39 protein-coding genes, 1 tRNA gene and 3 pseudogenes (1 of these 43 only partly in view) are annotated in these 50081 nt (G+C 71.5%); 25 read left to right on the top strand and 18 right to left on the bottom strand.

What is annotated here, in order from left to right; genetic code table 11:
- From FHR36_RS38900 to FHR36_RS38940, 9 genes are all read right to left on the bottom strand, one after another.
- Positions 1 to 529, bottom strand: the 5' end (the start) of a protein-coding gene (locus FHR36_RS38900) for a right-handed parallel beta-helix repeat-containing protein (RefSeq protein ID WP_253804984.1). It extends 1013 nt beyond the left edge of the window; 529 of the gene's 1542 nt are visible here — the first part of the coding sequence; its start codon is at positions 527 to 529; its stop codon lies off the left edge, out of view.
- A 5-nt stretch (positions 530 to 534) separates the two neighbouring features.
- Positions 535 to 2499 (bottom strand): alginate lyase family protein, encoded by a 1965-nt coding sequence (locus FHR36_RS38905; protein ID WP_253804985.1) that lies wholly within the window; start codon positions 2497 to 2499, stop codon positions 535 to 537.
- On the bottom strand, positions 2496 to 4697 hold the full coding sequence (locus tag FHR36_RS38910) for a bi-domain-containing oxidoreductase (protein WP_253804986.1): 2202 nt from the start codon (positions 4695 to 4697) through the stop codon (positions 2496 to 2498). The genes FHR36_RS38905 and FHR36_RS38910 overlap by 4 nt, the downstream gene beginning before the upstream one ends.
- Before the next feature lie 55 nt (positions 4698 to 4752).
- Positions 4753 to 6687, bottom strand: a complete 1935-nt coding sequence (gene asnB / locus FHR36_RS38915; RefSeq protein ID WP_253804987.1) for an asparagine synthase (glutamine-hydrolyzing) — start codon at positions 6685 to 6687, stop codon at positions 4753 to 4755.
- Between the two features lie 3 nt (positions 6688 to 6690).
- Positions 6691 to 8220 (bottom strand): Wzz/FepE/Etk N-terminal domain-containing protein, encoded by a 1530-nt coding sequence (locus tag FHR36_RS38920; RefSeq protein ID WP_253804988.1) that lies wholly within the window; start codon positions 8218 to 8220, stop codon positions 6691 to 6693.
- Entirely contained in the window at positions 8217 to 9584 is a 1368-nt protein-coding gene (locus FHR36_RS38925; RefSeq protein WP_253804989.1) for a YveK family protein, read from the bottom strand. Before FHR36_RS38925 ends, FHR36_RS38920 begins: the two co-directional genes overlap by 4 nt.
- Positions 9581 to 10846, bottom strand: coding sequence for a glycosyltransferase family 4 protein (locus FHR36_RS38930; protein ID WP_253804990.1), 1266 nt, complete (start codon positions 10844 to 10846; stop codon positions 9581 to 9583). The genes FHR36_RS38925 and FHR36_RS38930 overlap by 4 nt, the downstream gene beginning before the upstream one ends.
- Positions 10836 to 12152 carry a nucleotide sugar dehydrogenase gene (locus tag FHR36_RS38935; protein ID WP_253804991.1) on the bottom strand — a complete coding sequence of 439 codons (1317 nt, stop codon included), beginning with the start codon at positions 12150 to 12152 and terminating at the stop codon, positions 10836 to 10838. Before FHR36_RS38935 ends, FHR36_RS38930 begins: the two co-directional genes overlap by 11 nt.
- 73 nt (positions 12153 to 12225) lie before the next feature.
- On the bottom strand, positions 12226 to 13689 hold the full coding sequence (locus tag FHR36_RS38940; protein ID WP_253805029.1) for a sugar transferase: 1464 nt from the start codon (positions 13687 to 13689) through the stop codon (positions 12226 to 12228).
- Positions 13690 to 14216: 527 nt separating this feature from the next.
- Between FHR36_RS38940 and FHR36_RS38945 the strand changes: the two genes are divergently transcribed.
- From FHR36_RS38945 to tpg, 6 genes are all read left to right on the top strand, one after another.
- Entirely contained in the window at positions 14217 to 14474 is a 258-nt protein-coding gene (locus tag FHR36_RS38945; RefSeq protein WP_253804992.1) for a DUF8825 domain-containing protein, read from the top strand.
- Positions 14455 to 14901, top strand: coding sequence for a hypothetical protein (locus tag FHR36_RS38950; protein WP_253804993.1), 447 nt, complete (start codon positions 14455 to 14457; stop codon positions 14899 to 14901). The genes FHR36_RS38945 and FHR36_RS38950 overlap by 20 nt, the downstream gene beginning before the upstream one ends.
- Before the next feature lie 155 nt (positions 14902 to 15056).
- Positions 15057 to 15133, top strand: a tRNA-Pro gene (locus tag FHR36_RS38955).
- A 465-nt stretch (positions 15134 to 15598) separates the two neighbouring features.
- Positions 15599 to 15964 (top strand): hypothetical protein, encoded by a 366-nt coding sequence (locus FHR36_RS38960; RefSeq protein ID WP_253804994.1) that lies wholly within the window; start codon positions 15599 to 15601, stop codon positions 15962 to 15964.
- Positions 15961 to 18342, top strand: coding sequence for a telomere-associated protein Tap (gene tap, locus FHR36_RS38965; RefSeq protein WP_253804995.1), 2382 nt, complete (start codon positions 15961 to 15963; stop codon positions 18340 to 18342). The genes FHR36_RS38960 and tap overlap by 4 nt, the downstream gene beginning before the upstream one ends.
- A gap of 98 nt (positions 18343 to 18440) precedes the next feature.
- Positions 18441 to 18986, top strand: coding sequence for a telomere-protecting terminal protein Tpg (gene tpg, locus FHR36_RS38970; protein ID WP_253804996.1), 546 nt, complete (start codon positions 18441 to 18443; stop codon positions 18984 to 18986).
- A gap of 215 nt (positions 18987 to 19201) precedes the next feature.
- Here tpg and FHR36_RS38975 read toward each other — a convergent pair whose 3' ends face one another.
- Complete coding sequence (locus FHR36_RS38975; RefSeq protein WP_253804997.1) at positions 19202 to 21814, bottom strand: NACHT domain-containing protein; 2613 nt, start codon at positions 21812 to 21814, stop codon at positions 19202 to 19204.
- A 146-nt stretch (positions 21815 to 21960) separates the two neighbouring features.
- Here FHR36_RS38975 and FHR36_RS38980 point away from each other — a divergent pair, with 146 nt between their 5' ends.
- The 8 genes from FHR36_RS38980 (at position 21961) to FHR36_RS39015 (ending at position 29536) form a co-directional block, all read left to right on the top strand.
- On the top strand, positions 21961 to 22134 hold the full coding sequence (locus FHR36_RS38980) for a hypothetical protein (protein ID WP_253804998.1): 174 nt from the start codon (positions 21961 to 21963) through the stop codon (positions 22132 to 22134).
- Positions 22135 to 22347: 213 nt separating this feature from the next.
- Complete coding sequence (locus tag FHR36_RS38985) at positions 22348 to 22866, top strand: SigE family RNA polymerase sigma factor (RefSeq protein WP_253804999.1); 519 nt, start codon at positions 22348 to 22350, stop codon at positions 22864 to 22866.
- On the top strand, positions 22859 to 23443 hold the full coding sequence (locus tag FHR36_RS38990; protein ID WP_253805000.1) for a hypothetical protein: 585 nt from the start codon (positions 22859 to 22861) through the stop codon (positions 23441 to 23443). The genes FHR36_RS38985 and FHR36_RS38990 overlap by 8 nt, the downstream gene beginning before the upstream one ends.
- Positions 23444 to 23639: 196 nt before the next feature.
- Positions 23640 to 23864 carry a hypothetical protein gene (locus FHR36_RS38995; RefSeq protein ID WP_253805001.1) on the top strand — a complete coding sequence of 75 codons (225 nt, stop codon included), beginning with the start codon at positions 23640 to 23642 and terminating at the stop codon, positions 23862 to 23864.
- A 71-nt stretch (positions 23865 to 23935) separates the two neighbouring features.
- Positions 23936 to 24190, top strand: coding sequence for a hypothetical protein (locus FHR36_RS39000; RefSeq protein WP_253805002.1), 255 nt, complete (start codon positions 23936 to 23938; stop codon positions 24188 to 24190).
- A 1509-nt stretch (positions 24191 to 25699) separates the two neighbouring features.
- Positions 25700 to 26848 (top strand): tyrosine-type recombinase/integrase, encoded by a 1149-nt coding sequence (locus FHR36_RS39005; protein ID WP_253805030.1) that lies wholly within the window; start codon positions 25700 to 25702, stop codon positions 26846 to 26848.
- Positions 26849 to 26850: 2 nt separating this feature from the next.
- Complete coding sequence (locus FHR36_RS39010; protein WP_253805003.1) at positions 26851 to 27174, top strand: helix-turn-helix domain-containing protein; 324 nt, start codon at positions 26851 to 26853, stop codon at positions 27172 to 27174.
- Positions 27175 to 27484: 310 nt separating this feature from the next.
- Positions 27485 to 29536, top strand: a complete 2052-nt coding sequence (locus tag FHR36_RS39015) for a site-specific integrase (RefSeq protein ID WP_253805004.1) — start codon at positions 27485 to 27487, stop codon at positions 29534 to 29536.
- Positions 29537 to 29582: 46 nt separating this feature from the next.
- Here the strand turns inward: FHR36_RS39015 and FHR36_RS40545 are convergent.
- From FHR36_RS40545 to FHR36_RS39030, 3 genes and pseudogenes are all read right to left on the bottom strand, one after another.
- Positions 29583 to 29684: pseudogene (locus FHR36_RS40545) on the bottom strand (IS982 family transposase); the annotation flags it as partial.
- A 62-nt stretch (positions 29685 to 29746) separates the two neighbouring features.
- Positions 29747 to 30229, bottom strand: a complete 483-nt coding sequence (locus FHR36_RS39025) for a hypothetical protein (RefSeq protein ID WP_253805005.1) — start codon at positions 30227 to 30229, stop codon at positions 29747 to 29749.
- Between the two features lie 246 nt (positions 30230 to 30475).
- Entirely contained in the window at positions 30476 to 31852 is a 1377-nt protein-coding gene (locus FHR36_RS39030; RefSeq protein ID WP_253794585.1) for an IS1380 family transposase, read from the bottom strand.
- A 278-nt stretch (positions 31853 to 32130) separates the two neighbouring features.
- Between FHR36_RS39030 and FHR36_RS39035 the strand changes: the two genes are divergently transcribed.
- Entirely contained in the window at positions 32131 to 32724 is a 594-nt protein-coding gene (locus FHR36_RS39035) for a hypothetical protein (RefSeq protein WP_253805006.1), read from the top strand.
- A gap of 80 nt (positions 32725 to 32804) precedes the next feature.
- Here the strand turns inward: FHR36_RS39035 and FHR36_RS40220 are convergent, their stop codons facing one another.
- The gene (locus tag FHR36_RS40220) at positions 32805 to 34382 is read right to left on the bottom strand and encodes an RICIN domain-containing protein (RefSeq protein WP_253805007.1); all 1578 of its coding nucleotides are present in this window, start codon (positions 34380 to 34382) and stop codon (positions 32805 to 32807) included.
- Positions 34383 to 35693: 1311 nt separating this feature from the next.
- Positions 35694 to 36982, bottom strand: a pseudogene (locus tag FHR36_RS39045) (IS1380 family transposase).
- Between the two features lie 215 nt (positions 36983 to 37197).
- Between FHR36_RS39045 and FHR36_RS39050 the strand changes: the two are divergent.
- Entirely contained in the window at positions 37198 to 37587 is a 390-nt protein-coding gene (locus FHR36_RS39050; RefSeq protein WP_253804549.1) for a (2Fe-2S) ferredoxin domain-containing protein, read from the top strand.
- A 577-nt stretch (positions 37588 to 38164) separates the two neighbouring features.
- On the opposite strand, the gene FHR36_RS39055 is transcribed toward FHR36_RS39050, so the two are convergent.
- Positions 38165 to 38350 carry a hypothetical protein gene (locus FHR36_RS39055; protein ID WP_253805031.1) on the bottom strand — a complete coding sequence of 62 codons (186 nt, stop codon included), beginning with the start codon at positions 38348 to 38350 and terminating at the stop codon, positions 38165 to 38167.
- Between FHR36_RS39055 and FHR36_RS40495 the strand changes: the two genes are divergently transcribed.
- Entirely contained in the window at positions 38340 to 38816 is a 477-nt protein-coding gene (locus FHR36_RS40495; protein WP_407660906.1) for an NEW3 domain-containing protein, read from the top strand. The genes FHR36_RS39055 and FHR36_RS40495 overlap by 11 nt on opposite strands.
- A 764-nt stretch (positions 38817 to 39580) precedes the next feature.
- Positions 39581 to 39940: a hypothetical protein gene (locus tag FHR36_RS39060; RefSeq protein ID WP_253805008.1), complete on the top strand. Its 360-nt coding sequence runs from the start codon at positions 39581 to 39583 to the stop codon at positions 39938 to 39940.
- A gap of 30 nt (positions 39941 to 39970) precedes the next feature.
- Here FHR36_RS39060 and FHR36_RS39065 read toward each other — a convergent pair whose 3' ends face one another.
- A complete protein-coding gene (locus FHR36_RS39065) occupies positions 39971 to 40330 on the bottom strand; it encodes a hypothetical protein (protein WP_253805009.1) in 360 nt (119 codons plus the stop codon).
- Here FHR36_RS39065 and FHR36_RS39070 point away from each other — a divergent pair.
- The 4 genes and pseudogenes from FHR36_RS39070 (at position 40314) to FHR36_RS39085 (ending at position 45767) form a co-directional block, all read left to right on the top strand.
- Positions 40314 to 40877, top strand: a complete 564-nt coding sequence (locus FHR36_RS39070; RefSeq protein ID WP_253805010.1) for a hypothetical protein — start codon at positions 40314 to 40316, stop codon at positions 40875 to 40877. The genes FHR36_RS39065 and FHR36_RS39070 overlap by 17 nt on opposite strands.
- Before the next feature lie 27 nt (positions 40878 to 40904).
- Positions 40905 to 41126 (top strand): annotated as a pseudogene (locus tag FHR36_RS39075) (hypothetical protein); the annotation flags it as partial.
- A 959-nt stretch (positions 41127 to 42085) separates the two neighbouring features.
- The gene (locus tag FHR36_RS39080; RefSeq protein WP_253804552.1) at positions 42086 to 43528 is read left to right on the top strand and encodes an RICIN domain-containing protein; all 1443 of its coding nucleotides are present in this window, start codon (positions 42086 to 42088) and stop codon (positions 43526 to 43528) included.
- Positions 43529 to 44342: 814 nt separating this feature from the next.
- On the top strand, positions 44343 to 45767 hold the full coding sequence (locus FHR36_RS39085) for an RICIN domain-containing protein (protein ID WP_253804553.1): 1425 nt from the start codon (positions 44343 to 44345) through the stop codon (positions 45765 to 45767).
- Positions 45768 to 45895: 128 nt separating this feature from the next.
- On the opposite strand, the gene FHR36_RS39090 is transcribed toward FHR36_RS39085, so the two are convergent.
- Positions 45896 to 46339 (bottom strand): helix-turn-helix transcriptional regulator, encoded by a 444-nt coding sequence (locus tag FHR36_RS39090; protein ID WP_253804554.1) that lies wholly within the window; start codon positions 46337 to 46339, stop codon positions 45896 to 45898.
- Positions 46340 to 46368: 29 nt separating this feature from the next.
- On the opposite strand from FHR36_RS39090, the gene FHR36_RS39095 reads away from it, so the two are divergent.
- The 3 genes from FHR36_RS39095 to FHR36_RS39105 form a co-directional block, all read left to right on the top strand.
- On the top strand, positions 46369 to 47064 hold the full coding sequence (locus FHR36_RS39095; RefSeq protein ID WP_253804555.1) for a HEAT repeat domain-containing protein: 696 nt from the start codon (positions 46369 to 46371) through the stop codon (positions 47062 to 47064).
- A 314-nt stretch (positions 47065 to 47378) separates the two neighbouring features.
- A complete protein-coding gene (locus FHR36_RS39100; protein ID WP_253804556.1) occupies positions 47379 to 48017 on the top strand; it encodes a hypothetical protein in 639 nt (212 codons plus the stop codon).
- 13 nt (positions 48018 to 48030) lie between these two features.
- A partial coding sequence (locus FHR36_RS39105) for a helix-turn-helix domain-containing protein (protein ID WP_253805032.1) occupies positions 48031 to 50081 on the top strand: 2051 nt, incomplete at its 3' end.

A 50081-nucleotide genomic window follows, 5' to 3' on the forward strand; every position in this document is an offset into this window, starting at 1 on the left:
GGATCGTCGCGTGCTCGATCACCCACCCGTCGGCCATGTCGTGGTTGACCACGCCCTCGTCGTGCGGGGCGACGAAGCCCTGCACGGTCAGGTAGCGGATGGTCACGTCGGGGGCGGTGCCGCTGAATGCGTAGTTGTTGGTCTTCCGGCCGTCGAGCACCGCGCCCGGCGCGCCGAGATAGGTGTCCCCCTCCTTGGTCACGACCTGGGCGTAGCGGTCCGGTTCGAGCGTGTGCGTGCCCGGGAGCAGCCAGAACGTGGTGTGCGGGGGGTTGCTCCTGGTCTTCGACGCCAGGTCACCGACCACCGCGGGGTCGACCGTCACCGCGCCCGCCGGCGTGGCCGCCGGCCCGGCCGCGGGCTCGGCGCACACCCGGGCCACGGCCACGGCCCCGGACGCGGCCCCGGACGGCGTGGCGGTCGGCTTCGCCGGGGCGTCCGGCGTGCTCGTACAGCCGGTCGCCACCAGCAGGGCGAGCGTCAGCGCCGTCGCCACCGTCGCCCCCCGGCGCCACCTCGTGATCCCCACCCGCCTCAGCCCCGGAACCTGAGTACGGTGGTCAGCCCCTGCGCGCCGTCGGCGAAGCCGGTGCCGACCAGCGTGGTGGCGGGTTCCTTGCGGCCGAAGCCGACGGAGTACCAGCCGAGCGGCGGGTCGGTCTCGCCGCGGTGCGCCGACCAGGACAGCTCCCCGGGCAGGTCGAGCACCGCGGAGCGGTCCTCGCCGTCCCAGGTCCAGGTGAGCGCGGCCCGGTTCCCCGTCAGGTCCGCGGTGACCGCCGGGCCGAGGTGGAACGCCAGGCGCACGGCCCGGCGCGGTCCGCGCAGCTCGTCGACGATCCGCAGCTCCCGGGTCGCAGCGGTCAGCTCCACCCGGCGGCGGTGCATCGACTCCCGGTAGCCCTCGTGCTCGGCACTCCAGCGGCCCACGCCCTCGTCGGAGGTGTCGGCGACCAGGACGCGGCTGCGGGCGTGCCGGGTCCACAGGAACGGGCCGCCGGAGACGGACTGGTCGGCGCCGTCCACCTGGAGGGTGTTGTGGCCCAGGGTCGACCGGAAGTACCGCCGCCACTCGGGCTGCCCGTGGTAGCAGAACGTCCCCGGGTCGGCGAGCACGTCGACCCCGTCGTGCCGGACCTCCACGGACAGCGCGTCCGCATGGGCGTGCGCGGCGATGGACAGGAACCCGTGCGGGCCGCCGTCGCAGCGGCACCAGATCTCCTCCGGACCGCGCAGGACGGTCAGGCCCGCATCGGCGAAGTGGGCCGGCCGGTCGGCCGGGCGGGCCACGCTGCGTTTGTCGGCGCTGGCGTTCCGCCCGTACGGTCGGACGAGCGCCGCCAGCAGCGGGGTGCGCACATCGGTGCCGGTCACCTCCGGCCACCAGGCGAGCCGGCCGAACACGGCGTCCCCGGTGGCCAGCAGCGAGCCCCAGCGGTCGGTGCCCGCGCCGTCCACGACCAGGCCGTGCCCGTCGTCCGCGTCCCCCTGGCGCGGGGGCCGCAACCGGTTGTCCACGACGGCCGCGAGCGCGTCGGTCATCCGCAGCAGGACGAGCCGGACGGTCGTCGGGACCGGCACGGCCGCGGCGTCCGCCTCGGCCACCGCGGCCAGGCCGAGCTCCAGGACCAGCCCGTGGTACTCGGTGGCCAGCTCGCGGTTGAGGCCGGAGGGGAAGGTGTTGGCGCGCAGGTGCCGCTCCAGCGACCGCAGCGCGGCGGACCGCCACCGCGCCGAGGAGGGGAACCAGCCGAACGCGCAGGCCGCGGCGAACTGCCCGGCGGCCTCGGCGATGACGTGGTTGTTCGCCGAGGACCCCCGGCTGGGGAAGGCGGCCAGCCAGCGCTGGTGGTGCCAGATCTGGTTCAGCGCCACCGGGTTGCCCTCGAACAGCCCGGCCGCGCCCGGCCAGCCGTCGAGCAGCCGACGGATCCACACCCAGGACAGCAGCCGGATGCCCAGTTCGATCCCGCTGATCCAGTGCACGCCGCGCAGCGGCGGGTTGGCGGCCCACCAGGACCGCAGGTGCTCGGCCACGCGCTCGGCGTACCGCTCGTTCCCGGTGAGCGCGTAGGCGGCGGCGAGTACGGTCAGGTACTGGTGCCGGGACGGCTCCCAGATCTGCTTGATGTCCCCGACCGCGTCCTCGTCGCGGTACGGCACGTCGAAGGCGTAACCGGACGGAGCCCGGCGCCCGGTCCTCGGGTCGCGCCACCAGTCCGGGGCGGCCAGGTCGTCGCGGTCCACGCCGAAGTACTCGGCGCGCCCGTCCATCAACCGGTCCGCCTCGGCGAGGAGACGCTTCGCGGCGTCCGGGGGCACCGCGGCTAGCGCCCCGACGGGCAGGACGGCGGTGAACCGGGCGCCGATAACGGCAGGGCAGTCCGGCGGCGCCGACCGCCACCGCCGCCTGCGCACCGCGTCGCCCACCCGGCCGCCGACCTCCTGCGGTCCCATTCGGGACAGCCGGCGCAGGTACCAGCCCGCGCTCATGGTCATCGGGCACTCGCAAGCGTCACCGGCGCACCGCCGGTCAGGGCGGTCCGCACGGCGAGGGTGGCCGCCGTGGTGGCGACCAGCGACTCCAGCGGCACGGGCATCGGCCCGCCGGTCCGCACGGCCCTGATGAACGCGGCCAGCTCCGCGGACTGGCCCTTGTCCCGGGCCTTCGGCAGCCGCGAGCTGACCCACCGCTTGCGCCCGGCTGTGCTTCCGAAATACACCGAGGCGCGGACGAAGTCGTCGAGCTTCAGCACCTTGCCGTCCGCGACGAGGTCCAGCGTCTCCTTGGGGAAGCCGGGCGCGCCGTTGGTGATGTAGCCGATGGTGGCGGTGGAGCCGTCCGGGTAGCGCAGCACGACCTGCAGGTCCTCGTTGCCGGCCGGGGCGACCGCGTACACCGAGACCGGGTCGGCGTCCAGCAGCCAGCTCGCGGTGTCGATGAAGTGCCCGCCCTCGCCGGCGAACCGCGAGCCCTCGGTGCCCTGCTGGAGGTACCAGCTGCCGTGCTGCAGCCGGCCCGCGTTGACCAGGTAGCGCAGGTTCGCCGGCCCGGTCCGGACGCCGAAGCGGTTCTTGGCCTCCTGCAGCAGCGGTGCGAACCGCCGGTTGAAGCCCACCTGCAAGCGGTCGTTGCCGGACTCCTCCACCGCGGTGAGCACGCCGGCCAGTTCGTCCTCGGTGAGGGCCAGCGGCTTCTCCACGAACACCGCCTTGCCGGCGAGCAGCGCCTTCCGGGTCAGCTCGGCGTGCGAGCTGTGCCGGGTGACCACGAACACCGCGTCGACGGACGGGTCCCCGAGCACGGCGTCGAGATCGGTGGTCGCCCGGGCGAAGCCGAACTTCCGCTGGGCGTTGGCCGCGGACAGCGCCGTCGTGGTGACGACCGTGGACAGCACGACGCCGTCGCGCTGCTCCAGGTGCGGCAGCAGCATCGACGTCGCGTAGTTCCCCGCGCCGACGAACGCCAGCCGCACCGGCGTCCCGGCGGGCCGGGCCGGGACGGGCGCCGGGCCGCCGGGACGCACCGCGGGCACCGCCACCGCCGGGGCCTGCGCGGCCGCCTCGCGCGGGGCGTCGGGGTAGCGGAAGAGGACCGCCACAGCCTTCAACTCGCCGTCCTTCAGGCGCTGGTACGTCTCGACGGCGTCGTCGAAGTCGGCGATGTGGGAGATCAGGGGTTCCACGTCGACGCGGCCGCGGGCCATGAGGTCGAGGAAGCACGCCAGGTTGCGGCGCTCGGTCCAGCGCACGTAGCCGATCGGGTAGTCCCGCCCCTCCAACTCGTACTCCGGGTCGTAGCGCCCGGGGCCGTACGAGCGGGAGAACCGGACGTCGAGCTCCTTCTCGTAGTACGCGTTCCACGGCAGGTCCAGGCGGCACTTGCCGATGTCGACGACCCGGCCGCGGTCCCGGCTCAACCGGGCGGCCAGCTCGACGGGCTGGTTGCTGCCGCCGCCGGCGGCCAGGTACACCTGGTCCACGCCGTGTCCGCCGGTGAGTTCGGCGACGGCGGTCTCCACGGCCGCGGACGAGGGGTCGCCGCAGGCCACGGCGCCCAGGCGCTCGGCGAGTTCGCAGCGCACCGGGTCGGGGTCGGCCCCGACGACGCGCACCCCCGCAGCGGTGAGGAGCTGCACCACCAGCTGGCCGATCAGCCCGAGGCCGACGACCAGCGCCACCTCGCCGAGCTGCGGCTCACCCTGCCGGACGCCCTGCAACGCGATCGACCCGACGGTGCCGAACGCAGCATGGCGCGGCGCCAGGCCGTCCGGCACCGGGGTGTAGAGGTTCCTGGGCACCCAGTTCTGCTCGGCGTGCAGCGCGTGCTCGTTGCCGGCGCAGGCCACCAGGTCGCCGACCTTCACGTCGTCGATCCCGGCACCGACCTGCTCGACCACGCCGCACAGCGAGTAGCCCAGCGGCGTGTAGGAGTCCAGCTTGCCCATCACCTTGCGGTAGGTGGCGGGCAGCCCGTTGGTGGCCACGCTCTGCATGACCTTGGCCACCTGGTCCGGACGGGAGCGGGCCTTGCCCAGCATCGACATGCCGGCCTCGGACACCTTCATGAGCTCGGTTCCGGTGGATATCAGCGAGAAGACGCTGCGGACCAGCACACCGCCGGGCTTGCACCCCGGCACCGGCACGTCGAGCACCGCCAGCTCGCCGCTCTTGTAGTTCTGCACAACCTGCTTCACCGGAAGTCCCCTCGTTTTTCTGCCGTCGAGTGAGTGCTGCGCCGTCAAGTGAGTGCTACGCCGTCAACCGGGCGCTGTGGCCGGAGCCGGAGGTCGCGCCGCGGTACCAGTACTCCAGGGTCAGCACGTGCCACAGGTGCTTGGAGTAGTCCTGCTGCCCGGCGGCGTCCGCGGCGACCATGCGTGCGAGCGCGTCGCGGCGCAGCAGCCCGGAGCCGACGAGGACGCCGTCGTGCACCACCTCGCGCACCAGCGGCGCCAGGTCCCGGCTCATCCACGCCCGCAGCGGCGCGCTGAACAGGCCCTTGGGCCGGTACACGATCTCCCGGGGCAGGACCGAGGCAGCCGCCTCCTTGAGGACAGCCTTCCCCTGCCGTCCGACGATCTTGCGGTCGCCGGGCACGGCGAACGCCGCCCTGACCACCTCGACGTCCACGTACGGCACCCGCACCTCGGTCGACGCGGCCATGCTGGAGCGGTCCGTGTAGGCGAGGTTCAGGCCCGGCAGGAACATCCGGGCGTCACCCAGGCACATCCGGTTGACGAAGTCGTCGAGCTCGTTGTCCTGGTAGATGTCCGCGTGCTCGGTCAGCACGTCCTCGACCGCCTGGGCCAGGTCCGGGTCGACCAGGGCGAGCAGCTCGTCCCGGTCGTACATGGTGTAGCTGCGCCGGAAGGCGGTCTCCTCCGGCAGATCGGCGAAGGAGAGGAACCGCTTCGCGAACCGCACCGACCGGAATCCCCGGCTGGCCGTGGCGACCGGCAGCCGGTCCACGGCCGCGGACAGGCCGCGCCGCAGGGGCCGCGGGACGCGCTGATAGCGCAGCGCGAGCCGGTTGGCCAGGTGCTTGCGGTAGCCGGCGAACAGCTCGTCGGCACCCATCCCCGAGAGCATCACCTTGACCCCGGCCTCCCGGGCGGCCGAGCAGATCAGGAAGGTGTTGATCGCGGCGGGGTCGCCGATCGGCTCGTCCAGGTGGTACGTCATCCGCGGCAGCAGGTCGAGCACGTCCGGCGCGATCTCGATCTCGTGCAGGTCGACGCCGAACCGCTCGGCCACCTGCCGGGCGTAGCGGAGGTCGTCCGGCATCGCCTCGAACCTGGCGTCCTCGGCGCGGAACCCGATCGTGTAGGCGGAGATCCCGGGCCGGTCGCGGGCCGCGAGCGCGGTCAGATAGCTGGAGTCCAGGCCGCCGGAGAGGAAGGTCGCCACGGGCACGTCCGAGAGCAGGTGACGCCTCGTCGACTCCTCGACGATCGCGGCGAGGTCCGGCAGCTCGCCGCTGAGGGCCCGCTCCCGGCCCTCGGCGGCGACGTCCCGCAGGTGCCAGAACCGGCCGCGGTCCACCCGGCCGTCGGGCCGGCACCGGAGCCAGCTCCCCGGCGGCAGCTTCTCCGCCTCGCGGAACGCGCACCGCGAGTCCGGCACCCAGTAGTACAGCAGTGAGGCCACCAGCGCCGCGGGGTCCACCTCCAGCGACCCGCCGGTGGCGGCGGCCAGCGCCTTGAGCTCGGACGCGAACACCAGGCCCTCGCCGCGCCGGACCAGGAACAGCGGCTTGATCCCGAGCTGGTCGCGGGCGAGCACCAGCTCGCCGGTCCGCTCGTCGAAGACCCCGAACGCGAACATGCCGCGCAGCCTGGGCAGGCAGTCCGTGCCCCAGCGCCGCCAGGCCTCCAGCAGCACCTCGGTGTCGGAGGTGCCGCGGAAGCGCACCCCGGTGGCCGCCAGTTCGGCCCGCAGCTCGGGCGCGTTGTACAGCTCGCCGTTGTACGTCAGGACGAGGCCGTCCGAGACCATCGGCTGGGCGCCGGTTCCGGACAGGTCGACGATGGCCAGTCGCCGGTGCCCCAGGTGCACTTCGCCGTCACCGACGGGGTGGCTGTACCGACCAGCCCCGTCGGGACCGCGGTGGGCGAGGGTCTCGGTGAGCAGGTCGGTCACGACCTTCCCGTCCGGCCATCGGTACGTACCCGCGATGCCACACATGTCCTACCGCACCTCCTGATCACTGTCCGGGACCCTCGAGGTCCACATCGTCGTCACTCCCGTCCGCCGACGGCCCGTGCCGGTGTGCCGGGCTGGCCGCTCGGTCCGGCCGCGCGCCGGGGCGTTGGGCCCGTCCCACAGCGTGCCGTCGGTCCGGTCCCGCGGATCGGGGTCGATCAGCACCACACCGATCACCGGGATGTCCTGGTCCGCGAGCTGCCGTGCCACGGTGTGCAGCCACGCGGTGCTGCCGTGCCCGGCCCGCACCACGAGCACGGTCCGGGTGCCGAGGAACGGGAGGTCGGTCCAGGTCGTGCCGGGCGACACCGAGCCGACACCGAGCCGACGCTCCTGACCCGCCCCGGCCGTCGCGCCCTCGCCGTCGACCACGGTCGGCTCTCCCGGCCGCGGGCCGCGCTTGGCGAACCGCGGGCCGGGCAGCTCGTCGACGAGGGCCACCGGCCCCTCTTCCCCCAGCGCCCCCGCGAGGTCCAGGGCGATCGCGCCGGTGCTGCGCGCGCAGCCCAGTTCCAGCAGCGACACCGCCTCGGCGGAGCCGCGCACGGTGCGGGCCAGGGTCGTGGTGACCCTCGCCCGGGCCGCCCGGGTCCGTCGGCGCTGCCACCGTCCGGCCGGCCGACGGGGCACCCGGCGCAGCTCCGCGATGACCGAGGCGCCGAGGTTCGCCGCGATGTCCCGGCGCAGCACGGGCCGGTCCGCCACCACCGTGCCGACCGCGGCCACCGCGAGCCCGAGGACGAGCCCGAGGACGAGCCCGATCGCGGCGTCGGTGGCGGCGGTCGCCGTCAGGGACTGCCGCACCGCGCGCGGGGCGTCCACGATCTGTGTGCCGGCGACGAGCTGGGGCGTGCCGACCTGTGCCTCCGCCGCGCGCTGGCCGAAGTCGGTGATCCGCGCGGTGAGTTCGGCCCGGCTGGCGAAGAGCGTCTCCAGGCTCGCCGACGCCTTCGGCCCGCCTTGCTGCGAGCCGTCGCCGATCGTCCGGTTGACCTCGTCGAGTTGCTCCTGCAGGCGGTCCCGCTGGTCGAGCAGGGCCTTGGCCTGGGCGTCCGCGGATTCCTTGATCCGCCGCACGTGGTCCGCCACGAACGCGTCGGCGAGCGCCTTCCCCCGGGCCACCGCCTCCTCCTCGCTGTGACCCGTCACGGTGATCTGCAGCATGTTGTTGGTCAGTCCGATGCCCCCGTAGTCCTTCATGAAGTCCTCCGGCTTCTCCGAGGACCCGAGGGACTGCAGGGCCCTGCCGGCGATCCCCGTGGTCTGCAGCAGGGCGACGTCGGTGCGGATCAGCGTTCCGGGATCGTTCGGCTGGTCTGCCTGGTGCGCGACCAGCACCTTGACCAGCGCGGTCGGCGGAGGCGGACGCAGGACGGCCAGCGCCGCGCCGGCCAGCAGTCCGAGCAGCGCCATCGCGCACCAGAAGCGGCGGCTCCTGCGCACCGCGACCACCAGCGCCTGCAGGTCCACCAGCGGCGCGGCGGCCGCCGACTCCGACGTCGTACTCGTCGTCACCCGGCGGCTCTCCTCGTGTTGCCGCCGGCCACGAGCACCGGCGTGGCGCCGTCCGGATCACGGTCGGCGGACCGTTCCGGACGGGCCCGGACCACGTCGGCGACGACGGCGCCGACGACCTCGTGCTCGGCGTCCGCACACGCCTCCGCGATGCCGGCGAGCTCGGCCGCCGTCCAGCTGCCCGCGCTGAGCACGACCACCGCGCCGGACTCGTCGGCGCGGTCCGGCACCAGCGGCCGGGACACCGAGACCCCCACCACCCGCAGCAGCGGATCGCCCTCCGCCGCGGCGACGAGCCGCCCGGCGGCCCGGCCGGCCGTCTCGTCCCCGTCCGGGACGAGGACCAACAGCGGCCTGGGCGCCGGCAGTCCGTCCCGGAGGCGGTCGCAGACCCGCCGGTAGCGCAGCTGCCGACCGGGCTCGTCGCCGGGAGCGTGCCGGGTCGGCAGGTCCCACCGGACGTCGGTGCCCAGCAGTAGGCGGACCAGGGCCCGCGGGCCACGGCCTGCCGGCCGGTGCGCGGACCGGTCATCGGGCACCTCGACGGTGCCGAGGAGCACCGAGCCCAGCGCCGCGGCGATCTCCGGTTCGGTGCGCAGTCGGCGGCTCATCCGTGCGGCGGCGAGATGACCGACGACCCCGAGCACGAGGAACAGCGCCGCTCCGCCCGCGGCGAGCTGCGTCCTCGTCGGCGGTGCCTCCCCGGTCGGTCGGGCCGCCGGCCCCATGACGACCAGGTTGACCGTCTTGGTGGCGGCCGGATCGGTCTGGTCCAGCTTCTTGACGGCGTCCTGCAGCGCGGTGCGCAGCTTCACCAGCTCGGTGCGGGTTTGCACGCTCTCCACGCTCTGTCCCGAACCGGCCGCGTCGGCCAGGTCGGTGATGCGGCGGCTGGTCTGCTCCACCAGCTGCCGCAGTGCCTCGGGCTGCGCCGCTTCGGTGCCGGTGCCGTCGCCCGAGAACCGCGCGGCGAACGTGACGAACTCCTGGGCCACCTGATCGGCGAGCTGTTGTGCGCGCTTCGGGGTGTCGGCCGTGCCCGAGATCGTGATGATGTTCCCGTCCGCGGCCGTGGCGGTCACCCGGTCCCGCAGCTCGTTGCCGCCGACCCCGGGCCAGTTGAGCGCGGTGGCCACCCGGTCGATCACCACCGAACTGGTCGCGATCTGTGCCTGGGTCGTCAGTTCGCGCTCCTGCCACGCCCCCGGCAGCAGCACCGAGGCCGATGTCGTGTAGCGCGGCGGGAACATCAGGGAACTGCCGAAGCCGACGAGCGCACCCGCCACGGCGAGGACGGCGAGGAGCCGCCAGCGCCAACGGAGGATCCGACCGATCGTGACCAGACGTATCGTTTCGTCGCTCAACGGCGCGGCCTCTTCCCGGCCCGGCCCGGGCCGCCCGCCGAAACAGGGGTGTCGTCACGGCAGGCGGCGGCGTAGGCGGCGAGCAGCGACGCCTGCGAGTTCCGCCAGGCGAGCGGGCCGTTGATCCGCTCCTGGCCGATCTTGCCCATCAGGGCCCGCTTCTCCGGATCGTCCAGCAGCAGCGCGACGAGTTCGGCGAACCGGGCCTCGTCGTCGGCGGGCGCGTAGACGGCGGCGTCACCGGCGGAGACCCGGGCCTCGCGGAGGTCGAACGAGACGATCGGCCGACCCATCACCATGTACTCCAGGACCTTGTTCATGGTCGACACGTCGTTGAGCGGATTGCGCGGGTCGGGGGAGAGGCACACGTCCGCGGTGGACAGGTAGCGCACCAGGTCGGCGTCCGGAACACGCCCGGTGAACTCCACCTGCTCGGAGAGCCCGAGCCGCCGGGACAGCTCCACCATCGCGTCGAAGGTGTCGCCGCCGCCGACGAACACCGCGTGCCAGTCGGTCCGCCCGCACTCGTCGCGCAGCTTCGCGAGCGCCCGCAGGGCGTAGTCGACGCCGTCCTGCGGCCCCATCACGCCGAGGTAGCACAGCAGATGGGGCTTGCCGCGCTTCAGCTCCGGCTCGGGCGGCACCGGCCGGAACCGCTCGGTGTCCGGTGCGCTGCGCACCACGAAGACGTCGTCCGGGCGCCGGCCGCCGCGGTGCAGTGCGACGTCCCGGTAGCTCTCGTTGGTGGCGAGTACGACGTCGGCGGCCCGGTAGGTCAGCCGTTCCAGTGCGCACACGCCGCGGTAGAGCAGATCCTCACCGCGGTCGAACCGGGACAGGTACAGCTCGGGCACCAGGTCGTGCTGGTCGAACACGAAGCGGGCGCCGTGCCGCTTCAACCACAGGGCCGGCAGGAACAGCAGGTCGGGCGGATTGCAGGCGTGGACCACGTCGACCGGACCGACCCGGCGGGCCAGCCGCATCGTGTGCCACAACGCCGATCCGTACTCCCGCAGGTACCCGGCCGGCCCTCCGGTGGCCGCGCGCAACGGGTACCGGTGGATCCGCACCCCGTCGATCACCGCCTCCGGCTCGGTGTCCCGCTTGCTGCCCTTCGGGCAGATGACGTCCACCGTCCAGCCCGCGGCACGGAGCGTCGTGCATTCCTGCCACACCCGTCGGTCGAACGGCACCGACAGGTTCTCCACGAGGATCAGCGCGCGACGGCCCCGCCCGTCGCCGCGCGTCGCGTCACCAGGCAAGGCCCACGTACCCCGGCTCGGTCCGGCGCGCCTCGGCGTCGGGAAGGTGGACGAGGTCGACGATCACCGGGCTGTCGCCGTGCGGCAGGGCCGACAGCACGGCCGGGTCCCTGGTCCCGACCACGCACACCTCGGCGTGGTCGAGCACCTCCTCGACGGACTCCGCGAGGAGCTGCGAGAGGTGCGGCAGCCGGGTCTCGATGTACTCGCGGTTCGCGCCGAGCAGCCGGGAGAGGTTCACGTTGGGGTCGTAGATCCGCAGGTCGTAGCCCTTGCCGAAGAGCCGCTCCGCCAGTTCGACGAGCGGGCTCTCGCGGAGGTCGTCGGTGCCGGGCTTGAAGGACAGGCCGAACAGACCCACCCGACGCCGGCCGGTGCGCTCGACCAGCTCCACCGCGCGCTGCAGGTGTGCGTCGTTGGAGGGCAGCACGTGGGAGAGGATGGGCACCGCGACGTCGGCCTGCCGTGCCGCGTGGACCAGGCCGCGCAGGTCCTTGGGCAGGCAGGAGCCACCGAAGGCGAAGCCGGGCCGCAGGTAGGCGGGGCTGATGTTGAGCTTGCGGTCGGCCAGGAACACGTCGATCACCTGGTGCGAGTCCACCCCGAGCGCCCGGCACACGGCGCCCAGCTCGTTCGCGAAGCCGATCTTGAGGCCGTGGAACGCGTTGTCCGCGTACTTGATCGCCTCGGCCGTCGGGATCGGCACCCGGAACACCTCGCCGGGCAGTCCGTCGTACAGCGCCGCGACCACGTCGCCGCTCGCCGGGTCGAGCTCGCCGATGACGGTCTTGGGCGGGTCGAAGAAGTCCCGCACGCTGGTGCCCTCGCGCAGGAACTCGGGGTTGACCGCGACCCCGAAGTCCACCCCGGCCGTGCCGCCGGCGAACTTCTCCAGGATCGGTACCAGCAGGTCCAGGCAGGTGCCCGGGAGCATGGTGCTGCGAAAAACGACGGTTTGGCGCCCACCCCGTTCGGCCACCGCGGCACCGATCTGCTCGGTGACCCGCTCCAGGTAGGTGGTGCACAGGCTGCCGTTGGGCTCCGACGGCGTGCCCACGCAGACCAGCGACACCTCGCTGCCCATGATCGCCTCGCGGACGTCGGTGGTGGCGCGCAGCGCTCCGGCCGCCACCACCTCGGCGATCAGCTCGCCGATCCGCTCCTCGACCACCGGGGCCTTGCCGTCGTTGACCAGGTCGACCTTCACCTGGTTCACGTCCACCCCGATGACCTCGTGACCCAGGCTGGCCAGGCACGCGGCCGACACGCAGCCCACGTAGCCGAGCCCCAGGACACTGACCCTCATGACTCGCTCCTCCCCTCGGGCAGGCCGTTCCGGCCGGCCGTCCGCGCGCCGATCGGTCGACGCCCCCCGCCCATCAGTAGGCCCCCTGCCCCTGCAGCACCGCCCGCAGTGTCTTCCACAAGATCACCGCGTCCAGGGCGAGCGACCAGTCCTCCACGTACCGCAGGTCCAGCCGGACCGCCTCCTCCCACGGCAGGTCGCTGCGCCCGCTGATCTGCCACAGGCCGGTGAGCCCGGGCTTGACCAGCAGCCGCCGCCGGATGTCCGGGCCGTACGCGGCGGACTCCTCCGGCAGCGGAGGCCGCGGACCGACGAGCGACATCGAGCCGGTGAGCACGTTGACCAACTGCGGCAACTCGTCGATCGAGTACCGGCGCAGCACTCCTCCGACCCGGGTCACCCGCGGATCCCGGCGGAGCTTGAACAGCAGGCCGGCGCCCTCGTTTCGGTCGGCCAGCTCGGCACGTGCCCGGTCGGCCCCGGTGACCATGGTGCGGAACTTGAACAGGGTGAACTCGCGGCCGTCCTTGCCGACCCGGTGCTGCCGGTAGAAGGCCCCACCCCGACTGTCCGCCAGCACGAGCAGCCCGGCGAGCACCATCAGCGGTGCGAACAGGACCAGCAGGACCGCGGCGCCCAGGCGGTCGACGACCTCCTTGACCGCCCGGCGGCCCCCGGTGAAGGCCGGCATGCTGACCCGCAGCATCGGGATCCCGAGCACCGCGTCGACGTGCAGCCGCGGGCCGGCCACCTCCATCAGCACGGGGGCGACGACCATCTCGGCATCGCCGCCCTCGAGGTTCCAGGCCAGCCGCTGCAGCCGGTCCGGTGACCAGTGCGGGTCCGCCGTGACCGCGACGACCCGGTAGCCGTCGCGCCGGACGTGGTTGGCGACGTCCGTCAGCCGGCCGACGACCGGCACTCCGTCCAGTCGGTCGCCGTCGGGCCCGAGACCGTACGGTGTGCACACCGCCTCCACCCGCCAGCCGAGGTGCGGGAACTTGCGGGTCCGGGCGATCAGGTCGCGTACGGTGGCCGGGCTTCCGGCCGCGAGCACCGGGCGCAGGCACCGCCCTTCCTTCCGCTTCTTGTGCAGCCACAGGCGCAGCAGGTATCGCTCGGTCATGGTGACGAGCGTGATCGCCGGAATCGCGACGAAGATCCAGAGCTTGATGTTGTGCGAGGTGAGCGCGATTCCGCCGAGCGCCAGGACGACGGCCGCCGTGAACAATGAGCGTCCGAGCCGGCGGAATTCCTCGGCGCCCTGGCCGAGCACGGCCGGAGCCCACGACCGGGTCGTCGCAAGCGCTCCCAGCACGAGCAGCTCGGTGCCGAAGGCGAGAATTCCCCATTTCTCGTGCCAATTGGCCGCATCCCGAACCCCGAAGAATCGGCCTATCGCCGCCACCACGAAGGCGGTGGCCGCGGTATCGCTGATGATCACGGTACGGCGGTACTGCTGCTCCCAGTCGATCGCGGGCCGACCGATTCTCCCGCTTCTCGGACGCCCGTGCGCCGGTGGAAACGGCCTGGCCAATGCCCCTTCCCCCTGCTTGACGGCCCCCTCCAGGTCGGCAGTGGGTTCGACGTGTTCGTCCCACACGGTTCCTCCCCCCGGGAGGCTCGCGCCTCCCGCACTGTTCCTCCCCTCGGGAGGCCCCGCCTCCCGTGTCGCGCTGTTCCTGTCTGCGGGGCCCCCGCCCTCCGCGAATGGCAAACCGGCTATTCCAGCTTTACGTGAACATCCCACCCGGGCGCTGACGGTTGCTCTCCGTGCTCAACGCCCCCCTTTCGGGCGGCACCGGGCCTGTAGATCATGATTTGCCGCTTCGCGTCCGGCTGGCGAAGCGAAAATCAATCTAGAGCATCCGGACCATCCAAAGGGGGTGATGTGTGAAACACGTGCTCGATATCTGAAGATTGATCCACCGAAAGGTGGCGGCGCATATCTCTTGAGGAGGAAAGCGTGCATTGTGACGTGTGATGCGATGCGGGAGCTTCTCCAGGCTGCCGGAACCGGCCATTCCGCGCCGTCCCGTCACTGCCGACCGGGGGGCGCCCGAGGTGCGGGCGACGCCGCGTGTCCGCCGGGCGCTGTTCGGCGAGGGTGCGTGCGGGGTCGCGCGGGACCCGGCGCATGCCGCACTGCCGAGGTCTCCGCAAGCTGCCGAGTCCCGGCGCCTGGAGCGGGCCGAGCGGGACGCCGTGCTGGTGGTCGTGGCGCACCCGTCCTGGGAGACGCTGCCGTTCGAGGACCGGGTCGACGCCCACATGCAGCTCAAGTACATCGACGACCCGGCGCATGCGGGTGGCGGGAGATAACGGGGTGTGTCGTCAGCGCGTCCGGTTCTACGCTGCGGCCATGAAGTTCTCGTCCGGCTGGACCGCCGGCCCGGCGTTCGACGACCAGGCCCTCAGTGTCGAGATCGCCGGTTCGGTGCCGTCGGCGGCCGATGCCCAGCAGGTGGCAGAGATCCTCTTCGGAGGGGGCTGGCGGGTTCGCAAGCAGTCCTGGACAGAGTTCGAGGCCGAGCACACCTACGCCCGGTTGTCGGTGCTCCCGCTGGAACCGGTGATCTTCACAGGCGAGATTGCGATCACCGGGATCATCGAGTTGATCGAGACCTTCGGTCGGATCGGCCATCGCTGCACCATAGAGCTCTACGACCCGGACAGCGGCGAACTCCTCGCCGAACGCCCGACCGGCCCGTACCCCGGCACTGAGCCGACGGACGGCCCAGCCCGTTGACCGCATACGACCACTAACCCTGGCACCAGTCATCTGGCCAACCGGTCGGCTCGCTGACAGGCGGGGTCTGTTCCTCCTCTCGCCGGACACCATGATCGCGGCTCTCCGAGATCCGTTGCCCGGTCCCCGCGCCGCCGCGTAGCTTCGGCGTTCGACGGCATGTAGCTCAATGAGTCGGAGCACCGGGCTTGGGACCTGGGGGGTGCGGGGGCAGGGCCCGCCCTGCCGGCCATGGATGAGAACGCTGAGCAGCAGCACCCGACGACCACCGTCTCCACCGACCAGAGGGTCGTGCCGCCCTCGGCCCACACCAGCAGTTCGCCGATGTACTCGCCGGAGCGGTCGTGGACGCGAGCGTCGACCGGCAGGACGGTGGACGCCGGGGCGGGATCCTGCACCAGCCCGCGCACCCGAAGGTCGACGCTCACCGACCCGACTCCCCAGGTGGCCACAACCTCGGTCCGGTCCAGTTGGCTGCGCAGTGCCGCGGCGCCGACGAAGTCGGCCGAGAGGATGTGTCCCAGCACGGCTCGCTCGGCCGGCCTGCGGCAGGGGTATGAACTCCGCCAGCCTCGGCCCGGAGCCGCGTCAGCCGCCATGTTTCATCGCCCACCTGCGCAAGTTTATCGGTTGATAAAGATTGTCCAAATGCCCTAGAGTTTGGTTGTTCGTGATGAATGTTGCGATGGGAGGGCCCATGCTCGCGGTAGACGTCCGGCAGTCGCTCAGGGGCGGTGACACGGTGCTGGAGGCGGCCACCCGCTGGTGGAGGTTCGGCGAGCAGACGATCGCCGACCACGGCGACTTCCTGCTCGCGTTCGTCGACGGCGGGGTATGCGTGGGGGCGTTCGAGATCCGTAGCGCTGAGCCGGACCCGGAGGCTGGCGGCAAGTACGCCTTCGACCTGGTGCCGGCCGCCCGGTTCCAGTGGGCGCTCGGTGAGCGGCTCCCGTTGCCGCCCGGCCGCAACCCGGCCCGGATCCTGACCGGCGCGGCGCTGCGCGAGTTCCTGGATGCTGCCCCCGCCCGGGTGCCTGCCGCGGCTGCCGAGGGGGAGTCGTGACTGGCGGCCCGGACGCGATCGACGCGCTGCTCGGCGCCGGCCCGCGCCGCCCGGTGCCGCTGCCGGCCCCGGCGGAGCGGGAACGGCTGCGTAAGGAGTACGGCTTGTCGAAGGCGGAGACGGCGCAGGCGCTTGGGGTCAGCACCAGCACGCTCGGCGCGTGGGAGTCGGGGCAGCGTGATCCGCAGGGCGAGGGCCGTGCGGCGTATGCGCGTCTGTTGGAGGGCATCGCCGCCCGCCTAGCCCCCGCACCCGCGCCCAGGGCCGAGTCTGCCCCGGGGCCCGCCGCGTCGGTGCCCGCGCCGGTCCCGCCCGCTGCTGCGGCACCGGGCGGTGACGTGGTGGTGGAACTGGACCGCACCCCGGATGGGGAGTTGATCGCCGGGCCACCCCAGCCGTGCATGCGGTGCGGCCGGCCGACGCCGTACCGCTCGGGCGGCCGCCCGGTCCACATGGGCGGCTGGTGCGCACCCGCCCCGGCCGGGCAGCCGACGGCGGCCGCCGCCCCGGTCGCAGAGCAGCCCGTCCTGGCCATGTCCGCCGAGTCGCCGACCCCGGTCGCTGCGCCCCGCCCCGCCGCGCCCGCTGCTGCGCCGCGTCGCACGGCGTCGTCGCGTCCGGCGACGTCGTCCCGGGCGCGCAAGGCGCCGTCCAAGAAGGCCACCGCAGCTGAGGGGCCGTCCGACTGGGAGGCCGCGGCCGCCGCCCGGTTCCCGGCCGGCCCGCTCGCGGTGCTGGACGTCGCCCCGTCCGGCCGGGGCCTGATGGCCTACCTCGCCGACGGCACCCAGGCGCCGACCGGCCCGGCCGGCCGGACGCTCGCCGACGTCGTCGAGTGGGCGCTCGAGGTGAAGCTCGGCTCGCCCAGGTTGCACCGGCACGGCAAGGACGGCGACGCCCTGGTCGTCCTCACCGACGCCGCCCTCGCGGAGCTCGGCCTGCCGCCGATGGGCCGCGACGAGAAGACCGAGTTCGTCCCCCGGCTCGGCCAGCTGCCGAAGACCCACAAGGCCGTCAAGCAGGTGGAGAAGGCCGGCTGGCTGCTCACCCAGCGCGGCCTCGGGCCGTGGGCCAGGGTCTACCGCACGCCCGAGGACGGCAAGCGGAGTTGCGTGCAGCTGTGCATCCCCGCCTGGGGCGCCCTCGCGTCGGGCGGCTGGCAGATTCCGGACGGCCTCGCCGCCCCCGAGCTGGCCCGCCTCCTCGGCACCTACGCGAGGCGCGTGCTGACCCCGCGCGGCTCCACCGCCGTCTCCGGCCTGGAGCTCGTCACCGCGCTGCGCCCGCCCACGAAGGCGGTGCGCACCGAGTCCGGCTGGACGTCCGGCCCGGTGGAGGGCTCCCGGCCGAAGGACGCCTTCGACCCGGCGCCGCCGGAGGTCCCGGACATCCACCCGCTCGCGGAAGGCCGCGAGCCGGGCGGCGAGCTGGTCACCGAGGCGTGGGACTGGCACCGCCCCCTCACCGACCAGGAAGCCGCGGCGCCGTTCGCGGTCGGCCTGGACATCAACATGGCGTTCCTCGCCGCCGCCGGCCGCCTGACGCTGCCGCTGTCCGGCCCGGTCCACGAGCTGAACCCGGCCTTCGACCCGAAGATCCCCGGCTCGTGGCTGGTCGATCTCTCCGGCGTCGACACGAACCCGCTGCTCCCCAGCCCGTTCACCCCGGACGGCTCCCGGCCGACCGGACCGGCCTGGCACTCCACGGTGAAGGTCGCCTACGCCATCGAGCTCGGCGCCCGGGTGCAGCCCACCGAGGGCTGGCTCCGGCACGAGAGCGGCCCGTACCTGGACCCGTGGCACAAGCGCCTGCGCCAGGCCTACGTCGACACCATGGCCGCCCTCGGCGTCCCGCTCACCCTCGCCGACACCGACCCGATCGCCTTCCTGGACGCCATGGCAGGCCTCAAGACCACCGGCGACCCGGCGGAACTCGCGGTCCTCACCGCGATCAAGCAGACCGCCAAGGGCACCATCGGCAAGATGCGCGAACGCCCCCGCGGCCACGGCTACAAGCCCGGCGAACGCTGGGCCGCCCTGGACCGCCCGACCTGGGACCCGCTGATGCGCGCCCTGGTCATCGACACCGCCACCGTCAACCTCCACCGCAAACTCCGCAAGATGGCCACCGACACCGGCCTGCACGCCTTCGCGGTGCTCTCCGACTGCGCCGTCTTCCCCGCCCCCGGCCCCGGCGCCCTCGACATCCTCACCAAACCGGACGGCACCCTCACCACCTCGCTCCGCCTGGGCGTCAGCCCCGGGATGGTGAAGTTCGAGGGCGCCCGGCCGATGGCCGAGATCGCCGAGCTGCTCGCCGACGGCGCCAACCCGGCCCGGCACATCAAGACCGGCGGCGTCGTCTCCGCCGACGAGTAGCCCCCGGGCGGCCCGCCGGCACCTGCCCGGCGGGCCGCCCACCACCCACGACCACCAGCAGCGGCCGCCGACCTCGGGCGACCGGGAGGGAGAGCAGTGTGAGCCGGGAGATCGACGAGGGCCTGGAGCGGGCCGAGCGCACCAAGCCGATCCCGCAGTCCGTCCCCGCCCGGATGCGGTTCCTCCTCAAGGGCGCCAAGGGCTCCACCAAGAAGCTCGCCCAGGACCTCGGCGTCTCCCAGCGCACCGTCCAGCGCTGGCTCAAGGGCCAGGGCACCCCGAAACCCGCCGCGGCGAAGGCCATCGAGCAGAAGGTCCGCGCCACCTGGCAGCCGCGGGTGAAGCAGCGGGTGCGCCGCGACGCCGTGAAGAACGGCTTCATGCTCCACATCCAGGCGACCTTCGGCTACAGCGCGGCCGGCGGCTCCACCGACGACCCCCGCCAGCGCACGATCACCCAGAAGATGCCCGGCTCGGTGGCCCAGCAGCTCTACGCCGCCCGCGACGCCGGAGCCAGCCAGGACGAGCAGGAGCGGATCCTTGCCGAGGGCCTGCGCGAGCACTACTTCCAGGACGGCGGGCACCGCGCCCGCGGCCTCGACGTGGAGCTGAACGACATCGCCTGGATGGACGTCGAGCTGTAGCGCCCCTCGAGCGGCCCGCGTGTCGCCGAAAACGAAAGTCCCGGCCGCCGAAAAGGCGGCCGGGACTTCTCTCATGTGTTTTCCCGGCGCCTGGCCTCGCTCACCGCGGCACTGACCGCAACCCAGGCCTATGCGACCAGCGGCGGCGACCCCGCGCAGGGCTTCCCGCCATGCGACCGGCACGTGGTCGTTCCTGTCGGCTCCGGTCAGTTCGGCTAGGACTTCGCTGGAGGCTTGGGTGCTGGCGGGCCTGTCAATACGGGGACGGGCGCGGGCTCGGCGTCCGGGACGTCCAGGTTCAGGCGGTGCAGGAGTTCTTCCGGGTCTTCCGTCAGATGCGTCTGCAGCTTCTCGTGCAGGAACACGTAGCCCCCGCTGAAACGGCGAAGCAGGACGCGTTGCTGGGCCTCGTCGAGGTAGTGCTGGTAGCGGGCGGGCGTTGCGCCGGTCCAGATCAGGACGGCCCGGACGGTCCAATGCTGGATGACGGCCATCCCGCCGTACCGCAGGGCCCGGGTCAGGCCGAGCAGTGAGCCGAGGTATCCGGCGGCAAGCCCGATCGCGACCGCGGAGGCGTGGGGGGCGACGAGCAGGCCGATTCCTGCGGTCGCGCCGCCGATGAGCAGGGCGTTGACGGATCCGTGGAGGAAAGCGAACCGCACCGACCTGCGAATTCCCTCGTTGGGACGCGGCCGGTCCTCGCTCAGGGACGGCTCGAAGGCCCCGCTCAGTACGTAGATCAGCCAGAGCGGGAACGCCGCCGCCGCGGCCAGCCAGGCCGGCCGGCCCAGGAACAGCGGGAAGACCAGTCCGCAAAGGCCGGTGAGAACGGCGAACATGAGGAGGGCGATAGCCGGCCGGAAAGTGTGCGGTCGACCCGTCCAGCGCAGCTGCTCGACTGGGCGAAGGACCGGTTTGAACCAGCCTTCGCCGATCGTCATCTGGACCCACAGCCAGGCGAGGACGGTGGCGAAAACTGCTGGCGACTTCAAGTCGACGAACAGCAGGAGAATCAGCGAGGTTGTGATGGCCGGCCGGTTGGCGTGCACGGCCGCCCAGGGGCTCGCTTCGGGCAGGTGCCGATTGAAGGCGTCGCCGATGACGTCCTGGGTGGTGCTCGCGATGAGGCCCGAGAGGGCGGGGATCGCCGCGTCGACGAACCGGACCCCGGTCACGTTCAGCGCGTCCGCCGCGGCCACCCAGGGCAGGGTGAGCGTGGCTGCGAGCAGCGAATCGCTCGCCTTGGCGATGACTCGCGGGAACACGCCGTGCTTGGGGGCGAGCCAGCTCTGGTCAAGCCGGTCGAGGTGCAGCACATCCTCCTGCCGCTGCGCCAGCGCCTCGGCCAGCCAGGTCAGCAGGCGCAGCGACCGTGCCGGATCGGTGCGCGGCCGACGGTCGTCCAGCAGCATCCGACGCACATAGGCGTCGAAGATCAGCTTTTCCCGCTGCGCTGGCGTCCGGTCGGGCAGCCGCAGTGCGACGGCCGCGCGGCCCGCGTATGCGCCGTGGATCACTTGCAGCATGAGCGGCGAGCGGAGCAGCGACCACAGGCTTGGGTCGTCGTCGAGCGCCTTCTTGACGTCCGCCATCGCCTCGAGGTCGGCGGCCAGGTAGCGCTCCGCCTGCTCCTGCTCGACCGGCCGGAGCCGTGCCCGCAGCGGCACGTCGACCTCCCGCGCCAGATCGACGAACTCCGCCCGGCATGACACGACGAGGCCGAGCGTGCGCCGCCGGAACGCCGAGAGTTCCTCCGCGCAGCGTCTGCGGTGCGCCGTCGGCACCTGGTCGAGGGCGTCGAGTACCGGCAGTACCAGGTCGGCGTCCAGCCACGATCGTACGAGTCGTCCGTCGACCCGGTCGTAGCTGTCCGCGATAGCCCGGACGAGCCATTCGGCCAGGGGCTCGCCCCGATAGGAGGCGAGACTGAGCAGAATCGGGATTGGGGTCTTTCGCTCCGGCTCGGCAAGGGCCGCCTCCGCGAGGTCACGGGACAGGCGGGCGAGCTGCGTTGTCTTTCCCAGGCCGGCCTCGCCAAGGAGCAGCAGGCTCTCACCGGACCACTCGAACAGGTCATGCAGCGTCGCGCCTTCGACCGGGGCGGCGAGGAACGGTTGTCCCTTCTTCGTCGAACGGGATTTTCCCAGCGGCGGGTTCCGCAGCACCTCGAAGGAAGGCGGCAGGAGGTAGGCCGTCTCGGCGTCTGCGACGGTCTGCCCTGCGGTGTCGCGGACCAGTTTCAGCATCCGCAGCCGCGTCGCGTCACCGCGATCACGCGATCGCCGCCGGCGCAGCAGCATCGACGCTGCTAACAGCAGACGCAGCCAGCGCCGCACCACGCCGCCTCGGGCATCGAGTGGGCGAACCTGCGCGACCAGTGCCGGCTCGTCCTGGTCGACCCCGGGCAGCGGGGCGAGCCCACGGGCGACCGCCGCCGCAAACCGCACGTCGTCATCCCCCGAACCGCCGCCGATCTCAGCGCTGCTGCCTGCACCGGTGTCGACGGTTCTGTCAGCGGCTGCGTCGTCGGGCGGCTTGGCGCCGGGCGACCCACCCAGCCACACGGCCAGGTCAGTGCGCTCGGGCGGCACCGGGCTGTTGATGTCCACCGCGTGCTGCTTCAACGCGTTGACCAAGGCGATGAGCTGCCGGGGTTTGATGGCGCTGGTCCCCGTGAACTTCTCGCCAATGGTCGCCCGCGGGATCTTCGACCCACTTTTGGCGGTCAGTATCTCGAGCTCCCGGAGCGACGGGTTGCCGCATTCGTTCCGCAGCGCTCGCAGCTCAGCGGCGAGAGCTGTTCTCCGGGCTGTTTCCTGGTCGCTCATTTGGTCAGCGGTCCCCCTGTCTGGGGTCGGCCGTGTTCGGCCGGACCCGTCTGGGTGCGTCTGGAACGGTCAAATCATGGCCGACCGTCGAGGCCTGATGGACCCATACGCCCGGATTCGCCGGGTGGCACCTCTCGGAGGAACTCGTGTCCGATTTGATCGTCGCCGGCACCACCGCCGCATCCGGCGTCGGCCTGGCGTACGCCGCTAGCCTCCTCGTCGCGGCGCTGACCGCGGTCCTCGCCCCTTCGGCCGATCGGCGTGCCGACGCTCGGCAGGCCTTGTCGCTGCTGCTTTCACTGCTATCCCCGCGCAGGTAGCCGTCGGAGCCGGCGGGGCGGCACCAGCGGCCGCCCCGTCATCGGAAATTAGGCTCGATGCGCGAGGGTGTGGGTGGTCAGCCGAGGCCGGCTTCGAACCGGCCCGACGGAGGCACGGCCGCCCGCCGACTACGTTCGCGCTCCACCCGCCGGATCTTTCTGTGGCCCGGTGTCATCCGTTTTCGGCCCGCACCGCGTCTAGGGGGCATGAGAATGACGAACAGCCCGGATCCGGAACGGCCGGCGTTCGATGCGTTCGTGGCGGCGCGGTACCAGGCGCTGCTGCGCGCCGCGTACGTGATCACCGGGAACGTGCACGACGGAACCGATCTGCTGCACGATGCGCTGGCCAGGGTTTACGCCCGGCGTTCCCTGATCAGGGACGCTGCGGCCACCGAAGCGTACGTGCGCAGGGCCATGGTGCGCGCGCACATCTCGCGCTGGCGCAGCCTCGGACGGGAGACGCCGACCGCGCAGCCGCCCGAGTTTGCGGCGCCCGAGCCGGCCGAATGGGATCCGCAACTGGGAGCGGCGATGCGTCGGCTGCCGCCGCGTCAGCGCACGGCGGTGGCGCTGCGGTACTACGCGGACCTGCCGATGGCGCAGGTCGCGGATGAGATGGGCTGCTCGCTCGCTACCGCCAAGACACATCTGGCCCGGGCGATGAAGGCGCTCCGGCAGGACTTGGCGCAGGACAGGCAGGACAGGGAGGCGATCAGCGTTGGTGGATGACAGTGATTTCGAGGGGCGACTGGTGGCCCGGCTGGGCGGACTCGCCCAGGGCGTCGGGATGGTCGGCGGGGTTCCGCTGGAGCAGGTCAGGGCCGCGGGCCGGCGTCGCGTGCGGCGAGTGCGGGGAGCGTGGGCCGGTGCGGTGCTGATGGTGGGAGCCGTCTGTACGGGCGCGCTGCTGCAGTTGCCCGGCGGGACGACCGCGCGCGAGGCGGCCTCGGTCGGGGTCGGGCAGGCGGAGGCCTACCAGATCCCACCGCAGGACTGCAGTTACGACGGCCTGTTGATGAGGGGCGCGAGCGGACGGCCTGTCGCGTCGCCGGGGGCAGACGTCACCATGGTCACACCCGAACCCGCCGAGTTCGTGGCGGTCCAGCTGGCCACGGCTGTGGACAAGCTGGGTGAGCAGTACCCGGACAACTTCCGCGGCACCTGCTGGGACGGGCCCAAGCGGACCGTGTACGCGCTGCGGACGCAGGGCAGCGGCTTCGACGCCAAGGCAACGGCGCTGGCGGCCGAACGGCCGGGCGTGACGCTGAAGCTCGTCGACCAGTGGCCGTGGGAGGCGAAGAAGTAGCAACCACAGGGCGGTGCTGTCGCCCGTACCGGCCCGGCCGTTGTAGCCCCTTACTGCGGCCGGGCCCGCCCGCCGAGACGCTGCAGCGCCTGGCAGCCGGCCCCAGGACCGACCCGGTCAAGCTGAACGGACTGCGGTACGCCGTCTGAGTGGCGGCGGGGTTCGGCGGGATGGCGGGGTGGGCAGAGCCTGCGACATGACGACACCCATCACCAGGCGTCGCCGCCGTCGGCGCCGCCCGTCCGCGCCCACCCCGCCCGCGCCCGCCTTCCCGGTTCGCGCCGGATGGCCGCCGGCCCCGGCCCGGTCGGGCAGCGCAGGGTGCTGCCGGACCTGGGCCAGCGAGCACCTGACCCCGGGCGGGGTGGTCGTCCGCACCACCTGGCACGAGCCGGCCTGCCCGGCCTGGGCCCGGCGGTGACCGCCGGCACGGTGGCCGGGCCGTGGAGGGTGTCGTGCTGACCCGCGATATGTGCCCGTCCGCGGGGGCGGGTGGGCCGTCGTGACTTTGCCGGCGGCAAGGCCGACAGTGGAGGTGTGGGGGTTGCGGCGAACGAGATGATCATCATGGAATACAGCCGGAGCGAAGTCATCGCCACACTGCAGAGAGCCGGATACTCGGAGGAGGCGGAGGAGGCGCTGCACGAGCTGCCCGACCCCGTCGATCAAGACCGCCTCGCGGCCTGGGGCCAAGAACACGGAATAACCAGAGACGGGCTCATCAGCCGGATGGGCGGCAGCCCCTGAGCGCGGAGCCAACCGATTGGGCCGTGTCTCATAAATGATCACGTGCGTGCTCCAGAACCTGGTGGAACCGGGTCGCATGTGGCAGCGAACCACGCGTTTCTGGAGGCATCGTGGCGGGACCAGCAGTTGGGCTGTGGCTCTTCGAGCCTTGCCGCTTCGAGGATGTCCTGACCGGGCGTGGTCCCGTGGCTGGAGACCTTCTGTGAACCGATCGCGACCGCGGCTGGCGGCGATCTGGGCTTCTGGGTGCGAGACGCTTCACTCCTGAACGGCCCATCCGCAGCCAAAGGCCAAGCCGCAGGATTCGGCACCTACGACCACAGCAACCAGACCCTCGCAGCCGGCATCCCCACCGGCTGCGCCCCCGGAGACATCGTCATAGCAGCGATCGGGAGCAACACCGGCTCCGCCCCCGTCCTGCCACCAGGTTGGCAGCGAACGCCCGAAGTCCAACTGTCCTCCTACCGTCTGACCATCGCCTTCCGCCGCGCCACCGACCACGACGGCTGCACCCTCAGCGGCACTAGCCAGGCCCAATGGGAAACAGCACTCGTCAGCCTCGGGACTGACGGCCCGTCCCCTAACCGCTAAGAAGCCATTGCCATACAGGTCGAGGCACCTGCCGATCGAACGGACACCTTTCCGGTGCCCCGGTCCGTTGGGTGCAGCTGGCGGTCGCCGACCGTCACCGATGCCTTCTCGTACGCCTCGCTGCTCTCTCGTCCGGTGTCCAGAACCGCTGCTCAGCCGCGCGGACCACCCGAGGAAAGCATTCGGATCGAGCGGCCTTCGAACGAGGGATCTACCGAACGTTCGGCTGGTGGCGTGGTAGCGCTCCGTCGATTTGGCATGTACTGTGCGTGTCGGTGAGTGCGCAAACGAGCGGGCCGCCTTTGCTCTCCGTGGGGGGAGTGCTGGGGCGGCCCGGTGCCTTGCCTGGGCCCGGCCGTGCACTCCGTGGGGGGAGTGCCGGTTGGGCCTTTCTCACTGCCTCTGTTCTACCCGCTGGTATCTGGATCCATACCGCGCGCGACGTTCGAGTGTTGTCGCCTGGAGTATCCGGATGTGGCGCCGCGTCAGACCCCCGCTGTCGGCTCCACGAACCTGCACGCACCGGGATGTGGCCCGGGAGCCCTCCTCGGTTGACGGCGGCGGGGCAGCCCCTTCCCGCGCCCAGCCCGAGCCGGCCCGAGGGGCCGGTCACCTCCAGCACCAACGCGGCCCCCGGCCACGGCGTCGGGGAGACCAGCGCGCAGCGGTGCCGCCGCAGCCGCGCCGCGAGGCGCTGCGCCAGGTGCGGGGTGAGCGTGCCGTCTGCCGGCGGGGTAGTGGAGTCCCGACGGGTTCGTGGTTGGGCCTGGGGCAGGGTAGGTCAGCATTTCAGCAGGTAGATGGCGTGTATGGGACTTTCACTCGTTGGTGTGGGATTCGCGTATAAACTCACAGATTCCAGGAGTTACTGCCCTAATCTGCGGATCTGTGGAGGATTCCGGTACTCGGCGGCTGGCGTTGGTCAGTGCCAGTCCTGCCCCAGATGGGCCAGGGCTCATCGGTGACGGTCTGGTCGAGCCTGGTCTTGCCGATGTTGTGACGCTTCAGCGGCGGGCCGCGGCCGGGGTGTCGGCGGACGACGAGCAGGCGTTCTTCGTGGACACGATGGCGGAGTACTGCTGGGCCCGGGATGTCGCGGGTTTGGCGCCGTCAACGCTGGAGCGGTTGCTGCGTCCGGTCGAGGAGGTCTGCGGGTTCTATGACCTCGTGCCGTGGCACCTGACACCGCGCCATCTGGACCTGTACTTCTCGGGTGCCGGGAAGCGTGCGGCGTCGACCGTGCGTGGCAAGGTCTCGACGATCGACGCGTACTTCGCCTTTCTGGAACAGCGGTACGCCGGGGAGATCGCCCGGAGGTTCGGTGTGGCGGTCGAGTCGCCGGTCGACCCGTTCAACCGGCCGCGGCACCGCGGGGACTTCGGACTGCGGATCCCGCCGTCGCGGCGGGCGGTGCAGGAGTTCTTCGCGTCGTGGCGCCAGGCCCTGCCCGGCGCGCGGAAGTGGCCGGTTGCGGCGCGCGACTACGTGATGGCGAAGCTCGCCTACATCTCGGGGGTTCGGGCGGCGGAGCTGTGCGGGGTGCGGATCGGGGACGTGCACTGGGAGCTGGGCCAGTGGGGCCGGTTCGTGGTGAAGGGCAAGGGTGCGCACGGGTCGGGGCCCCGGGAACGGGAGGCGTACCTGTTCGCGGAGGGCCGGGAGCTGCTGTGGTGGTACGTGGAGGAGGTACGCGGGGAGTTCTGCGACGACCCGCTCGACCCCCTCGCACCGCTGTTCCCGTCCGAGCGAATGCCGACGGCGGTGGCGGCGCTGAACGTTGCGGTGGCGCCGGCACTCGGCCCGGACGCCTTCCGCCGGGCGTTGAAGAACGCGGCCCAGCTGCACCTGCACGGTCCGGTGCGGGAGCTGTTCCCGCATCTTCTGCGGCACGCGTGCGCGACCCACAACTACGAGGCGGGGATGCCGTTGTGGGATGTGCAGCGGATTCTCGGACATGTCTGGGCCAGTACCACGGTTCGTTACGTGTCGTCGGTGAAGGCCGACCCGGAGACGACGAGCCTGGAGTCCTCGCGCCGGGCGGTGCGGCGGTTGAGCGGAGAGGTGTGACGGTGAAGTGGAATCTGCGCTGGGTGGCGGCCCAGCGGGACATCTGGCGGCCGACCCAGCTGCTGGTGGCGTTCCAGGAGGTGGGCTTCAACCCGTCGCTGAGCAAGGTCGCGGCGCTGTGGAGCGGGAAGCCGGTCACCGTGCGCCTGGACGACCTGGACCTGATCTGCGCGGCGCTCGGGTGCACGGTGGCGGACCTGATGGTCGCCGAACCCGCGGCGGCGCCGGCCGCGAAGCCCGAGGCCCCGGCGCGGGCCGCGGGGGCAGGTGCCGCCGGACCGGTGCCGAGGGCCGTGGGCGGTCGGCGTTCGCTGCCGCCGAACTAGGGAGCCGTCGGTGGGAGGGTTCACGTCGACGCTGGTCGACACGTGTGTGCGGTGTGGTGGCTGGGGGCTGGTGCGGGCCAGCGGGATCTGCCTGCCGTGTGGGTTCTGGCGGCCGACAAAGCGCTCGGTCGGGCGGTGCTGCCGGTGCCGTCACGCCGAGGAGACGCGGCTGAACATGGACGGGGTGTGCAGGCTGTGCTCGTTGGAGGCGAGGTTACATCCGGACAGTGACTGGGTGGCGGCGTTCCGCGCGGGTCGGCCGCTTCCGGTGCGGCACCTGCAGCTGTCCCTGGTAGTGCCACCAGGAACGGTGCTCGCCCGTACTCCGCCGCTCAGTCACCGAAACGCCTCGGCCTACTCCAGGGACTCCTGGGGCCAGCCGCCGGCGGACGACCCGAGGGTCTGCACCCCGCAGATCACCGGCCAGCTGCCCCTGCCCCTGGCGCGGATGCGCCGGGTCTTCCTGTATCCGCACGCGAACCGGATCGCTGGCCGTGACCTTCCCGGCGCTGAACTGGTGGAGCGGATCGCCCGCGAGCTGCACGCTGAACTCGGCAAGGGCGACTTCTGGAAGGTGACGGTCATTCGCCACGCCCGTCTGGCCCTGGCCACCCGCGAGGCTGGCGAGGACCTGGTTGATGTCCGCGTGCTGCCCGACCTGCCCGACCTGAGCGCCGCCGTCGCCCAGGTGCTTGACCGGGCCGGGCTCCTCACCCGCCGAATCGGCGTCACCGCGCCTCGCTATCGTCCCTACGCAGAGGGTCGTGTCGTTCCGCACCGGGTGCTGCGCAAGACCAGCTGCCGGATCTGCCTGGCGTGGGGCGGCGACCACCGGCCTGTGTGCGACCGCTGCCAGCACTGGCGGCGCAAGTTCCCCGCTGGCCGCTGTGAGCGGTGCCATCGCGACGGCCTCCCGTTGAAGGACGGTCACTGCCGCTTGTGCCACGTGGTTCTGGCCGAACACCACGGCGACGGCGAGCCCGTCGATCAGCTCTGGTTCGGCGGACCGAACATGCCCGCCCTGTGGCTCCCCGCCTCACAGCTCCGCCCGCAGGACAGGAAGACCGGCCGCAGAGAGGCCAAACGGCGAGCCGAACGCGCCCGCCGCCAGATGACGCCCCCGTCCCCACACCTGGTCGACCCGGATCAGGACGAACTGTTCCCGCCGCCGCCGCGCGACTGGGCCCGCGTCAAGGACCGCCCGCTGCCCGCCCTCACCTCCGAGGCCGAGCGGCTGGTCGAGGATTACCTGGTGTACGGCCGCGAGCGGAACTGGTGGCCCTCCGGCCACGACCACCACGACGTGCAGACCCTGCGCCTGGTCGTCGCGCACCTCGGCGCCCTCGCGCCACTCCACGAGGTGGACATCCGCTCCGCCGCCGACCTCAAACGTGCCTGGCACGCCCGACGCACCCTGTACTTCCTCGCCGAACGAGGCCTGCTCACCCGCGCCCCAGGAACCGGCCGCGACCGCGACGAAATCGCCGTCGACCGGCTTACCGGACAGGTCCCCTCCGCGTTCCGGGACGACGTCCACTGCTGGACGCAAGTCCTGCGCGGCGCGGGCCGCTGGCCCTCGCCCGCCCTGCCCTGGACGACCATCCGCGGCTACCTCACCAGCGCCCTGCCGACCCTGACCATCCTCGCCACTACACACACCTCGCTGCGGGAGATCACCCCCGACCACCTCAGCGAGGCGATCGGCGCCCTACCCGAACACCGCGCCCGCACCGTGCAGCCCGCCATGCGCTCCCTGTTCCGAGCGCTCAAACGCGAACGGCGCGTCTTCCGCGACCCGGCCCGTACCCTCACCCTCCCGATGCCGCAACGCCTGCCCCGTCCGCTGCCCGCCGACCGCCTCGCCGGACTGCTGGAACGCGCCGCGACCCCGACCGCGAAGACCGTCCTCGCCCTCACCGCGATCCACGCAGTCGGATCCGAACAGATCCGCCACGCCCGCCTCGACCACCTCGACCTCGCCGGCGGCCGCCTCCACCTCCACCACGGAGGCCCCCGCCGGACCGTGATCCTCGACGAACTCACCCTCACCCTCATCCGGCAAATGCTCCACGAGCGCCACCACCGCTGGCCGCTCTGCCCCAACCCCCACCTGATCGTCAGCCAGATCACCGCCGCCGACCCCACCGGCCCACCCGCCTGCTCAGGCTTCTTCTACGACCTCTACACCGCCACAGGCACCCCTGCCGGGCGCCTGCGCCGCGACCGCGTTCTCGACGAGGCACACCACACCGCGGACCCCGTCCACCTCATGCGCATGTTCGGGATCTCCGTGGCTACTGCCGTCGCCTACACTCGCGCTGCCCATCCCGAACGCTTCGGGGCCGACCCCGCACAGCCGTAGCCGCTGTGGCGGATGCTGGGCGACGAGTAGTTCCAAAGTCGGTCGGTGAGCGGGTGATAGGTCGGCCAGTGGTCCGGTTGTGCCAGATCGCGCAGGTCATCGCCAATAGCCGCTGGCCGACGCGTGCACCGACACCCTCGATGGCGCCATGATCGGCGCGGCCTTCCGGCCGCAGCCCAGGACAATCCTGTGGTTGCCGATGGCGAGCCCTCATCCGTCAAATTCGGCCGATCTTTCGATCAGGTCGGACAGCCATTTTGGAGGGCTCTCGATCTGCCTGATGAAGTTATGAAATCTAGCCCTGTCGCTGTCGAGCAGATTGAGGATCGTCACCTCCGCTCTCGATGGCGCCGCGGCGTCTCTGTACAGTTGCCAAAGTCCCGTGCGTGCAGCGTTCGCGCACGCGGCGTCGAGTTCTTCGTCTTCCCCGCACAGGCATCGCCAGATGGTGTTCAGAAGCTCGTGGCGCGCTGCAGGCTGGAGCTCCTCACCCAAGGCGGCCACCATCACCGAGACGGCGACCGGCGTGACCTCGAAAAGAAGTGGCGCGCGTTCAACATGCCCAGAAAGGCTGGGTAGAAAATAACTATCCGAGGTTGCCGAGATTATCGTTCGCAAAAAATTGGCCAGATGCCCCGCCGGGCGGCCACACCCGCAAGTATATGAGTTCCAGTCGATTCGGTCGATTTCCATCAGTGACAGTCTCAATTAATCCGCCTTGGTAATCGATGTCGCTGCCGCATGCCGACAAATCGCAAGGGAGCTTAGCCTCGATCTTGCATGACGGCTCGTCAGCTCGGCTGGCGGGCCGTTTCTGCTTGTCCGAGCCGGGTCTTCTGCCTGTAGGAATGCCGAGGGCCCGACTGGCGCGTCGGGTGGGCGCCGGGTTCCACGACTCCGGAAGTACCGCTGCTCGTTGGGATGGGGCGATGTCGCTGGTCAGCCAGGGTCCGGCAGGGTGTGCAGGCGGGCGAACGCGCTGGTGATCGTGCCGGTCCAGGGCCAGTGGCGGGCCAGGCGGAGGTAGCTGCGGCGGCCGGTGGTGACGAGCTGGGCGGCGGCGGAGAACAACCGCAGCCGCATGCGCTTGGGCTCCCACCGACGAACGTCGCCTGCCAGCGCGAGCATGGGCATCCAGGCGAGCAGGTCGAGCGCGAGCTGGACGATCTCCAGCCAGACCTGGTTCTGGGCGGCATCGTGGAGGGGCAGGTTGCGCAGGCCGGTGTCGCGGGCGGCGCGGATGCGGTCCTCGGCCCGGGCCCGCCGGCGGTGCCGCAGCTCCAACCGCGCGATTGGGACGCCCGTGGTGTTGGTGGCGAAGCAGGTCAGGCGCATGCCATCGGCGTCGGTGAAGCGCAACTGGGCGCCGGGGTGGGGCCGTTCCTTGCGGACGATCAGCCGCATCCCCTTCGGCCAGCCCGTGAGGACGTCGCCGGCGAGTTCGGCGACCCAGGCGCCGTCACGGACCTTGCCGCCGGGTTCAACGGCCGGCGTCCAGGCCGGGGCCGGGATCTTCAGCACGGCCTGGTGAACGGCGTCGGTGATGGTCATCCCGACCGAGAAGGACAGCCATCGGCCGCGTGCGGTGAGCCAGTCGAGGAAGTCGTGGGTGCCGCCGGCGGAGTCGGTGCGGATCAGGGTCCGGCGCCCGCGCCGGTATTTCTTCGGCAGCTGGGCCAAAGCCAGGCGGGCCGCTTCGATGTGGTCGGCGGCCGTGTTGCTGCCCGCGTTCCCCGGCCGCAGCAGCCCGGCGACCGGTTCCCCGGAGCCCTCGCGGCCGTGGTCGACGAACGCGAACAGCGGGTGATGGCCGAACGTCTTCTTCCAGGTCTTGGCCGCGTCCTGCTTCTCTGAGTGCGCGAGGACCAGCACTCCGTCGATGTCCACGACCACCTCGCCACCCGCGTCCGGGGCCGCCTCGCCCGCCAACCGCCAGACCCGCTCGCGGACTTCGGCCCGCGCCCGCCGGATCGCCGCCAGTGGACGGGATCCGGCCGCGGCGAGGGTGTCGACCAGGCGGGAGACTGTCGGGTCGGAGGCCACCGGTCCGAACACCGGGGGCTCGGCCCGCAGCATCGCGACATCGGCCAGGCAGTCCCCGCCAAGCGCCACCGCGAGCGCGAGGTCCAGCAGGATCTTGCCCGGGTCGTGGACCGCCCGGGCCTTGCGCCACGGCGCCAGTGCCGCCGATATCGCCGTGTCCAGCCCTGCCTTGCGGGCGGTCTCGACCAGAAGCACAGCGCCGGACTGCGAGACCACCCCGCGACCACCGCCCTCGACGCGGACACGCGGGTATGACCCGATACGCTTACTCACCTGGGAAGTGCCTCCGACGGGCGCGGGAACAAGGGCCTAGACAATCCTTATTCTCGCTGGTCAGAGGCACTTTCTGCTTTGCTGACCACCTGCCGGACAGTCAGCTTCGTGAAAGCGCGAGGTTAGAGCAGATCGGCCGTCGACCTGTAACCGCGGCATGGTGACGCCTCGTCACCACAGCGGGCCGACCAAGCAGCGGACCCGATCAACCATGACAGCGCCCGCAACCGGCTGGTCCTCGGCCCCGCCTACTGGGACTGGCCCTCCGGTTCGACGTGATGGTGGCACGAGAATCTGCGAACCTGTCGGCTTCCGTCGAGGACTACCTCGACCTCCTCGGCGCCCGCTGCCGCGACCTCCCCCAACTGCGCTCCACCTTCGCCGAGCTCCTCATCAACTGCGCCGCCGACCAGGAACCCTTCGAACTCGACGAGCAGTACCGCGTCCAGCGCTTGCTGGAACGCCTGGCCACCCCCGTCCCGGCGGGCCACTGCCCGGTCTGTGCCCAGGCGATGCCGCCGGCCTCCATCGGCCGCGCCCGCCGGTACTGCACCGACTGGTGCGGCGACCTGGTCCCCAAGGCGTGCATCCCCGGCGACCCGCAGACCCTGGGCGCCGAGAAGTTCGCCGCGCTCGGCAACCTGCGCTCCCACCTGGCCGAGGGCACCACCGGCACGCCGCTGCCGCTACCAGCCGTCCATCACCCGGACGTCGCCGGAGATGGCGAAGCGGCGGCAGGCGAGGATCTCGGCGGTGGTGACCCGCCGCCTCCGCCCCCGCCGCCCCACTTGATGGCGGAGATCAGTCAGCCGGCGGCGAAGGGCACGGGGATGTCGTACTGGTGGCGGGCCTGGTGGGCGATCAGGCCGTAGGTAGCCTCCGAGACCTCCACCGGCTGAGTCCCGGGTCTGTTGCCAGACCCGGGACCCCGGAGCACTGCCTCAGAGCGCGATCAGGAGATCGTCCACTGCTGGAGCGGGGAGTTGGTGTTTCGTTCCTCGGTCACCAGGGAGCCGTTCTTGGCGTACGCCGTGGTCAGCAGCAGTCCCGAGGAGCTGTTGGCGATGGTGTAGGCGCCCGAGGGCAGCTGGGCGACCGTCCAGTGCCTGATCGTCGCACCGGTGCAGGGGTCCTGGAACACCGGGGTACCTGGGACGGGGGCCTTCCAGCCGTTGTCGTCCAGACACAGCTTCGAGGAGCCGTTGGCGATGGTGTACGACCCGTCCGGCTGCTGGGTGAACACCCACTTCTGGTTGCTGCCACCGTTCTTGACCCAGGTGATCAGCTGCTCCCCGTGGACCCTGGAGGAGCGCGGGTCGTCCAGGGCGAACCCGCCGGAGACCGTCAGCACGTGCGTGCCGTTCAGGTTACCGCCGCCGTGGTTGACGATCGGGTGCGAGATCGCGCAGAAGTCGGTGTCGTTGGACCACGAGGCCTGCTCGGCGTAGCTGCCGAACGGGCCGAAGTTCACGTTCTGCGCACCGCCGGCCCGGCCGGGCGCGATCCAGGCGCACTCGTCCGAGTTCTCGTAGTCCTTGGTCCCGCCGTGGGTGCCCGGGTTGACCCACCCGGTGCTCGGGTAGGGGTCGGACATCATCTCGTGCCACTCGTGGCCGAGCGTCATCGTGTACCCGTCGAGCGCGCCCGCCGCACCGGCGTTGACCCAGTTCTTGCCACAATCGTCCACGTCGACGTTGTAGGGCTGGTTGCTGAACGCGATGTCGTTGCCGTAGGCGGACGGCGCCGCTCCGCCGGGCAGGTTGACCGCGTCGTTGTTCCAGTCGTGCCACGCGCAATACCCGGTCTTCGGGTCCTTGTAGCCGTCCGGGTTGGTGCCGTGCGGCGACATGATCACGTAGTACGCGTTGCGGTTGCTCGCCGCGGTGGTGTTTCCGAAGTGCCCGGCGGCCTTGTTCGCCTCCAGAGCCAGGCCGTGACCGTTGACGTTCTCCGGCTCGGGCGCAGCGTTGTCGTACCACACACCGGCCAGCACACCACCGGCCTGATAGGGGACGAACTGCGAGGCCGGCAGGTTCGCCGGGCACGCGAGCGCACCCTTCGCCACCCCCTTGCCATCGCACCACTGCGTCAGGTCCGCCGACCAGGTCTCACCATTGGTGCCGATGCCCTTGAACATCTGCTGCGCCGCACTGGCCACACCGGCCGGGTCCCCGGAGAACTTGGCGTTGCCGTTGGCGTCGGTGCTCCGCTTGCCCCACTGGTTTCCGTAGAAGACCAGGTACACCTTGGTCTTCGCCCCGCTCATGACGCCCGCGCCACCGATACCGCCGTTGTAGGCGAGCGTCTTTGCGTCAACGTCAGGTGCCGCAGCCCGGGCGGCGGCGTGCGCCGTACGAGCCTGGGCGGCCTGCCCGACCGTCGCCATGACGCCCGCCCGGTGGACGGGTGCGGCAGTGCTGTCCGCCGCCTGGGCGGCACCACCGGCGGCGGTCGCGGACGTGGCCACGCTCATCAGGAGCGCGGTGGCCATGCCGAGCATGGCCGCGCCACGTATCGTCGTTTGCTTCACTGAGTGATTCCCCTCTGAACCGTTGTGCGGTCCATCCCAGAGATTGATCAGCACGATTGTGCTGCGGCGAAATTAGAAGTCGTGGCAGGTGCCCGTCAAGGAGAAAACCTGGAAATCCATGCAGTGAGAACGTCGAAACATGCCGGAAACATAAACCGGGATCGGGGGCGTGTGAAATTAATTCGGAGGACGCGCGAAATTAATTCGGATGAGGCGCGGCGCCAACCAGAACGAGAACGCCGGCCCAGCCATCGGAGCGATTGCGGCGAACCTCATCCACCGGCCTTCCCACGTGGTCCCGTGTGTGGGTTCGGGAATGGGTGAGGGGAGACACGTCTTCGTGAAAGTCGTAAGCCGGCCTGATGGCCGCTCAGTCGGCTGCCGGCGCTCGCTGTTCGGGCACCAGGAGGAGGGCCTGGAGGCCATCGTGCGGGGCTTGACACCGCGGCCGGGGCACTCCGCCCCGAACGGGCTGCGGGTGACGGTGCAGATAGCCACCGATCCCCGGAAAGTTGTACGTGGCGGCGGTGGCCGGCCATCAGCTGGTGCCCCGCGGTGTGGTGCTGGTCGTGGTGCCGACGCTGGATCTGCTGGTGCAGATGATCGGCTCGTGGCGGGCCGCCGGCCGCGGGGCGGGCCCGTTTGGCACCCGCGGGCGCGTCGTGAACCGTCCGCTCCAGGGCCGGACGGGAGGAATTGAAGGCGGGAAGTCAATGGTGGTGCGCGTCGGGGGAGCGGCAGTGATGTGGCGTCAGTGTTCTGGCAGTGGTTGAGATCCTGTTTCTGCTGGTCGGCTGCTCGGTATCGGCTGTTGTGGTTTGTCGTTTGGGTGCTGTCATTGTTGTCGTTTGTGCTGGTCGTGGTGGCTGTCGCCCGGTATGGATGGCCGGGGTCCCGGTGCGTTCCTGATAAGGGGCTCGGCCGGGTTAGTGGAGGGGATTTTATCTCGGGTTGGTGTCCGCATGGGGCGTGTGGCGGGATTCCCGCACGGCGGGTTTCTGGCACAGCCAGCCGGGGTCGGACCGGTGGAATGTTGGCAGGAAATTCGTGGGCCCGCACCCTTTACGAAAGGCGGGATTTCTGGCGGGTGATGGCCGGAAGCGGCACCCCGATTCTGGCGGGATCCCCTTACACCTAGCCTCGATCTTGCATGACGGCTCGTCAGCTCGACTGGCGGGCCGTTTCGGCTTGTCCGGGCTGGGTTTCCGGCTCAAGAGACGCCGAGGGTTCGACTGTCGCGTCGAGTGGGCGCCGGGTTCCACAGCTCCGGAAGTGGTCCCGATGTTCGCCGGGATGGGGTGATTTCGCTGGTCAGCCTGGGTCCGGCAGGGCGTGCAGGAGCGCGAACGCGCTGGTGATCACTTCGGTCCAGGGCCAGTGGCGCGCGAGTCGGAGGTAGCGGCGGCGGCCGGTGGTGACCAGTTGGGCGGCGGCGGAGAACAGCCGCAGCCGCATACGCTTGGGTTCCCACCGTCGGGCCTGGCCGGTCAGGGCGAGCATGGGCATCCAGGCGAGCAGGTCGAGCGCGAGCTGGATGATCTCCAGCCAGATCTGGTTCTGGGCGGTCTGGTGGAGGGGCAGGTTACGCAGGCCGGTGTCGCGGGCGGCGCGGATGCGGTCCTCGGCGCGGGCGCGCTGGCGGTGCCGCAGCTCCAGGTGCGCGATGGGGGTGCCGGTGGTGTTGGTGGCGAAGCAGGTCAGGCGCATGCCGTCGGCGTCGGTGAAGCGCAACTGTGCGCCAGGGTGCGGCCGTTCCTTGCGGACGATGAGCCGCATCCCCTTCGGCCAGCCTTTGAGGACATCGCCGGCGAGTTCGGCGACCCAGGCGCCGTCGCGGACATCGCCGCCGGGTTCGACGGCTGGGGTCCAGCCGAGGCCGGGACTAGGAGCACGGCCTGGTGGATGGCGTCGGTGATGGTCATCCCGACCGAGTAGGACAGCCACCGGCCGCGGGCGGTGAGCCAGTCGAGGAACGTGTGGGTGCCGCCGGCGGAGTCGGTGCGGATCAGGGTACGGCGTCCGCGCCGGTACTTCTTCGGCAGCTGGGCCAGCGCCGTGTGGGCCGCTTCGATGTGGTCGGCGGCGATGTTGCTGCCTGCGTTGCCCGGCCTCAGCAGCCCGGCGACCGGTTCGCCGGACCCGCCCGGGCCGTGGTCGACGAACGCGAACAGCAGGTGATGGCCGAACGTCTTCTTCCAGGTCTTGGCGGCGTCCTGCTTCTCGGAGTGCGCGAGGACCAGCACTCCGTCGATGTCCACGGTCACCTCGCCGCCCGCGTCCGGGGCCGTCTCGCCGGCCAACCGCCAGGTCCGCTCGCGGACGTCGGCCCGTGCCCGACGGATCGCCGCGAGGGCGCGGGGCCCGGCCGCGGCGAGGGTGTCGACCAGGCGGGAGACGGTCGGGTCGGAGGCCACCGGACCGAACACGGCCGGCTCGGCCCGCAGCATCGCCACATCGGCCAGGCAGTCCCCGGCCAGCACCTGCGCGGCGGCCCGCAGCTCCGCCAGCCACGTCCCGATTGCGGCCGGGGACTGGACAGCCAGCCGGGCACTGAAGCGTTGCCAGGCCGAGGCGAGGGCAAGGGCGTCGGTATCGGTCACACCAGGACCGTAGGGCCGTGCACTGACGGTCGGCCGCCAGGTCGGCTGCAGGACGCTCCGCGTCGCTCGATACTCCCGCCGGCTCGGCCCCGGGCCGGGACACCCACCGGCCGGCCGGACGGACGCGGCCAGGGCGGCCGCCGGCGTGCGGGGGAGGCGGACCCGGCCTTTGACCGCGCCCGGTGGCGCTCCACCGCGTACCTGGACGAGGAGGGGTGAGGAGGACGAGGAGTTCGGCCTGGCCCGGGGCAACCCGGAGGCGATGGTCCGCCTCGTCGCGAAGCGGCCCCACCGTCCCGGGCCTTGACCACCGCGCCCAGCTCACCGACCTGCGCGAGTCCCTCGCGGGCGTGGTCGACGTGCGCCCCACCGACTGCCTGGGCGCCTGCGAGCAGGCCAACGTCATCGTCGTCCAGCCCTCCGCCGAGGGCCGCAGGGCCGGTGGCCGACCCGTCTGGCTCGGCCTGGTCAACGACCCCGATGCCGCCCGCGACATCACCGTCTGGGTCGAGGCGGGCGAGCCCGGCCTCGCCGACCCGCCCGACAGCCTTGACCTGTACGCGTTCAGCCCTTCCCGCCGCGTCCGCCAGCAGATCGGCGGCTGAAGCGGTCCGGCCCGAGGGAGGTCGGGCGCGGCTCGCCAGGTAGGTGCTCCAGTCGCGGCCGATGCGGCGGGTCCACTGGCCGGGGAAGAGCCAGGGCGTGCCGGGCCGTGCCGAGGTGCGGGCGACGGCCGAGGCGGTGACGGCGTGTTCGGCCTGCTGGGCGAGCAGGTGGAACGCCGCCGGACGGAGGGCGGCCGGGTGCTCGCCGAGCCGGATCGTGGGCCTGCTTCCGCTGGTGAGGTGGCGGGTGGTCAGTTCGGTGATGCGTGGGTCGCTGATGCCGTGGAGCAGGGTCGGGCAGCCGGCCGCGCGGACGTCGAGCGGGAGACTGTCGTCGTTGAGGCAGCGGTCCAGAAGGTTCCACCGCTGTTCGGGCGTGGACCATTCCCGGGGCTCGGCTGCGGGCCGGGGCCCGGGACGTCGAGGTGGGTGGTGAGGCCGCGCGGGGTGGTCCACTGGAGGAAGCTGCGGACGGAGCGCCGGGACGGACCGCCGCGCCCAACCGGTCCTCGACGTGGCGCTGGGTGGACGGCGTCGAGGGTGAGGCCGGTCTCGGCCGTCCAGGTGAGGAAGGCGATCACGGACAGCAGGTGGCCGCGGAGACGGGCCAGGCTTCCTTGAGTGAACCGCGTGCGCTCGGCGTGGCGCCGCGCGCCTCGGACGACGCCTCAACGCTGCCGAGCCGGCCGGCCGGCCGGTGGGTGTCCCCATCGACGCCCCCCGCCAGCACCACCGCCGGCGCCGCCAACACGGTGACCACCACCTACACCAACCATGGCACCACCACGCTCAAGGACCTCCAGCTCACCCTGGCGGCGCCCAAGGGCTGGAAGGCCGTCGCGACCTCGCACGACAAGTTCGCCAGCGTCAAGCCCGGCCAGACCGTCACCGCCACCTGGACCGTCACCCCCGCCGGCCGACGCCACCCTCGGCGCCTACTCCCTGCCCGTCCAGGCCACCTACCCGGGCGTGCAGTTGTCCTCCGAAGCCATCGCCCAGCTCACCCTGGCCGCCCCCGCCCCGACGACGACCGCCACGGAGCCGAACGTGTTCCTGGACCGGGGGGCCGAGCGGCCCGACCGAGTGACCCCGTCCAGGAGGCGCGACAACCACATCTGCTGCCGAACGGTCGGCGGGCCGCAACCGGGAACCTCCGTTCCCGGTTGCGGCCCGCCGACCGTTCGGCAGTGCGAACACCCGTGACTCGCCCCGGGGTGACGGGGCGATGATCCATCAGGTACCTAAGGGGTCAGTGTCCCCGCTGCGCCCCCGACTACGGGTACGTATTCCGACCGGCCCTGATTGCCCCGGTGAGGTCCACTACGACACCTTCGGAGCCGTCGTGCACCGACGGCCCCACTCGACCAGGCCCTCGGCGCGGCCCACCCCCACGCTTCACCTGCTCCACCTGCAGAAACCCCCAACACCGGTCCTCCAGGACCTCGCCAAGACCGGATGCCCGTCGGCGGGCGTTCCCCCGCTCCCGCCGCCTTTCCACGACGACCCCCACTGGAAGACATCCACCATGCGACGCCCCACCATCCCGCTCCCTCCTCCCGCGCACTCGCCCGGGCGGCCGTACTCCCCGCCACCGCACTGCTCCTCGCGACGTCCCAGGTCGCGGTCCCGGTCGCGCACGCGGCGACCGACTCCCCGCTCGTCAGCGGCAACCTGCTCAAGGACGCCGGGGTCGAGAACGCGGACCACTGCACCAACAACGGCACCGACACCATGGACATCAACGGCTGGACGATCACCTCCCGGTGCGCCCAACGTGGTCTGCTACGGCGCCAACGACTACCCCGACACCTCGTCACCCGGGCTCTCCGGACCCGCGGCAACCAGTTCTTCGCCGGCGGCGGCGCCGGGGACTCCGGCCTGTCCCAGGCCGTCGACGTGTCGGCGGCCCACACCGCCATCGACCGGGGCGACGTGCCGTTCAGCCCTCTCCGGCTGGCTCGGCGGGTACTGGAACCAGAACGACCGCGTGGGCATGACCGCCACTTTCCTGGACTCCAACGGCGACCAGATCGACTCCTCCGGCATCGAGCCCGTCACCAACGACGACCGCGGCAACACGGGCGGGATGCTCTACCGCGAAGCGACCGGAGACGTTCCCGCCGGCACCCGGACGATCCGCGTCGACCTGAACTTCATCTGGACCGACGGGAAGACCACCGACGGCTACGCCGACGACCTTCCTACCTCGCGATCGGCGCGAAGCTGCCGGCCCCGAAGCCGCCGTCACCAGCGCGAACCTGCTGCAGGACCCCGGGGCCGAGGACGTCGCGCAGTGCTCGAAATACGGCAAGGACGGCATGACTGTCCCCGGCTGGACGATCACCTCCGGTGAGCCGAACGCGGTCTGCTACGGCGCGCCCGACTACCCCGACGCCTCGTCACCGGGCTCGCCGAACCGCGGCGACCAGTTCTTCGCCGGCGGCGGCACCGGAGACTCCGGCCAGTCCCAGACCGTCGACGTGTCGGCGGCCCACACCGCCATCGACCAGGGCGGCGTGCCGTTCAACCTCTCCGGCTGGCTCGGCGGCCTACTGGAAACCAGAACGACCGCGTCGGCATCACCGCCACCTTCCTGGACTCCAGCGGCGAGCCGATCGGCTCCTCCGACATCGCCCCCGTCACCAACGGCGACCGCGGCAACAAGGGCGGCATGCTCCACCGCTCCGCCACCGGAAACCGTTCCCACCGGCACCCGGAAGATCCGCGTGGACCTGGCCTTCACCTGGACCTCCGGCAACACCACCGACGGCTTCGCGGACGACCTCTCCCTCACGATCGGCGCCAACCTGCCAGCACCGAAGCTGACCGCCCCTGCCTCCAAGGTGCCCGGCTTCGACCACGTCTTCGTGGTCTACCTGGAGAACCAGGACTTCGGCGACAATCATCGGCAACAGCGACAAGGCCCCCTACATCAACAGCCTGCTGGACTCCGGCACACCTCGCTGACCCAGTCGTACGCAACGACCCACCCCTCGGACCCGAACTACGTCGCGCTGGCGGGCGGCGGCCCTCTACGGCCTGTACGACAACAGCAGCATCCCGCATCGACGCCCCGCACATCGGCAACAACACCGTCGACGCCCGCCGGCAAGACGTGGAAGGCGTACACGGAGTCCGCCAACGGCAACTGCGACACGAGCTCGCACGGCGACTACTGGGCCGACCAGCTGCCGTTCAACTCCTTCGCCAACATGCGCGACGACACCTCGCCGGACAGCTACTGCGCCCAGCTACGAGCAGCCGCTGACCCGGATGTACTTCCGACCTGAAGTCACACCTCCACCACACCGAACTTCGCCTGGTTCGAGCCGAACGAGTGCCACGACATGGAGGGCTGCGGCACCCGCGCCGGCGACGACTGGCTCAAGAACACCCTGCCCGCCATCTTCAACTCGCCCGCCTGGACCCAGCAGAAGTCCCTGCTGATCCTCACCTTCGACGAGGGCCGGAGCAAGTCCTTCGGCCCCAGCTACCCCAACAAGGTGCCACCATCCTGCTCGGCTCCAAGGGCACCGTGACAGGCCGGCTACGAGGAGCTCGGACCGCACCGACCAGTACGGCCTGCTGCGCACCATCGACCGCGCGCTCGGCCTCCAGCCGCTGACCAACAACGACGCCTACGCGGCCACGGTCAACGACGCCTGGACGCACCCGGCCAAGAACTCCCCGACCAACCCGGTCCCACTCACCGGACCCTCCGCCCGAAACCAGGACTGACGACCGGTGACCCCCGCGGCCCCGGAGCCCGGCTCCGGGGGCCGAACCGCACCCTCCTGCACCAGCTCCACCGGCTCCGCCCGCTCGCCCTGAGGAATCTGTCCTTCGGGTGTCTTCGGGGGCCCTTCCTCAGCTGTCCCATCGTGGGAATCGGTCTTCGGAACGTCCTCGAAGTAGCCGATCGAGGCCGGTGAGTAATTCGGGCCGAGGGTCGGGCCCGGCCCAGTCACAATGGCGACCCCTCCGTACGCAGAAAGCAGCGAACGGTGCGACCGGATCGCGGCCGCCCGATGGCACTGAACAATTCCTCCGTGGCGTGGCGATGAGCCACGACCAGCGTCGGGGCGGCGCCGTCGGGATCTTTTACCTGCCTGGAATCCTCGGACCGGGCCGCGTTCTCGCTCTGCTCGGCGCCGCACGCCCTCCAGGTGAATCGCATGCGCTCCGATCCGGGCTCAGGCTTCCGGCGCGTTTCAAAATTTCCGCCGCGTGACGTTATCGGATCGCTCCTTGACAAGCGCTTCCACGAATCTTAATTTCGCCTCAGCACATTCGTGCTCATCAACCTCTGAAGTGGACCGTACAACGGTTCGGAGGGGAATCGCGCAGTGAAAAGAACGACGATACGCGGCGCGGCCGTGCTCGGCACGGCCATCGCGCTCCTCGTGAGCGCGGCCGCGTCAGCGACCGCCACCGACCGCCACCGGCGGTGCCGCCGATCGCGGACGCCCCGGCTGCACCCGCCCACCGTGCGGGCGTCATGGCGACGGTCGATCAGGCGGCCCGGGCGCGTACGGTGCACGCCGCCGCCCGAGCTGCGGCGGCTGCCCGGCCAGCGGCACCCGTCGTTGGCGACAACACGCTCGCCTACGGCGGCGGCCTCGCTGGCGCGGGCGTCATGAGCGGGGCGAAGACCAAGGTGTACCTGGTCTTCTACGGAAACCAGTGGGGCAAGCGGAGCACCGACGCCAACGGCAACGCCAAGTTCTCCGGCGACCCGGCCGGCGCGGCCGGCGCGGCGCAGCAGATGTTCAAGGGCATCGGCACCAACGGCGAACTCTGGTCCGCGGACCTCACGCAGTGGTGCGACGGCCCGGGGATCGCGACGGGTGCGACCGCGTGTCCGGCGAACCTGCCGGCCTCGCAGTTCGTCCCCTACCAGGCCGGTGGCGTCCTGGCCGGCGTGTGGTACGACAACGCCGCACCCGAGCCGAAGAACGTCGACGGCCACGGCCTGGCCCTGGAGGCGAACAAGGCCGCCGGGCACTTCGGCAACAAGACCGCGGCGAGCAACCGCAACGCGTACTACGTGATCATGTCGCCGCACGGCACCAACCCGGACAGCTACCAGGGCCAGTACTGCGCATGGCACGACTGGAACAACGACGCGGCGAACCTGAACGGTGGGGCGGCGCCGTCCGCCTACGGGAACGACATCGTGTTCAGCAACCAGCCGTACAACCTCGACGTGGAAAGCTGTGGCGAGAACTTCGTCACCGACGGCGCGGCGGGCACCCTCGACGGGTACACGATGACGATCGGCCACGAGTGGCACGAGATGATGTCTGACCCCTACCCGTACGCCGGTTGGGCCAACCCGGGAACCCACGGCGGAACCAAGGGCCAGGAGAACTCGGACGAGTGCTCCTGGATCACCCCCGGCATGGTCGGTGGCGCGGAGCGGGTGAGCTTCGGTGCGTTCGGCAGCTACGCCGAGCAGGCCTCGTGGTCCAACGACACCAACTCCTGCGCGATCTCGCACCCGATCGTCCACCACGGCGGCGGCAACCTGAACGGAACCCACCAGCTGACGGTCGCCGGCGGCTTCGCCCTCGACGACCCGAACTCCTCCACCGTCCCCGGAGAGCGGCCGATCACCTGGATCAAGGACGGCGGCACCAACCAGAACTGGGTCCTCACCCAGCAGCCGGACAAGTCCTACACCATCGCCAACGCCGCCTCCAAGCTGTGCCTGGACGACGGCGGATGGCAGGTCCCCGTCCCGGGTGCCGCGGTCACCCAGGAAGTCTGCACCGGCGCGGCCAACCAGCACTGGCAGATCGCACCACTTCCCTCGGGCGACTACACCATCACCAGCACCAACTCGGGACTGCTCCTCACCACGGACTTCTCCGACAACAACTCCCTGGTCAGCCAGGACCCGAACACCGGCACCCCGCGCCAGCAGTGGACGATCTCCTGATCGCCACCACCAGGCAGCACCCTCGGGCCCCGGGTCCGGGCAACAGACCCAGGACCCGTCCACCCAACCCCGCCCCACTGACCGCCACCTCCACCGGAACGTCCACACCCATCCAGGACTGACGACCGGTCACCTGCACGGACCCCGGAGCCCGGCTCCGGGGTCCGCACCGCACCCTCCTGCACCAGCTCCACCCGCTCCGCGGTGAGGAATCCGTCTTCGGGATTCTTCGGAGCCCTTCCTCAGCTGTCCGGGCATCGTGCGCAGCGGCCTTCGGAACGTCAACGAAGTAGCCGACCGGGGCCGGTCGAGAATCCGCCGCCCGGCGGATTATTCGTCCAGAGAAACAGCTCGCCGAACATTGGCAACCCTTCGTCGCACCACAAGCGGCGACCAGCGTCGGAGCGGTTCCACTGGGGTCTTTCCCCTGCCGGGAATCCCCGGACCGGGCCGGCATTCTCGCTCTGCTCGGCGCCGCACGCCCTCCGGGTGAATCGCATGCGCTCCGATCCAGGCTCAGGCTTCCGGCGCGTTTCGAAAAGCTCACCCTTTGACATTCTCGGCCCGCCCCTTGACGAGCGGGTTCCGTGAATTCTAATTTCGCCTCAGCACATTCGTGCTCATCAACCTCTGAAGTGGACCGTACAACGGTTCGGAGGGGAATCGCGCAGTGAAAAGAACGACGATACGCGGCGCGGCCGTGCTCGGCACGGCCATCGCGCTCCTCGTGAGCGCGGCCGCGTCAGCGACCGCCACCGGGGGTGCCGCCCGATCGGCGGACGCCCCGGCCGCACCCGCCCACCGAGCGGGCGTCATGGTGACAGTCGATCAGGCGGCCCATGCGGCCCGGGCGCGTACGGTGCACGCCGCCGCCGCCCGAGCTGCGGCGCCCGCCGCTGAAGACAACACGCTCTCGTACCACGGCGGCATCGGTGGCGCGGGCGTCATGAGCGGCGCCAAGACCAAGGTGTACCTGGTCTTCTACGGAAACCAGTGGGGCAAGCGGAGCACCGACGCCAACGGCAACGCCAAGTTCTCCGGCGACCCGGCCGGCGCGGCCGGCGCGGCGCAGCAGATGTTCAAGGGCATCGGCACCAACGGCGAACTCTGGTCCGCGGACCTCACGCAGTGGTGCGACGGCCCGGGGATCGCGACGGGTGCGACCGCGTGTCCGGCGAACCTGCCGGCCTCGCAGTTCGTCCCCTACCAGGCCGGTGGCGTCCTGGCCGGCGTGTGGTACGACAACGCCGCACCCGAGCCGAAGAACGTCGACGGCCACGGCCTGGCCCTGGAGGCGAACAAGGCCGCCGGGCACTTCGGCAACAAGACCGCGGCGAGCAACCGCAACGCGTACTACGTGATCATGTCGCCGCACGGCACCAACCCGGACGACTACCAGACCCGGTACTGCGCATGGCACGACTGGAACAACGACGCCGAGCGCCTGAGCGGCGGACCGGCCCCGTCCGCCTACGGCAACGACATCGCGTTCAGCAACCAGCCGTACAACATCGACATGGGTGCCGGTTGTGGCGCGAACTTCGTCAACGCCGGTGCGGCGGGCACACTCGACGGATACACCACATCGCTCGGCCACGAGTGGCACGAGATGATGTCCGACACCTACCCGACCACCGGGTGGGCCTACCCCATTGGGCAGGACGAGAACTCGGACGAGTGCGCCTGGATCAAGCCCGGCCAGCCCGGCGGCTTGGCGAACGTGAGCTTCGGTGCGTTCGGTACCTACGCCGAGCAGGCCTCGTGGTCCAACGACACCAACTCCTGCGCGATCTCGCACCCGATCGTCCACCACGGCGGCGGCAACCTGAACGGAACCCACCAGCTGACGGTCGCCGGCGGCTTCGCCCTCGACGACCCGAACTCCTCCACCGTCCCCGGAGAGCGGCCGATCACCTGGATCAAGGACGGCGGCACCAACCAGAACTGGGTCCTCACCCAGCAGCCGGACAAGTCCTACACCATCGCCAACGCCGCCTCCAAGCTGTGCCTGGACGACGGCGGATGGCAGGTCCCCGTCCCGGGTGCCGCGGTCACCCAGGAAGTCTGCACCGGCGCGGCCAACCAGCACTGGCAGATCGCACCACTGCCCTCGGGCGCCTACACCATCACCAGCACCAACTCGGGACTGCTCCTCACCACGGACTTCTCCGACAACAACTCCCTGGTCAGCCAGGACCCGAACAGCGGCACCCCGCGCCAGCAGTGGACGATCTTCTGATCGCACCATGAGGCAGCACCCTTGGGTCACGGGGCCGGGCAACAGGCCCTGGACCCGTCCACCCAACCCCGTCCCACTGACCGCCACCTCCACCGGAACGTCCACACCCATCCAGGACTGACGACCGGTCACCTGCACGGACCCCGGAGCCCGGCTCCGGGGTCCGTGTCGCGCTGTCTGACCCGACGGCGGTACCGCGACGGCGTCTCGTCGGTCTCCCGCCGGAACGCGGTGGCGAAGTGCTGGGACGACGAGTAGCCGAGGTCCATGGCGATCGCAGTGATCGTCAGGTCGGTCTCGGCGAGCAGCAGCCGGGCACGTTCGGTTCGCAGGCGGGTGCGGTACCGAGCGGGTGGCTCACCGATCTCGGCCCGGAACAGTTCGGCGAAGTGGGCGGGCGACAGGCGCACTTCGGCGGCCAGCTCATCGACCGTGCGGCCCTCGGCGAGCCGGTGCTCGATGCGCCGCTTGGCCGTCGCGACGGCCGGGTGCATGGCGAGGTGGCGGCCCGGCGGCCGGCTCTGGGCCAGCCGGGACGCCTCGATGACCAGCAGCGCGGCGGTGCAGGCCAACCCGGCCGCGCGCTGCGGCTGAGAACGTGGTGCCGTACCTCGACCACCCGTCCGCGCTGATCCGGGCCCTCGCGCGAGAGGCGGCACGCCGCACCGGTACGGATCCCCTGGCGTACTACCGCGCGGGCATCCAGGCTGCCGAGCCGCGGGTCGGGGCAGTCGGAGGGCTCGCCGAGACCGGCAGCCGGGCCGACGGCCCACTGCTCACCGCCCTGCTGGACAACCCGGCTCCTCAGGTCCGCGTCCACGCGCTGCGCGCCCTGCGGAGCCTCGACGTGGTGCCCATGCCCCGGGTCACGGCGCTGCTGCGGGACGGCTCCACCACGGTGGTCAAGGAGGCCGCCGCCACGCTCGCCCCCAGTGCCACCCAACTGCCTGCCGACCTGCTGTGGGACATGCTCACCGACCCGCAGCGGCCGGCCGTCCGACGGGCCGGCTACCGGTTGTTGAGCCGGCACGACCGTCTCACCGCGCTCCGCGCCGCCCTCGTCGTGAGTGGCGACACCCACCCCCGACTCGCTGCCCAGGGCAAGAACGACGCCACCACCCAGATCCGCAACCTGGCCCCGCACCCCTGGCGCACCCGCCCGGTCCCGTCCCTCGACGCCAGCCCCGCACAGGCCGCCGAACTGCTCGCCCTGGCGGAGCAGCGGCGTACCGAGCTCACCGAGGACGTGGTCCGACTGCTGCGTGACGCGCTTCGTCCGGGGCCCGGCAACCGGTAGCCAAGTCGCAGGCAGGGGCACCTCGTGCGGCTCGCTCGTGTTCGGCGTGTGGGTTTCACCGGGTTCGGCGCAGGCGTTCACTCCCTGGCGCCATCGGCCGCTCTGTTACGGCCGGTCACAAGCCCTCCACAGGCGGGCCCTGGCGCACGGCCTGCCTGGGATCCCTGTCCGTTACCCCTCGGTCCACGACCGTCCGACCGTCACCCGATCGGTGGCCGCTCTGAAAATGCTCAGTGCTTGGCCCCTTTTCTTTCGGGCTCCCAGAGTGGACGGGTGTAGCATTTGGTTACGTCGTACTGATTGGGGGTTGAATCGTGAGGATCAGCATCGGCGGCGATCACGTCGAGGTGCCCGATGGCCTGGGCCGGGCGCTGCTCGCGGCGCTGCGGGAGGAGCGGTTGGTGGAGCCGCCGCAGGTTGCTGGCTTCGACGACCTGGTCGACCTGGTCGCGAGCCTCAGCCGGCTCATCCAGCACCTGACGGTGTTCAAGGAGGTGGCAATCTCCCGTGCAGACGCCGCCGGCGCCTACTCGAACCGCCGAGCCCTGGCCCTCGCGGCCGCGATGTCCGCTTCCCAGCTCGGCCGGGTCCTCGAAGGACATGGACTGCCGAAGGATCGCCGCAGCGGCGGCGTGAACCTGGTCGTCGCGTTCCGCGCCGCCGACGACGGGGTCCTGCACCTGGCCGCCGAGGCGGACGTGGCCGGCCTGCCCGAGTTCACCCTGCCGTTCACCCCCACGCAGACTACGGCGGAGCGGACGGAGTTCTCGGGGCGGGAGCTGACCTTCTACTACCGCCCGCAGGTCTCGATCGCCGCGGCCGACCTCGGGCGCAGCGCCGGTTACACCCTGCGCGACGCCGAGCACGGACTGATCGCCTGCGTCACCGAGGACGTTTTCGACGCCCTGTTCGGCGACCCGCGTCTCGACCCGACCCGACCCAACGGACGCTGAGGAGCAGCCCCCGATGTCCGACGAGCTGTTCGACTCCGTCGACGCGCTGCTCGCCGCGGTGAGCAGCGGTCTGCCGCTGCCGGCGGAGCGCAGGCGGCTGCGCCTGGCGGCCGGGCTGACGCCCGCGCAGGTTGCTGCGGCCCTGCGGGTGAACTCGGCCCTGGTCCTGGGCTGGGAGGACGGCAGCGCCGTCCCGGGCCCGGACATCGCTCCGGCGTACACGCGCCTGCTGGAGGGCCTGGCAGCGCGCTTCCCCGCCCCCGAGCAGCAGCCCGCCGCCCCGGTCGCACCGCAGCCGCAGACGCACGCCCAGGCCCCGGCGACCGCCCAGCACGCCACCGACGCGCCCGCCGTCCCGGTGCTCGACCAGAACCCGGACGGCTCGCTGCTGATGGCCGCCGCGGCGCCGTGCGTGCAGTGCGGCCAGCCCTCCGTTTACCGCGCCCAGGGCCGCCCGATGCACCTCGGCGGGTTCTGCCGCCCCGCCACCCCGGCTACCGAGCCGGCCGTCGAAGCCACCCAGCAGCCGACTGTGGCCCCGGCCCCGGCCGAGCAGCCCCCGGCCACGCCAGCACCCGCTGCTGCTCCCGTCGCCTCCGAGCCGGTCCGGCCCGCACCCACCGCCACGCCGGCCCCGGCGGGCAGGACGCGCCCGGCGACGGCCCGCCCCGCTGCCCGCCCGGCTGCCCCGCGGCCTGCCGGTCCGGCCGCCCCGGCTGCTGCTTCCCGGTGGTGGCCGGTGGTCGCGCTGGGCGCCGTCGACGGTGGTTGGGTGCTGGACGTCCCGCAGATCCCGGCCCCGGCCGGGACCAAGCTGGGCGACTGGTTCGCGTGGCTGGGTACCGGGCTTCCGCTGCGCGTCGAGCGGGCCCACCCCTTGGGGCGTGGTGGCGACGGCACGGTCTGCCTGACCGCGGCCGCGCTCAAGCAGCTCGGCCTGCCCGCCGCCCTGCCGGGCACGGAGAAGGCCCTGACCTCGCTGCAGGCAAAGATGGCGAAGGCCGCGGCCAGCGTCGGCATGGAGCTGAGCGACCACATCGGCCCGGCCTTCCACGTCTTCCGCCGCACCGGGTCGGCCGGCGGCCCGAAGACCTCGGTCCGGGTCACCATCGCGCCGTGGCTCGGGCAGGGCGATGCCCGCCAGCAGGCCACCAGCGCCCTGGCGGGCCCGCTCGCCACCGCCCCCGACGGGACCAAGGACGGGGCCACCTTTGCCCGCCGCTTCCGTGCCTTCACCACCGACCTCGGCGTCGCCCCCGGCGCCACCACCGCCTCCACCGCGATGCTGCTCCTGGACGCGGTGCGCCCGCGCATGGAGTGGGTCAAGGACGAGGCAACCGGCGAGTGGTCCTCCCACCTGCGTGATGGCGCGCTCCCGACGGGGGACCTGTGCGTTGCGCCGGCCGCCGGCGCCCGCCACCCGCTCACCCGCGAACTCCTCAGCAAGGGCGAGGCGGTGTGCGAGGAGGAGGACTACAAGTGGTGGGCCCGCGAGCTCACCGAGCAGGAGTCCGTCCGCCCGTGGGCGGTCGCGGTCGACGTCTGCGCGTCCTACCTGTCCGTCACCGACTCCCTGCGCCTGCCCATCGGCCCGCTCGAGCACGCGCGGAACCCGGCGTGGGACGGCGGCAAGAGCGGCGGCCTCTGGTGGTGCGACTTCACCAGCACCCCGGTGGACGAGCTGCTGCCCCACCCGGCCACCTTCCACGGCCAGCCGCCCACCGGCCCGGGCTGGTACGCCACCCCGACCGTCGCCTACATGGCCACCACCTACGGCTTCGACCCGGCCACCATCACCGACGCCTACCTGTCGACCCACACCGTTCCGCTGCTCAAGGAGTGGACCGGCCGGATCCGTGGCGGCTACAAGCGCGCCTACGCCGACCTCGGCCTGACCGACGGCCAGGCCCCGGCCGAGTTCCTGGCCGCCTACGCCGTCCACAAGGACGTCGGCCAGGACGAGGTCCGCGCGGACGCCCTGGTCCTCGCGGGGCTGTACAAGAACATCTACAAGGGCGGCATCGGGAAGTGGGCCGACTCCGCCCGCCACCTGGACGACGAGAC

The sequence above is a fragment of the Kitasatospora cinereorecta genome, from assembly GCF_024172095.1.
Taxonomy (GTDB): Bacteria; Actinomycetota; Actinomycetes; order Streptomycetales; family Streptomycetaceae; genus Kitasatospora; species Kitasatospora cinereorecta.

Bases quoted from the DNA above. Each gene is read 5' to 3' on its own strand.
- FHR36_RS38905 (WP_253804985.1), bottom strand. From the start codon at position 2,499: ATGACCATGAGCGCGGGCTGGTACCTGCGCCGGCTGTCCCGAATGGGA.
- asnB (WP_253804987.1), bottom strand. From the start codon at position 6,687: ATGTGTGGCATCGCGGGTACGTACCGATGGCCGGACGGGAAGGTCGTG.
- FHR36_RS38935 (WP_253804991.1), bottom strand. From the start codon at position 12,152: ATGAGGGTCAGTGTCCTGGGGCTCGGCTACGTGGGCTGCGTGTCGGCC.
- FHR36_RS38950 (WP_253804993.1), top strand. From the start codon at position 14,455: ATGCGGGTGGCGGGAGATAACGGGGTGTGTCGTCAGCGCGTCCGGTTC.
- FHR36_RS38960 (WP_253804994.1), top strand. From the start codon at position 15,599: ATGCTCGCGGTAGACGTCCGGCAGTCGCTCAGGGGCGGTGACACGGTG.
- FHR36_RS38975 (WP_253804997.1), bottom strand. From the start codon at position 21,814: ATGAGCGACCAGGAAACAGCCCGGAGAACAGCTCTCGCCGCTGAGCTG.
- FHR36_RS38985 (WP_253804999.1), top strand. From the start codon at position 22,348: ATGACGAACAGCCCGGATCCGGAACGGCCGGCGTTCGATGCGTTCGTG.
- FHR36_RS38995 (WP_253805001.1), top strand. From the start codon at position 23,640: ATGACGACACCCATCACCAGGCGTCGCCGCCGTCGGCGCCGCCCGTCC.
- FHR36_RS39025 (WP_253805005.1), bottom strand. From the start codon at position 30,229: ATGGAAATCGACCGAATCGACTGGAACTCATATACTTGCGGGTGTGGC.
- FHR36_RS39035 (WP_253805006.1), top strand. From the start codon at position 32,131: ATGGTGGCACGAGAATCTGCGAACCTGTCGGCTTCCGTCGAGGACTAC.
- FHR36_RS39060 (WP_253805008.1), top strand. From the start codon at position 39,581: ATGACCGCCACTTTCCTGGACTCCAACGGCGACCAGATCGACTCCTCC.
- FHR36_RS39080 (WP_253804552.1), top strand. From the start codon at position 42,086: ATGGCGACGGTCGATCAGGCGGCCCGGGCGCGTACGGTGCACGCCGCC.
- FHR36_RS39085 (WP_253804553.1), top strand. From the start codon at position 44,343: ATGGTGACAGTCGATCAGGCGGCCCATGCGGCCCGGGCGCGTACGGTG.